General features: G+C 71.1%; 50 protein-coding genes (2 of these 50 only partly in view). 25 read left to right on the top strand and 25 right to left on the bottom strand.

The window, feature by feature from the left end; genetic code table 11:
• Together FOF48_RS27725 and FOF48_RS27720 are read right to left on the bottom strand one after the other, a co-directional pair.
• Window positions 1-997, bottom strand: partial view of a glycosyltransferase gene (locus tag FOF48_RS27725; RefSeq protein ID WP_143906324.1) — the 5' portion only. Its footprint begins 197 nt before the window's first position; only the first 997 of its 1,194 coding nucleotides appear in the window; it begins with the start codon at window positions 995-997; its stop codon lies beyond the left edge, outside the window.
• The gene (locus tag FOF48_RS27720) at window positions 998-2,590 is read right to left on the bottom strand and encodes an asparagine synthase C-terminal domain-containing protein (RefSeq protein WP_186002098.1); all 1,593 of its coding nucleotides are present in this window, start codon (window positions 2,588-2,590) and stop codon (window positions 998-1,000) included.
• 123 nt (window positions 2,591-2,713) lie between these two features.
• On the opposite strand from FOF48_RS27720, the gene FOF48_RS27715 reads away from it, so the two are divergent.
• The 3 genes from FOF48_RS27715 to FOF48_RS27705 all read left to right on the top strand — a co-directional run bounded on the left by FOF48_RS27715 (window position 2,714) and on the right by FOF48_RS27705 (window position 7,422).
• A complete protein-coding gene (locus FOF48_RS27715; RefSeq protein ID WP_143906320.1) occupies window positions 2,714-4,654 on the top strand; it encodes an ATP-dependent DNA helicase RecQ in 1,941 nt (646 codons plus the stop codon).
• Window positions 4,655-4,795: 141 nt separating this feature from the next.
• The gene (locus tag FOF48_RS27710; protein ID WP_201756025.1) at window positions 4,796-6,583 is read left to right on the top strand and encodes a DEAD/DEAH box helicase; all 1,788 of its coding nucleotides are present in this window, start codon (window positions 4,796-4,798) and stop codon (window positions 6,581-6,583) included.
• 50 nt (window positions 6,584-6,633) lie between these two features.
• Window positions 6,634-7,422, top strand: a complete 789-nt coding sequence (locus FOF48_RS27705; protein WP_143906318.1) for a radical SAM protein — start codon at window positions 6,634-6,636, stop codon at window positions 7,420-7,422.
• Between the two features lie 6 nt (window positions 7,423-7,428).
• On the opposite strand, the gene FOF48_RS27700 is transcribed toward FOF48_RS27705, so the two are convergent.
• The 7 genes from FOF48_RS27700 to FOF48_RS27670 form a co-directional block, all read right to left on the bottom strand.
• The gene (locus FOF48_RS27700) at window positions 7,429-9,504 is read right to left on the bottom strand and encodes an ATP-binding protein (RefSeq protein ID WP_255442747.1); all 2,076 of its coding nucleotides are present in this window, start codon (window positions 9,502-9,504) and stop codon (window positions 7,429-7,431) included.
• 121 nt (window positions 9,505-9,625) lie between these two features.
• The gene (locus FOF48_RS27695; RefSeq protein WP_143906314.1) at window positions 9,626-10,636 is read right to left on the bottom strand and encodes an aldo/keto reductase; all 1,011 of its coding nucleotides are present in this window, start codon (window positions 10,634-10,636) and stop codon (window positions 9,626-9,628) included.
• An 89-nt stretch (window positions 10,637-10,725) separates the two neighbouring features.
• Entirely contained in the window at window positions 10,726-12,024 is a 1,299-nt protein-coding gene (locus FOF48_RS27690) for an AMP-binding protein (protein ID WP_143906312.1), read from the bottom strand.
• Window positions 12,021-12,584: a hypothetical protein gene (locus tag FOF48_RS27685; protein ID WP_143906310.1), complete on the bottom strand. Its 564-nt coding sequence runs from the start codon at window positions 12,582-12,584 to the stop codon at window positions 12,021-12,023. The genes FOF48_RS27690 and FOF48_RS27685 overlap by 4 nt, the downstream gene beginning before the upstream one ends.
• Entirely contained in the window at window positions 12,584-14,272 is a 1,689-nt protein-coding gene (locus FOF48_RS27680) for a M48 family metalloprotease (protein WP_143906308.1), read from the bottom strand. The genes FOF48_RS27685 and FOF48_RS27680 overlap by 1 nt, the downstream gene beginning before the upstream one ends.
• Window positions 14,269-15,102 carry a hypothetical protein gene (locus FOF48_RS27675; protein WP_186002097.1) on the bottom strand — a complete coding sequence of 278 codons (834 nt, stop codon included), beginning with the start codon at window positions 15,100-15,102 and terminating at the stop codon, window positions 14,269-14,271. The genes FOF48_RS27680 and FOF48_RS27675 overlap by 4 nt, the downstream gene beginning before the upstream one ends.
• Window positions 15,099-16,640, bottom strand: coding sequence for a MoxR family ATPase (locus FOF48_RS27670; protein WP_143906304.1), 1,542 nt, complete (start codon window positions 16,638-16,640; stop codon window positions 15,099-15,101). The genes FOF48_RS27675 and FOF48_RS27670 overlap by 4 nt, the downstream gene beginning before the upstream one ends.
• 63 nt (window positions 16,641-16,703) lie before the next feature.
• Between FOF48_RS27670 and FOF48_RS27665 the strand changes: the two genes are divergently transcribed.
• On the top strand, window positions 16,704-17,504 hold the full coding sequence (locus tag FOF48_RS27665) for a hypothetical protein (RefSeq protein ID WP_143906302.1): 801 nt from the start codon (window positions 16,704-16,706) through the stop codon (window positions 17,502-17,504).
• The gene (locus FOF48_RS27660; RefSeq protein WP_143906300.1) at window positions 17,501-17,926 is read left to right on the top strand and encodes a type II toxin-antitoxin system death-on-curing family toxin; all 426 of its coding nucleotides are present in this window, start codon (window positions 17,501-17,503) and stop codon (window positions 17,924-17,926) included. The genes FOF48_RS27665 and FOF48_RS27660 overlap by 4 nt, the downstream gene beginning before the upstream one ends.
• A gap of 2 nt (window positions 17,927-17,928) precedes the next feature.
• Here FOF48_RS27660 and FOF48_RS27655 read toward each other — a convergent pair whose 3' ends face one another.
• On the bottom strand, window positions 17,929-18,558 hold the full coding sequence (locus FOF48_RS27655) for a response regulator transcription factor (protein ID WP_143906298.1): 630 nt from the start codon (window positions 18,556-18,558) through the stop codon (window positions 17,929-17,931).
• 122 nt (window positions 18,559-18,680) lie between these two features.
• Here FOF48_RS27655 and FOF48_RS27650 point away from each other — a divergent pair, with 122 nt between their 5' ends.
• Window positions 18,681-19,874, top strand: coding sequence for a S41 family peptidase (locus FOF48_RS27650; protein WP_143906296.1), 1,194 nt, complete (start codon window positions 18,681-18,683; stop codon window positions 19,872-19,874).
• A 4-nt stretch (window positions 19,875-19,878) separates the two neighbouring features.
• On the opposite strand, the gene FOF48_RS27645 is transcribed toward FOF48_RS27650, so the two are convergent.
• Window positions 19,879-20,955: a dipeptide epimerase gene (locus FOF48_RS27645; RefSeq protein ID WP_143906294.1), complete on the bottom strand. Its 1,077-nt coding sequence runs from the start codon at window positions 20,953-20,955 to the stop codon at window positions 19,879-19,881.
• Window positions 20,956-21,147: 192 nt separating this feature from the next.
• Between FOF48_RS27645 and FOF48_RS27640 the strand changes: the two genes are divergently transcribed.
• Window positions 21,148-23,208, top strand: coding sequence for an ATP-binding protein (locus tag FOF48_RS27640; RefSeq protein ID WP_235685564.1), 2,061 nt, complete (start codon window positions 21,148-21,150; stop codon window positions 23,206-23,208).
• On the opposite strand, the gene FOF48_RS27635 is transcribed toward FOF48_RS27640, so the two are convergent.
• The 3 genes from FOF48_RS27635 to FOF48_RS27625 form a co-directional block, all read right to left on the bottom strand.
• Window positions 23,174-23,869, bottom strand: coding sequence for a suppressor of fused domain protein (locus FOF48_RS27635; RefSeq protein WP_143906292.1), 696 nt, complete (start codon window positions 23,867-23,869; stop codon window positions 23,174-23,176). The genes FOF48_RS27640 and FOF48_RS27635 overlap by 35 nt on opposite strands.
• A gap of 86 nt (window positions 23,870-23,955) precedes the next feature.
• Window positions 23,956-25,143: a GNAT family N-acetyltransferase gene (locus FOF48_RS27630; protein WP_143906290.1), complete on the bottom strand. Its 1,188-nt coding sequence runs from the start codon at window positions 25,141-25,143 to the stop codon at window positions 23,956-23,958.
• Window positions 25,144-25,222: 79 nt separating this feature from the next.
• A complete protein-coding gene (locus FOF48_RS27625) occupies window positions 25,223-25,633 on the bottom strand; it encodes a helix-turn-helix domain-containing protein (protein WP_143906288.1) in 411 nt (136 codons plus the stop codon).
• A 111-nt stretch (window positions 25,634-25,744) separates the two neighbouring features.
• On the opposite strand from FOF48_RS27625, the gene FOF48_RS27620 reads away from it, so the two are divergent.
• Window positions 25,745-26,602, top strand: coding sequence for an SDR family oxidoreductase (locus FOF48_RS27620; RefSeq protein ID WP_143906286.1), 858 nt, complete (start codon window positions 25,745-25,747; stop codon window positions 26,600-26,602).
• A 67-nt stretch (window positions 26,603-26,669) separates the two neighbouring features.
• On the opposite strand, the gene FOF48_RS27615 is transcribed toward FOF48_RS27620, so the two are convergent.
• Entirely contained in the window at window positions 26,670-27,467 is a 798-nt protein-coding gene (locus FOF48_RS27615; RefSeq protein WP_143906284.1) for an acyl-CoA desaturase, read from the bottom strand.
• A 280-nt stretch (window positions 27,468-27,747) separates the two neighbouring features.
• On the opposite strand from FOF48_RS27615, the gene bioA reads away from it, so the two are divergent.
• Both bioA and FOF48_RS27605 read left to right on the top strand, forming a co-directional pair.
• The gene (gene bioA, locus FOF48_RS27610) at window positions 27,748-29,079 is read left to right on the top strand and encodes an adenosylmethionine--8-amino-7-oxononanoate transaminase (RefSeq protein ID WP_143906282.1); all 1,332 of its coding nucleotides are present in this window, start codon (window positions 27,748-27,750) and stop codon (window positions 29,077-29,079) included.
• Window positions 29,080-29,302: 223 nt separating this feature from the next.
• A complete protein-coding gene (locus FOF48_RS27605; protein ID WP_143906280.1) occupies window positions 29,303-30,748 on the top strand; it encodes an FAD-binding oxidoreductase in 1,446 nt (481 codons plus the stop codon).
• Between the two features lie 42 nt (window positions 30,749-30,790).
• Here the strand turns inward: FOF48_RS27605 and FOF48_RS27600 are convergent, their stop codons facing one another.
• Both FOF48_RS27600 and FOF48_RS27595 read right to left on the bottom strand, forming a co-directional pair.
• Window positions 30,791-31,438 (bottom strand): DedA family protein, encoded by a 648-nt coding sequence (locus tag FOF48_RS27600; protein ID WP_143906278.1) that lies wholly within the window; start codon window positions 31,436-31,438, stop codon window positions 30,791-30,793.
• A complete protein-coding gene (locus tag FOF48_RS27595) occupies window positions 31,438-32,520 on the bottom strand; it encodes an AI-2E family transporter (RefSeq protein ID WP_143906276.1) in 1,083 nt (360 codons plus the stop codon). Before FOF48_RS27595 ends, FOF48_RS27600 begins: the two co-directional genes overlap by 1 nt.
• A gap of 416 nt (window positions 32,521-32,936) precedes the next feature.
• Between FOF48_RS27595 and FOF48_RS27590 the strand changes: the two genes are divergently transcribed.
• Both FOF48_RS27590 and FOF48_RS27585 read left to right on the top strand, forming a co-directional pair.
• Entirely contained in the window at window positions 32,937-33,458 is a 522-nt protein-coding gene (locus FOF48_RS27590) for a hypothetical protein (protein ID WP_143906274.1), read from the top strand.
• 69 nt (window positions 33,459-33,527) lie between these two features.
• Window positions 33,528-35,591: a S9 family peptidase gene (locus FOF48_RS27585; RefSeq protein WP_143906272.1), complete on the top strand. Its 2,064-nt coding sequence runs from the start codon at window positions 33,528-33,530 to the stop codon at window positions 35,589-35,591.
• On the opposite strand, the gene FOF48_RS27580 is transcribed toward FOF48_RS27585, so the two are convergent.
• The 3 genes from FOF48_RS27580 to FOF48_RS27570 all read right to left on the bottom strand — a co-directional run bounded on the left by FOF48_RS27580 (window position 35,592) and on the right by FOF48_RS27570 (window position 38,058).
• Entirely contained in the window at window positions 35,592-36,185 is a 594-nt protein-coding gene (locus FOF48_RS27580; RefSeq protein ID WP_143906270.1) for a GNAT family N-acetyltransferase, read from the bottom strand.
• Between the two features lie 306 nt (window positions 36,186-36,491).
• A complete protein-coding gene (locus FOF48_RS27575) occupies window positions 36,492-37,661 on the bottom strand; it encodes an OmpA family protein (protein ID WP_143906268.1) in 1,170 nt (389 codons plus the stop codon).
• A 31-nt stretch (window positions 37,662-37,692) separates the two neighbouring features.
• Window positions 37,693-38,058, bottom strand: a complete 366-nt coding sequence (locus FOF48_RS27570; RefSeq protein ID WP_143906266.1) for a DUF4398 domain-containing protein — start codon at window positions 38,056-38,058, stop codon at window positions 37,693-37,695.
• Between the two features lie 251 nt (window positions 38,059-38,309).
• Here FOF48_RS27570 and FOF48_RS27565 point away from each other — a divergent pair, with 251 nt between their 5' ends.
• The 4 genes from FOF48_RS27565 to FOF48_RS27550 all read left to right on the top strand — a co-directional run bounded on the left by FOF48_RS27565 (window position 38,310) and on the right by FOF48_RS27550 (window position 41,064).
• Window positions 38,310-39,194: a 5'-3' exonuclease H3TH domain-containing protein gene (locus FOF48_RS27565; protein WP_143906264.1), complete on the top strand. Its 885-nt coding sequence runs from the start codon at window positions 38,310-38,312 to the stop codon at window positions 39,192-39,194.
• Between the two features lie 8 nt (window positions 39,195-39,202).
• Window positions 39,203-39,643, top strand: a complete 441-nt coding sequence (locus tag FOF48_RS27560; RefSeq protein WP_186002096.1) for a group II truncated hemoglobin — start codon at window positions 39,203-39,205, stop codon at window positions 39,641-39,643.
• A gap of 42 nt (window positions 39,644-39,685) precedes the next feature.
• Window positions 39,686-40,501 (top strand): hypothetical protein, encoded by an 816-nt coding sequence (locus tag FOF48_RS27555; protein WP_143906262.1) that lies wholly within the window; start codon window positions 39,686-39,688, stop codon window positions 40,499-40,501.
• Between the two features lie 83 nt (window positions 40,502-40,584).
• On the top strand, window positions 40,585-41,064 hold the full coding sequence (locus FOF48_RS27550) for a DUF4126 family protein (protein ID WP_143906259.1): 480 nt from the start codon (window positions 40,585-40,587) through the stop codon (window positions 41,062-41,064).
• 9 nt (window positions 41,065-41,073) lie between these two features.
• On the opposite strand, the gene FOF48_RS27545 is transcribed toward FOF48_RS27550, so the two are convergent.
• A complete protein-coding gene (locus FOF48_RS27545; protein ID WP_143906258.1) occupies window positions 41,074-41,925 on the bottom strand; it encodes a hypothetical protein in 852 nt (283 codons plus the stop codon).
• Window positions 41,926-42,056: 131 nt separating this feature from the next.
• Here FOF48_RS27545 and FOF48_RS27540 point away from each other — a divergent pair, with 131 nt between their 5' ends.
• The 5 genes from FOF48_RS27540 to FOF48_RS27520 all read left to right on the top strand — a co-directional run bounded on the left by FOF48_RS27540 (window position 42,057) and on the right by FOF48_RS27520 (window position 47,780).
• Window positions 42,057-42,776 carry a sterol desaturase family protein gene (locus FOF48_RS27540; protein ID WP_143906256.1) on the top strand — a complete coding sequence of 240 codons (720 nt, stop codon included), beginning with the start codon at window positions 42,057-42,059 and terminating at the stop codon, window positions 42,774-42,776.
• A 47-nt stretch (window positions 42,777-42,823) separates the two neighbouring features.
• On the top strand, window positions 42,824-44,617 hold the full coding sequence (locus tag FOF48_RS27535; RefSeq protein WP_143906254.1) for an amidase: 1,794 nt from the start codon (window positions 42,824-42,826) through the stop codon (window positions 44,615-44,617).
• 62 nt (window positions 44,618-44,679) lie between these two features.
• A complete protein-coding gene (locus FOF48_RS27530; RefSeq protein ID WP_143906252.1) occupies window positions 44,680-45,264 on the top strand; it encodes a TetR/AcrR family transcriptional regulator in 585 nt (194 codons plus the stop codon).
• A 93-nt stretch (window positions 45,265-45,357) separates the two neighbouring features.
• Window positions 45,358-46,476 (top strand): aldo/keto reductase, encoded by a 1,119-nt coding sequence (locus FOF48_RS27525; protein WP_143906250.1) that lies wholly within the window; start codon window positions 45,358-45,360, stop codon window positions 46,474-46,476.
• Window positions 46,477-46,622: 146 nt separating this feature from the next.
• Window positions 46,623-47,780 (top strand): alpha/beta fold hydrolase, encoded by a 1,158-nt coding sequence (locus tag FOF48_RS27520; RefSeq protein WP_143906248.1) that lies wholly within the window; start codon window positions 46,623-46,625, stop codon window positions 47,778-47,780.
• 170 nt (window positions 47,781-47,950) lie between these two features.
• Here FOF48_RS27520 and FOF48_RS27515 read toward each other — a convergent pair whose 3' ends face one another.
• Window positions 47,951-49,210, bottom strand: a complete 1,260-nt coding sequence (locus FOF48_RS27515) for a hypothetical protein (protein ID WP_143906246.1) — start codon at window positions 49,208-49,210, stop codon at window positions 47,951-47,953.
• A gap of 137 nt (window positions 49,211-49,347) precedes the next feature.
• Window positions 49,348-50,910, bottom strand: coding sequence for an alpha/beta hydrolase-fold protein (locus tag FOF48_RS27510; RefSeq protein ID WP_143906244.1), 1,563 nt, complete (start codon window positions 50,908-50,910; stop codon window positions 49,348-49,350).
• Window positions 50,911-51,137: 227 nt separating this feature from the next.
• Here FOF48_RS27510 and FOF48_RS27505 point away from each other — a divergent pair, with 227 nt between their 5' ends.
• On the top strand, window positions 51,138-51,341 hold the full coding sequence (locus FOF48_RS27505; protein ID WP_143906242.1) for a YtxH domain-containing protein: 204 nt from the start codon (window positions 51,138-51,140) through the stop codon (window positions 51,339-51,341).
• Window positions 51,342-51,454: 113 nt separating this feature from the next.
• Here the strand turns inward: FOF48_RS27505 and FOF48_RS27500 are convergent, their stop codons facing one another.
• Entirely contained in the window at window positions 51,455-52,879 is a 1,425-nt protein-coding gene (locus FOF48_RS27500) for a hypothetical protein (RefSeq protein ID WP_143906240.1), read from the bottom strand.
• A 277-nt stretch (window positions 52,880-53,156) separates the two neighbouring features.
• Between FOF48_RS27500 and FOF48_RS27495 the strand changes: the two genes are divergently transcribed.
• On the top strand, window positions 53,157-53,987 hold the full coding sequence (locus FOF48_RS27495; protein ID WP_143906238.1) for an urease accessory protein UreD: 831 nt from the start codon (window positions 53,157-53,159) through the stop codon (window positions 53,985-53,987).
• A gap of 1 nt (window position 53,988) precedes the next feature.
• On the opposite strand, the gene FOF48_RS27490 is transcribed toward FOF48_RS27495, so the two are convergent.
• Window positions 53,989-54,939, bottom strand: coding sequence for a hypothetical protein (locus tag FOF48_RS27490; protein ID WP_143906236.1), 951 nt, complete (start codon window positions 54,937-54,939; stop codon window positions 53,989-53,991).
• 25 nt (window positions 54,940-54,964) lie between these two features.
• On the opposite strand from FOF48_RS27490, the gene FOF48_RS27485 reads away from it, so the two are divergent.
• Together FOF48_RS27485 and ureA are read left to right on the top strand one after the other, a co-directional pair.
• A complete protein-coding gene (locus FOF48_RS27485; protein ID WP_143906234.1) occupies window positions 54,965-55,312 on the top strand; it encodes a hypothetical protein in 348 nt (115 codons plus the stop codon).
• Between the two features lie 60 nt (window positions 55,313-55,372).
• On the top strand, window positions 55,373-55,556 hold the start of the coding sequence (gene ureA, locus FOF48_RS27480) for an urease subunit gamma (RefSeq protein WP_143906232.1). It continues 599 nt past the right edge of the window; only the first 184 of its 783 coding nucleotides appear in the window; the start codon lies at window positions 55,373-55,375; the stop codon falls past the right edge of the window.

Raw genomic sequence — 55,556 nt, 5'->3', positions numbered from 1 at the left:
GCGCCTGCACCGGCTGATCATTGCACACCGGCAGCAGCAACATCGGCACGCCCGCCGTCATCGCCTCCATCACCGAGTTGGCGCCCCCGTGGGAGATGAACGCCGCCGCGCGCTCCAGCACCTGACGCTGCGGCGTGTACGGCACCGCCACCACGTCACCGGGCAGGGTGCTTGGGAAGTCCGTGCCGGCCAGCTCGCCCGCGCACAGCACCAGCGTCACGCCGAAGGGCCGCGCGGCCTCCGCGATGAGGCGGAACAGCTCCGGCTGATAGGAGATCTGACTGCCGAAGGACACATACAGCACGGGCTTGTCGCCCAATCGCTCCCAGGGGAATGGCACCTCGTCACCCCGGGGTTCGGGCGGAGTCGATGGGCCCACGAGCAGCGTGTGCGGCGGCACTCCGGCATCCGGGCCCAGGAACGCCTCGGTGGCGAAGATGACATTGAGCCGGGGCGACAGGCATTCACAGGTGCGGAAGCGCGCATCGAAGCCGTGACGGCGGAACAGCGCCTGCCGGTCCTCCTGGAGCGCTTTCACGTTGCGCAGCAGGGGAATCTCCGGCCGGGGCTCCAGCAGCGTGAGCGCGGAGGACACGCCCGCCCAGGGGATGCCTTCCGTGTGCGCCGCGAGGACCGCCGCGTACTGCATCCCGTCCAGCGCCATCACGTCGGGACGGAAGGCGCGCACGACCTCGCGCACCGGCTCCAGGAGCGCGGGCGCCGCGTCCAGCAACAGCCCTCGAATCCACTTCCCGAGCGCCACGTCGTCCAGCACCAGCTTCGCCAGCGCCTCGCCGCCTGTCTCGATGCCTGGAGGTGCTGCGTCGACGTGTGGCAGGCGCAACACTTCCACGCCCAACGACTCGAGCTGCGGCGCGGGTTCAGGGATGCACAGCCAGCCGACGGTGTGCCCCAGACGGCGCAGCCACTGGGCGACACCGACCATCGGGTTGAGGTGCCCCTTCTCGGGGGAGGTGGCGATCAGGACTCGGGACATTCAGGTGTGCGCCTCGGCGTGAGCCTGGAGCATGGCCAGGGACACGAGTCGCATCAACAACCGGTCCATGGCGCCGGTGCTCGGGTCGTCGGAGGGCAGGCGCGCATAGCGCTCCAGCAGGTCCGACACGGCTCGCGAGTCGATGACTTGAAGGGGTTCCAGGCGCCCCGGGGACAGCCAGGCGCGATACAGCTCCAGCCAGCGCGTGCGCACGGGGCTGGAGAGCGCGGTGTGGCCGTACCGGGGCGTCTTGCGCGCGAGGCGCACCTCGTCGGGGACGAGCGAGCGCACGGCGTGCCGGAACAGCCACTTGCCGAACCCGTCCCGCAGCAGCACGGACTCCGGCAGCGCGAGCGCCACCCGGGCGAACGCCGCATCCAGATAGGGCGTACGGACCGTGAGCCCATGCGCCCTCGCACCGCGCAGCTCGGGCGGGAGGATGAGCTCGTGCAGCACCCACTCCGCGTAGCGCAGCTCCTCGGTCGCGAGCGGATGCTCCGAGGGCAGCTCCCACGGCGCGGGCATCGCGCCGAGGCTGTTCCCCAGGTTGTCCACAGGGGGGTGGTCCGGGGCGTGATCGCCGTCCTGCCCCTGGGAAACAGCCCTCAAGTTGTCCACAAGCGGCATTTCGTCGCGAGGGCCCGGCCGTTGATCGGCACCGCGAATCCCAGAGGGAGCCGACTCAGGGGACGGCCGCGTGTGTGGCTGTGTTTCCTGATCGTGGCCGGGAGTCCCGGACAGAGGCCTTCCTGAGTTGTCCACAGCCCCCCGTGTGTCTCCGGGGGCGTCTTCATGATCGTGCGAGCCGGCTCGGAGCGGGGCCCCGAAGTTATCCACAGCGGCCGGGGCATCGCGCTCCAGGAGGGCCGTGTCTCCGGTTCGGGCCTCCGCGTGATCGCGCCCTCCGCGTTGGAGCGCCAGCGCGCCGTGCCTCAAGACCCGCACGGCGAGGGCGCGGTCCTCGTCCACGCGGGCCTTCGCGAAGCCGGGGGCTCCTGGCGTGCCCTGGAGCACTTCATCCGCTCCCGCGCCGCTCAGGAGCACGGGGCTCGCGCCCTGCTGACGGGCTTGCAGGTAGAACACCGCGCTCGCCACGGCGCGGGCGTTGAGGATGACGGTCTGGTTGGCGAGGACCGCGTGTTCAAACAGGTCCGGCAGCACGGCGTCGGGGATGAGCACATCCACCAGCTCCGCGCCGGTCACCTTCGCCATCCGCCGCGCGTTGCTTCGCTCCACCGCGTCCGCGAAGTGCACGTCCATGGTCCAGGCTCGCACCTTCCCGGGGGCATGGCGCGCGGCCATCGCGCACAGGGCGGCGCTGTCCACCCCGCCGCTCAGGCTCACCTCGTACGTGCCTGCCTCCACATGGGCCCGCACGGTGTCGGACCAGACGGCCAGCAGCCTCTCCGCGAGCGCGTCCTCGTCGTGCGTGCCGACCTCCCGGACCACTCGCGGCAGCGCCGTGTCGATGCGCTCCACGCCGGGGCGCAGCCCCGCGTTGGATGCACGGGCATGGCACAGCAGGTCGGCCACCGCCCGGGGAGGCAGGCCGCGCGTGGGCGCCCTGCGCAGGGAGGGAGTTCGGGTCGGCATTCGAGGGGCATCATAAAGGCCACGGTGGCCCTCATGTAGAGTCCGCCTCCCTGTCGCCGGCAGGCCGACGTGCCTGCCGTGCGCTGGGCTCATGGGACTCACGCGAACAGGGGAGGGCGGGACATGCGGGAGGATGCGGTGGACGTCGTGTTGAGGGAGCGCTTCGGGCTGGAGTCCTTCCGGCCCGGACAGCGCGAGGTGCTCACGGCGCTGTTGAAGCCCCAGGGCTCCGCGCTCGCGGTGTTCCCCACGGGCGGCGGCAAGTCGCTGTGCTACCAGTTGCCCGCGTTGCTCCTCGACGGACTCACGGTGGTGGTCTCACCGCTCATCGCGTTGATGAAGGATCAGATCGACGCGCTGGGGCGACGGGGCATCCGCGCGGCGCGGCTGGACTCCTCGCTGTCGCTGGAGGAATCCCGCGAGGTGACGGAGGCCCTGCGCGATGGAACGCTGAAGCTCCTCTACGTGGCACCGGAGCGCTTCAACAACGAGCGCTTCATGGGGCTGCTGGGGGAGCTGCCCATCTCCCTCTTCGCGGTGGACGAAGCGCACTGTGTCTCCGAGTGGGGACACAACTTCCGCCCGGACTACCTCAAGCTCGCGCAGGCGGCGCGGACGCTGGCCGCGGAGCGCGTCCTGGCGCTCACCGCCACCGCGACGCCGCAGGTGGTGCACGACATCTGCGAGGGCTTCGGCATCCCGGAGTCGCACGCGGTCGTCACCGGCTTCTACCGGGGCAACCTCACGCTGGAGACGACGCCCACGGGCATCGAGGCGCGGGATGCGCTGCTGGTGGAGCGACTGAAGTCCCGGCCACCCGGCTCCACCATCGTCTACGTCACGTTGCAGAAGACGGCGGAGCGCGTGGCGGCGCTCCTTCGTGCGGAGGGCCTGCCCGCGAGCGCCTATCACGCGGGCCTGGAGTCGGAGGACCGCGAGCGGGTGCAGGAGGCCTGGACGCACTCGGCGGAGGGCATCGTCGTCGCGACCATCGCGTTCGGGATGGGCATCGACAAGGCGGACGTGCGCGCGGTGTATCACTACAACCTGCCCAAGGGGCTGGAGAGCTACAGCCAGGAGATCGGCCGCGCCGGCCGCGATGGCAAGCCGTCCGTGGTGGAGCTGCTGGCGTGTCCGGATGACGTGCCCACGCTGGAGAACTTCGCGCTCGGGGACACGCCGCTGCCGGAGGCGCTGGAGAGTCTGGTGACGGGGCTGCTGGCCGGAGGCCCGGAGCTGCACCTGGACCTGTACGCGTTGGGCAACCGCCACGACCTGCGGCCCCTGGTGCTGCGCACGGCGCTGACGTACCTGGAGCTGGAGGGCGTGCTGCGCCAGGGCACGCCGTTCTACGCAGGCTACAAGGTGCAGCCTGCGGGTTCGGTGGAGGCGCTGGTCGGGAAGTTCCAGGGAGAGCGAGCGCGCTTCGTGAAGGACCTGTTCGCGCACGCGAAGAAGGGACGCACCTGGTACACGTTCGACCCCGCCGAGGTGTCGAAGGCGCTGGGGCAGCCGCGCGACCGGGTGGTGAAGGCGCTCGATTACTTCCAGGAGCAGGGCTACGCCGAGGTGCAGGTGGCCGAACCGCGCCAGCGTTACATGCGGCTGCGCGAGCACGAGGACGCGATGGCGCTCGTGGCCCTGTTGCAGGAGCGCTTCCAGAAGCGCGAAGCGCAGGAGGTGTCGCGGGTGCGCGAGGTGCTTCGGCTCGTCACGAACGACGGGTGTCAGAGCAACGCGCTGGTGGCCCACTTCGGAGAGCAGCGGGACGCGCCCTGCGGCCACTGCACGTTCTGCCGCACAGGAGTAGCCCGCGTGTTGCCGCCGCCGCACCCGAAGCCGGACTTGAGAGAGCAATTGGACGTGGCCCCGTTCCGGGCGCTGGTCGCGAAACACCCCGAGGCGCTGGGACACCCGAGACAGGCCGCGCGGTTCCTCTGTGGCCTGAGCAGCCCCGCGCTGTCCAAGGCGAAGCTCAGCGGGCACAAGCTCTTCGGCACCCTGGCCGAGTGGCCATTCGCCCAGGTGCTGGCGTTCTGTGAAGAGGGTGGACGCATCAGGTAACTGCCCCACTGTCCTCCGCATCGGCGTACGTCCGTCGGAGTGCATCAATTCGTGGCAGCCAATGGGCGGGCTCGGTCGAGGGGGATTTGCTCCCTGGCCTGACTTGTCCCCTGTTCGTCGTGCTGGATACGCTGCTCGTCCATGGCGACGCTAATCCCAGCCCTGAACCAGTGCCTCGGCCGGATGCAGGCTGGTGAGAAGCGGTTCGCGCGCCGGTTGGAGGAGAAGCTCGAGGACGACTACCTGCTTTGGTACGACGTGCCCATCGGGGGGACAGGGCATCATCCGGACTTCATCATCCTGCATCCGCGCCGCGGGCTCCTGGTGCTCGAGGTGAAGGACTGGAAGCGCGATACCCTGCATCGCCTCGACAAGACACGCGCTGTCCTGATGACGGAATCAGGCCCGAAGGAAGTCACCAACCCTTTCGAGCAGTCACGTACCTACGCTCAAGAGATCGCGACGCTGCTCCAGCGCGACCCGATGCTCCTGGAGCCCAGTGGTCCCCATCGAGGCCGGCTGGTCCTGCCCTGGAGCCACGGCGTCGTCCTCTCGAACATCACCCGGAAGCAGTTCGAAGAAGGGGAGCTGGGGCTGGCCCTGCCGCCCCATCGGGTCATCTGCCGGGATGAGATGGCGGAGGACGTCGAACCCGAGAAGTTCCAGAACCGGCTCTGGAACATGTTCCCGTGGTCTCCCACGCAGCCTGTCTCATTGCCGCAACTGGACCGGATCCGTTGGCATGTCTTCCCCGAACTGCGGATTGGAGGCACCCCGCTCGTCCGGTCCGCACCGGCCCAGGCCGAGCTGGAGCTGTCGGTGCCGGATCTCATCCGCATCATGGACCTCCAGCAGGAGCAATTGGCGCGCAGTCTGGGGGAGGGCCATCGTGTCATCCACGGGGTCGCCGGTTCCGGCAAGACGATGATCCTGGGCTACCGCTGCTTGCAGTTGGCCAAGGCACTCCAGCGCCCCATCCTGGTGCTCTGCTTCGGGAAGCCGCTCTATGGATGGCTGGAGCAGATGCTGCGCGCCCAGGGGCTCTCACAGCAGGTCGTCATCCAGACCTTCCATGCCTGGTGCCACGCACAGCTCCGTCACTTCCACGCGGGCCTTCCACCGCAAGGGCTGACGGGCGGTGAATACGCCGAGCAGCTTGTCCAGCGGGTCATCGCCGCCGTGGATCGAGGCCTCATCCCCAGGGCTCAATATGGCGCGGTGCTCATCGACGAGGGACATGACTTCCAGCCGGAATGGTTCAAGCTCATCTCCCAGATGGTGGACCCGGGTACGAATTCACTGCTGCTGCTCTACGACGACGCCCAGTCCATCTATCCGCACAAGCGGTTCAGCTTCCGAAGCGTGGGCATCCAGGCGCAGGGGCGCACGACCATCCTGCGGCTGAACTACCGCAACACCGCGGACATCCTGCGGTTCGCAGCGGACTTCGCGCGGGAGGTGCTGACTCCCAGCGACGCGGACGAGGACAGCGTTCCGCTCGTCCAGCCCCAGTCCGCCGGACGCCGTGGCCCTGTTCCGAAGATCATCTCCCTGCCCAGCCTGCATGAAGAGCTGCGCTACATCGCGGGGCGCTTCCAGCAGCTCCACGCGGAGGGTCGTGCCTGGAATGAGATGGCGCTGCTCTACCGCAGCGTGGACATCGGACAGCGGGCGGTCAGGCACCTGGGCCAGCTGGGGATTCCGCTGCAATGGGTGGGAAAAGGCGCTGGGCAATCCGCCTTCAAGTCAGCCGAGGCCAGCGTGAAGGTGCTGACGTTCCACTCCAGCAAGGGATTGGAGTTCCCGGTCGTCGCCATCCCCCGTCTCAAACGTCCAGATCCCGAGCGTCCTGACGCCAAGGAGGAGGCCCGGCTGCTCTACGTGGCGATGACCCGTGCCATGGACCAACTCGTCCTCACCGAGAGCTGAAGGCCGACCGCTTCAGGCCCCTTCCTGATTCGGGGATAGACTCCAGCGCCGTGCGCTACGAGCTTCACGACGGCCGCGTCCTCACCTGGTCCCTGGAGACGCATGTCACCACGCACTGCAACCTGCGCTGCGCGCAGTGCTGCCCGCTGTCGCCGCACCTGCCCGCGTGGGCCGTGACGCCCTCGGCGCTGGGCGAGGACCTGCGCCAGCTGGCGCGCGTGCTCAAGCCCAACGTCTTCAAGCTCACCGGCGGCGAGCCGTTCCTCCATCCAGACCTGCCCGCCGTGCTCGACGTCGTGCGCGCCTCCGGCCTCTGCGAACAGGTGTCCATCACCACCAATGGCTTCCTCGCCCAGAGCGCCCCCGACGCCGTCTATGAACGGCTCGACCGGATGACCCTGTCGTTCTACTCCTCCGCGCCCCTCCCCGAGCGCTCCATCACCCGCATCACCGAGCGCTGTGACCAGCACGGCGTCCACCTCACCGTGAAGGCCATCGACGCCTTCCAGCGCATCACCCCGGACGCACCCCTCGCGTCCGACGCGGAGGTCCAGGACGTCTTCGCGAAGTGCTGGCTCAAGCAGCGCTGCCACCTCGTCCACCAGGGCCGCTTCTACACCTGCACCCGCCCGCCCCACGTCGCCACCGTCCTCGCCGCCGCGCACCCGCACCTGCCCGCGCTCGCGCGAGAGGATGGCGTCGCGCTCGACGCGCCCGACCTGCTCACGCGCCTGCTCACCTATCTGGAACGGGACACGCCGCTGGCGACCTGTCGCCACTGCCTGGGCTCCAGCGGGCCGTGGGAACCGCACGCGCAATTGCCCCGCGCCCGGCCTTGATGCGGCTCAGGGCGAGGCGGGGTCCGCCGGGGGCATCTGCTCCGGGCGGATCGGCGGCTCCGCGCGCAGCGGCAGCTCCACCGTGAAGACGGAGCCCTGCCCCAGGCGGCTCTCCACGCGCACCGTCCCGCCCATGGCCTCCACCAGCGTGCGGGTGATGTAGAGCCCCAGCCCCAGGCCGCCATAGTGCCGCTCGCTCACCGCGCGCTCGAAGCGGCCGAAGAGGCGCGGCAGCGACTCCTCCGAGATGCCGATGCCCTGGTCTCGCACCGTCAGCGACGCCTTCCCCGCGTGCGTCTCCAAGCGGATGTCGATGGGGCGCCCCTGGCCGTACTTGATGGCGTTGTCCACCAGGTTCACCACCACCTGCTCCAGGCGCGGCCGGTCCCACCACCCCGTCGCCACGCCCTCCTCGACCTCCAGCCGCAGCGTGGAGCCGGAGCGCGCGGCGGGACCTTCGTACGAGGCCACCACCTCGCGCACCAGCTCCACCAGGTCCACCCGCGTGGACACCAGGGACAGCCGCCCCGCCGCGATGCGCGACACGTCCAGCAGGTCGTTCACCAGCTCCGCCAGCTTCTTCAACTGCCGCGAGCCCACGTCCAGGTAGCTCTCCACCAGCTCGCGCCGCACGGGGCCCGGGGTGCGCCCCAGCTCGCGCCGCAGCGACTGGAGCTTGAGGTTGAGCGGCGTCAGCGGCGTCTTCAGCTCGTGGCTCGCGATGGACAGGAACTCGTCGCGCAGGCGCACCGCCTCGCGCGCCTCGCGGTACAGCCGCGCGTTCTCCAGGGACAGCGCCGCGCGGTTGGCCAGCTCCTGGAGGAAGGGCAGGTCCGCGGCCGTGTAGAAGCGGCCGGACCGCCAGGTGGTGGCGAAGCTGAGGATGCCCAACGTGCGCTCTCCGGCCAGCATGGGCACCAGCGCGATGGAGCGCAGCTGCATCCGCTGGAACAGCTCCAGCCGCCCCGGGTCGCTCGTCATCTGACGCAGGCTCTCCTCGGTGACCGTCTCGATGAAGAAGGGCTGCCCCCGGAACAGCAGCGGGAGGGCGCCGCTCAGCCGGGGCGCGATGGAGTGGTAGGGCGCCGGGCTCCACAGCGGCTCCCGGAGCGCTGCGTCCTCCCCGGGGGCGTGCGCCACCTCCAGCCGCTTGAAGGTGCCGTCCTCCATCATCATGTCGACGATGCACCAGTCCGCCAGCGCGGGCACCGCCAGGCGCACCACGTTGCCCAGCGTGGCCTTGTAGTCCAGCGACGTGGCCAGGAAGGAGCTGGCGCCCGCCAGCAGGCGCAGGTGCTCCTCGTTGTGCGACAGCTCGCGCGCCAGCCGCTCCGCCCGCGCGCGGGCGCGCACCAGGTCCGTCACGTCGAAGCCGAAGCCGGCGATGCCGTCCACCCGCCCCTGCGTGTCGCGCGTGGGCGTGTAGGTGATGTCGAAGATGTATTCGCGTACGGCGCCGTCCGACTGGGGAATCTTGAGCGACCGCTCCCGGCCCTGGAAGGGCTCGCCCGTCCTGTAGACGCGGTCGAGCAGCCGCGCGATGCGCTCCGCCTCGTCCCTGGGGCTCACCTCGCGCAAGGGCCGGCCCAGGAGGTCCTGGTCGCCCAACATCGAGGAGTTGAGCGGGTTGGACAGCTCGAAGCGGTGCTCGGGCCCGCGGAAGATGACCAGGTGCGCGGGCGCGCGCATGAACAGCTCCCACAGCCGGGCGCGCTCATATTCGGCGGCGGCGCGGGCCGCGCGCTCGCGCTCCAGGAGGTCCGCGCGCTCCACGTTGGCCTGTCGCAGGCTCACGTTGAGGATCGTCACGAAGATCGACAGCACCAGGAAGAAGCCCAGCGCGACGAAGTTCCCAGGGGCGGTGGCCCAGGTCTCCCGCGGGGCCATGAAGAAGTAGTCCACCGTCAGCAGGGAGAGGCCGGTGGCGAGGATTCCGGGCCCCCAGCCGCCTCGCCACCCGGAGAACGTCACGGCGGCGAAGAAGGCCAGGAAGGGGGCGCTGGACATGTACGGCCACAGCGCCCGTTGGACGAGGAACGCCATCAGGACGCTCGCCGCCGCCAGCCCGTAGCGCGTCAGCACGGAGCCCTCCTTCCTCCGAGAGTCCCTGGGCGGCTGCGGAGGGACGAAGGAGGGCGGTGGTTCCGGTGGATGACGAGGGGTGGACGGGACGGGAAGGGTCATGGAGGCGTGGGACCGGCCTTCAGCGGGCTTCCTTCCGAGCGTTGGGCTGGAGGGACCCCTGCATGGCGGCGGGGTAGCGGTCCCCGGCGGCCACTCCCGGCGGCGCGATGGCTTCGATGTCCGCCAGGTCCTGCTGCGTGAGCTTCACGTCCAGGGCGCCCAGGTTGTCGTCCAGGTACTTGCGGCGCTTGGTGCCCGGGATGGGGACCACGTCCTGGCCCCGGGAGAGCACCCAGGCGAGCGCGAGCTGCGCGGGCGTGCACTGCTTCTGGCGCGCGAGCCGGTCGATGTGCTCCACCAGCTTCAGGTTGCGCTGGAAGTTCTCCCCCTGGAAGCGGGGCGAGTGGCGGCGGTAGTCGTCCTCGGGCAGGTCCTCGATGCGCTTGAACTGGCCGGTGAGGAAGCCGCGGCCCAGGGGGCTGTAGGGGACGAAGCCCACGCCCAGCTCGCGGCACGCCTCGAGGACGCCGTCCTCGGGCTCACGGCTCCACAGCGAGTATTCCGACTGGACCGCCGTGATGGGGTGCACGGCGCACGCGCGGCGCAGTGTCTCCACGTTGACCTCCGACAGCCCCAGGAAGCGCACCTTGCCCGCCTTCACCAGCTCCGCCATCGCGCCCACGGTGTCCTCGATGGGCGTCTTCGGGTCGACACGGTGCAGGTAGTACAGGTCGATGACTTCCATTCCCAGGCGCTTCAGGCTCGCGTCGCACGCCTGCTTCACGTACTCCGGCCGGCCGTTGATGCCGCGCGACTGCGGGTTGGCCGGGTCGCGCACGAGGCCGAACTTCGTGGCCAGCACGAGCTTCGCGCGGTGGGGACCGAGCACGCGGCCCACCAGCTTCTCGTTCCGTCCCGGGCCATAGGCGTCCGCGGTGTCGAAGAAGGTGATGCCCCGGTCCAACGCGTGGAGCAGCGTGGCCTCCGACTCCGTGTCATCCCGGCCCGAATAGAAATCCGACATGCCCATGCAGCCCAGGCCCAGCGCCGAAACGGTGAGGCCCTGCCTGCCCAGCTTTCGAGTCTCCATGTCCTGTGTCTCCCCGCGGGTGCGTTCCCCTGGGAGAATCTTCACGCGGGGCTCGGGAATCCAGGGCAAACGACCTGGGGACGCCTGGATCAACCTGGAGGAGACAGCTCGCTGCGGAAGGGGAGCGGCTTGGCGGCCGGCGCCAGCGCCTCGGCCCCGCGCGCCTCCACCACCGGCGCCGTCCAGCCCAGGTTGCGCAGCGCCGCGCCCAGCCGCTCGCACAGGGAGCCCACGCTGTCCGGTGGAGCACCCGCCAGCTCCAGCGTGAAGCGCTCCAGGGACACCTGGGTCAGCCGGAACGCGCGCAGCGGGTGGTGTTTGAACACCCAGGCCAGTGACCACGCGTCCACCGCCCGTCCCGCCGGCGTGAGGAACGCGCAGGCCCCGCGCCCGCCGAAGCCCGTCAGCGTCCAGCCGTGGAAGCCACAGGCGCATGTGTCCCGCCGCACGGTGCCAGTGTCTCCCGGTCGGTAGCGCAAGAGGGGCAGCACGCTGGGGCGCAGCCGCGTCACCACCACTTCTGCTCCGTCCGGCTCCAGCCAGACATCCGGCGTGAGCACGTGGAAGCGGCCCCGGTTCGCGCCGTGCAGGCACTCCCACGCCAGCGGTCCCGTCTCCGTGGTGGCGTAGTAGTTGAGGACCGGCACGCCGCGCTCATGTGCCCACGCGTCGCGCAGCGCCTCGGGCAGGTGCTGCGCGGAGGTGAGCGCCAGCAGGGGGGAGGGCACCTCCGGATGGCCCAGCAGCCAGCGCAGGCCCTCCGGGTCGGAGAAGACAACCGAGGCCTTCACCCGCTGCAATCGCGCCACGGCGTCGTCGCGCAGCACTGAGACGCGGTGCAGGGCGCCGCCGTGGAACAGCGGCAGGCGCACGGAGTACTCCAGCCCGCCCGGCAGCGCGTCCAGCAGCACCACGCGGGGACGGGGCGGCGGCACCGTGCCGGTGCGCTCGGTGAAGAAGCGGAGCACGGCCCACATGAGCAGGCAGTCGCGCCGGTCGCGCAGCACGTTCACCGGGTCGCCCGTGGTGCCGGAGCTCTTCACCACCACGCACTCGTCGGACGCGCTGGGCAGCGTGGGCACGTCCTCCCAGTGGCGCGCGAGCGCCGCGCGGTCCAGGGCGGGAAAGTGCCGCAGGTCTTCCAGCCGCCGCAGGTCGCCCGGGTGCAGCCCCGACTCGCGCAGCACGCGCACGTAGTAGGGCGACCCCTTCAGCGCGTCGCGGAGGGCCGGCAGCCGCGCCTCCAGCGCCGCGCGGGCCCGGGCCTCGTCCTCCGTGGCCGCGCCGCGCATCAGCCCCGCGGCCACCTCCAGCGCCCACGGCAGGTGAGGCCACTGCGTGTGGCTGTCGCGGCGGATCCGCGCCCTGGGCGCGACCCCGAGCGTCACTCGCGCCAGCCCCGGGCCTCGGCGTCCTTGCGCTGGGCCTCCTGGAGCATCTTCTGGCGCCGGTCCGCCTCCTTCTTGCGCGCCTCCTCCACGTTGCGCAGGTCGGTGACGGCCTGCCGGTAGTCCAGGTCCTTGAGGCGCCGACGCGACTCGTGCTCGGTCTCGCCCTCGATGTCCGCGCCCAGGGTCGCGGCCCACTTGCGCAGGAACTCCTCCTGGCGGAAGGCGTTGGAGCGCACCATCTCCGCCGTCAGCGGGTGCACCTCCTCGAAGAACTGCTGGAGGCGCGCCAGCGGGGTGCGGTCCGGCGTGAGGTACAGCGCCGTCTTCTTGCGCAGGTCCGAGGCCACCAGCACGTGCGCGAGCATCCCCACCTGCTCCTGGAACAGCGGGTTCTTCACCCACTTCTCCAGCTGCTCCCACTCGGCATGCGAGGGGGGCCGCTGGCTGGCCAGGCGGAAGGTGTCGCAGATGATGGCCACCGCGAGGTCGTACGGGTACGGCGACACGATGGGCGTGGCCGCCAGCTGCTCACGAAGGTGTGGAATCGAGACCGCCATCATTTCTCCAGCAATGCATCGGCCAGCGCCGCGGCGGCACGGCCAAAGTCAGACATCCATTGCACTGTCGCGAGCCGGAACCTCGGGCTCGACAGCAGCGGCGCCAGGACCTGGCGCGCGGGGCCCTCGTCCGGCAGGGCGAGGAAGGCCACCACCCGGCGCGACTGGCTCATCGCGCGGGCCAGCCGCTGGAGCGAGTCCTTCTCGCGCATGTTCGCCAGGAAGTCGCTGTCGGAGATGATGACGCGCAGCGCGTCCGGCCGCTCGCTGGCCATCCGCTCCATCTCCTCCACCGGGAACCACGTCCCCCCGCCGATGTACTGCAGGAAGAAGTCGCGCGCCGTCTCCTCGTCGTACATCCAGGGAGACACGAGCGGGTCGCCGGCGGAGTACACGATGCCGCGCACCGTGGCGCCCTTGCGCAGCGCGGACGCGGCCAGCACCTGCGCGGCGAGCGTCATCGCGTTGAGCTCCTGCTCCGGCTTGGGCATGGAGCCGCTGGTGTCCAGGTAGAGCTCCAGCGCGGGCACGCCCAGGTCCGAGGGGGGCGGCAGGTCCGCCTCCAGCTCGCGGCGCAGGGGGGCCACGGCGGCCAGGGGGCCCTGTGCAATCACCGTGAGCGTCCAGTCGATGGTGGACGGGTCGTCGCCGTACTCCCACGCCTCCGGGAGCGTGCGCAGGTAGGGCTCCGGCTTGGAGGGCGAGGAGGGCAGCTTCAGGATGTACTGATCCACCAGCCGCCGGTAGTACCGCGCCACCAGGGCCCGCCGCAGCTTCCCGCCCCCGTTGCCGGGCAGGTGCTCCGTCGCGCGGCGGATGGAGTCGAGCGGATCCGCTTCCTTCGTGTCGTGCGATTCGTCCAGCCAGCCCTGCGCCCGCGCCTCGGCCAGCGCGTCCTCCCAGCGACCGCCGGACTGCACCGCCGCGTCCAGGTCGCCCTCGTCCGGGATGGAGACATCCCCGCCGAGCGGAATGAAGAAGCGCACGTCCGAGGGCACGTCGATGAAGCGGATGAACGCGGCGCAGAAGTAGAGGAATTGCAGGCGGGCGTCGGGCAGCGCGTAGAACGTCTGCACGAACATGCGCGCCTGCGCGCGGAAGCCGGGGTAGGCCTGCTCCAGCGGCTCCAGCTGGTCCCGAGGCACCAGGTCGCCGGGCTCCCTGCGCCACAGCTCTTCGTAGAGGGCCAGGTAGAAGCTGAAGAGTGGCGACGGGCCGCCCTTGTCCGCGGTCTTGTCCTTGCGCGTGTGGGGCGTGCGCAGGAAGCCCCGGTACACCTCGCAGAGGGCCTCCGCGTGGGTGCGCCCCACGAACTCGTTCACCTGGAGGTCGAAGAACAGGTTGGTGAGCGACTGGCCCAGCCCGGGAATCAGCCGCTGCTCCAGCACGCGCAGCTCCGCGTCCCACCCCAGCGTGTGCGGGAAGCGCACGTGGTGCCCGATTTCGTGCGCCAGCACCGCGGTGAGGCTGTCGCGCGCGCCCATGCGGACCAGCAGGTCGAAGTGGACGAACACCTGCCTGCGCGCGAGGTCGATGTACGCGAGCGGTTCATCCGCCGCGCCCTCGCCGGGATGGAAGGGCTGGTGCGGCTCCGGGGGGCTCAGCTCCACGTGCACGTCCCACAGCGCCAGCGCCTCGCGCCAGCACCGCTCCACCTCCTCCGGGGTGAAGGCCGCGCCCGGGCTCATGACGGCAGGACGACCGCCAGCCACTGGGACGTGTGCATCGTGGCCACCGCGCGCCACGCGTTGTGCTGGGTGCTGTACCAGTCCCCCGCGCGCGGGTCGCGCTGCGCCAGCGCGGTGAGCGCCTTGGAGGGCTTGCCCGTCGAGGGCTCCAGCCGCTCGTTGCAGCCCATGGCGCCCAGGAGCACGGGCTTCTTCACCAGCCACACGCCCTGGGTGGCCGCGTCGCGTCCGCCCGCGGCGGTGGCGCGGTGCCGGTCGTGCACGCACACCACGGCGGGCGCGAGGAAGTGCATCTCCCCGGGCATGAAGCGCGCGTCCTCCTGGGACAGGTCCACCCACTGCGTGATGGCCGTGTCGCCCAGCGGTTCGGCGGGGGGCTCCATCGCGGCGTTGGCGATGGTGTGCAGGTGGTCCTCCAGGTTCTCCAGCGAGGACAGGTTCGCGCCCAGCCGGCAGAACAGCCGCTGCACCCACGGGGGGGCGGACTCCAGGTTCTCGCTCAGGTTCCACATCCGCGCGAGCGCGGGCGCCTGGGCCGGCTGGGGGAGGGACGGCAGCAGGCGCGGCAGCAGGTCCGACCACGCGAGCGTGAAGAAGTTCTGGCGGCCCGCGGACGCGGGGTACAGGTAGCCCAGGCCGATGCCTTCCGCGCCCAGCCGCAGGTAGGCGCGGAGGACCTCCTCGCCCGTGGCGGCGTCCGGGCTGGAGGCCGCGAGCGCCTGGCCCATGCGGGCCACCGGGCCCTGGACGAACGCGCTCCACAGCGCGCGGTCCCAGCGCACGAAGCGGCCGCGCGCTTCCCTCTCCAGGTCTTCGACGAACGTGCTCATGGCTGCCCCTGACCGCCCGGGTTCTCCTTCAGCCACGTCACGTAGTTGCGGTAGCGGCTGTAGAGGGATTTCAAGTGGATGAGGTCCTCGTAGACCGGGCCGGACAGCTCCTGGCGGGTCATCAGGTCATTCATCAGCGCGGTGACGGCGGACAGGCGCTTCTCGGTGGTGCGCAGGTCCACGCCGGACAGGCCCAGGTCCAGCTCGGCGCGCAGCGCGGTGACCTTCTGGCGCACGGGCGCGTGCGTGCCGTAGCGGGCCATGGCCATGTCGAACATGTTGCGGATCCACGCCACGCGGTCCTGGAGCAGCATCTTGTGGCCCTTCACCTCGAAGAAGGGGCTGCGCGCGTTGGGGGTGAGCTTCTCGTGCAGCACCCAGGGGATGATCTGCCGGAAGTCCTCCAGCTCCACCACGCGGTGGCCGCGGAAGAACGCGAGCGCCTTCGCGAAGTGGAGGATGGTCTGGTAGGCGCGCACGCTGGTGCCGTTCTCCGTCTGCGTGCAGAGGTGCACCTTCTTGTCCAGCGGGCACTGCTCGTTGCACACGGCGGACACGGTCTGTCCGGCGAGCTTCAGCGTGTCCTTGTGCTTGAACTCGAAGCGCGGGGACGCCATGCGGCAGAAGTCCAGCTGGCCCAGGAAGAAGGCCACGCGCTCCAGGGCGCCCTTGGGCACCTCCACGGCGAGGATGGCGTTGTAGGCCTTCTCCAGCTCGCCGGGAGTGAAGACGATGTCCCTGGGGAGCAGCTCCTCCGGGGACTTGTCGGACTCGATGCGTTGCAGCAGCGTGTCCACGAAGCCGGAGTTGAAGGGCACGGCGCGGACGACGACGTCGAGCCGATCCTTGAGCGCTTCGATGACCTGGAACGTGCCGCCGCCCTGGTCGTCGTTGGCGGTGAGGAACCAGGACGAGCGGCCGGTGTAGACGTACTGGTCCATCATCTCCGCGTAGCCTTCGCCCAGCAGCGACAGCAGGGCGGACTGCGTCTTCGTGGGGATGCGGTTGTACTCGTCGATGATCTTCACGCGCTGGCCAATCCACTTGCGCCAGCTCACCTTCACGGCGGACAGGTCCTCCGCCTTGAGCATGTCCGACGGCAGGGGCGCGCCGAGCAGGTCCGCGATGGACAGCTGCGGGTGGCCGCGCTGGATGCCGCGGTGGACGTCCTCCCGGCCCATGCCGGACAGCAGCGCCATGAGGATGGCGGAGGTCGTCTTGCCGCGGCCCGGCCCGCCGACGAGCAGGGCGCGGCGGCAGGTGAAGAGGGTGAGCAGGGGGATGAGGACGAAGGAGCTGTAGCTCATGTCCTCCGGGAGGTGGACCTCGTCCCCGGCGGCGTTCTTCAGGGCGGCGGTGCCGCCGAACTCGATGTCGTAGTACGGGCAGATGACGGCGTTGTTGGTGATCCACCAGTACGCCTGCCGCATCTTGTCGTGGAGGCTGCCGCCGTCGCGCTCCGAGAGGTGGACGCTGAGGCCCTTGTCCGCCGACGCACGCCCGGTGAGCAGGCGCGACACCCAATCCTGGTTGGCCATGGAGGGCGGGAGTGTAGCCCCGGATGGTGACCAGGCCCAGGCCCTCATGCTACGCCACCCAGCGTGACCACGAAGCTTCGCATCGTTTGGGAAGGAGAGACCCCCGGGCTCACCGAGCACCGTGTCAGCCTCGCTGCGTTTGGCGAAGCGCTCTTGAGCTTGCTGCGAGCCGCCCGCAACATCGCCGCCATCCAGGTCGCCACCGCCGCGGGCTCGGATGTGGATGCCACACGGGCGACCAAGACCACCTACGTCGATCTCCAGATCAGCAACCTGCGGGAGGGTTCGGTCGACCTCGAACTCGAGACCGTGCCCATGCCGGTTCGCGGGGCGGACCCATCGCTGGCCGTGGACCCCGAGCGGGTCACTCGGGAGATTCTCGAGAGCATCCGTGATGAGAGCCAGGGCCGCCGGCGCAACCGGTGGGTGAACGAGTATCTGGACAAGCTCCCCAAGGGCTTGAAGCGACAGCGCTACGCCCTCGTGCGCGACGGCCAGGAAGAGCAGGTCTTCGAGTTCGAGCAGATGACGCTCGCGGAGGCGCCCGCGGTCTTGCCGCATCTGGAGATTGTTCGCGGCATCATCTGGGGACTCGATTTCGCCGTGTCGAACAAGCCGGCGATCCGGATCGCGCAGCTGGAGGGCGGGGTCATCACGGTGACCGCCACGGCGGAGCAGGTGGAGAAGGCCTCGCTTCTGCGAGAGGGCGACAAGGCCATCGCGGCGATGGTCGCCATGGGCCCCAAACCTCGCCTCATCTGGATTCGTCAGGAGGGCACCGATGCGCCGGGCCTGACCGCCGAGGCGCGGGATGCGCACGTCTTGCGCAGATGGAGTGAGCTGCTCCGGAGGCTTGCCCAGTGAGTGCCGAGCAGCAGCCGTACGACCGGTTCTGCAGCCTCACCCGGCTCCAGGCCCTGCATGCCATGGGCATCGCCGCGCATGGTGGAACGGTCGGAGTCCGGGACGCCTTGTGCCCTGGGGCTACGCTCGGGGCCGCGTGGTCCGCGGAGGAGTACAACGCGAGGCCGGGGGCGGTCCCCGGTCTGATGTTCGCGGTCTACCTGCTCTTCTATTTCGCGACGAAGCAGTGCTTCGTGGATGGGAACAAGCGGATCGCCTGGCTCGCCATGTCGGAGGTCCTGGCCGGAATGGGCCTGGAGGTCGATGCCTCGGATGACGAGGCGGAAGCGCTGGTGATGGCCATCGCCAGCAACAGGTTCAAGGACGTCGAGCCTGTGTTCCTCTGGGTCGTCGAGCACCTGAGCGAGCTCGCCGCTCCCTGACGTCAGAGCGTCACCAGCCCCATCCGCGCCGCGCGCACCACGGCCTCCGTGCGGCGCTGCACGCCCAGCTTCGCCAGCACCGCGTTGACGTGGAACTTGGCCGTGTGCTCGCTGATGTCCAGCCGGTCCGCGATGGCCTTGTTCGACAGGCCCTCCGCCAGCAACCCCAGCACCTCGCGCTCGCGCGGCGTCAGCGTGTCCGGCCCCGGCGCCCCAGAAGGCGCCGTGCTCCGGGGCGCCGCGCGCACCTGCGTCAGGCCCGGGTCGAACACCGCGAGCCCCCGGGACACCGCGTGCAGCGCTGCCACGAGCATCCCCGGCGACACGTCGCGGAACAGCAGGCCCCGCGCTCCCGCGCCCAGCGCCAGCTCCCCCGCCGCCTCGTCCGCCACCAGCGCCAGCACCGGCGCGCCCAGGTCCGGCGCCGCGCCCTCCACCAGCCGCAGCCCCGTGTCCCAGAGCACCACGTCCGGCGGTTCACCCCGCGCTGACTCCAGCTCCACCTGCGTGCCCGCCGCCGCCACCGTCCAGCCCTCCGCCTGGTCGCTCAGCGCCCGTGCGAGCGCACCCCGGGCCAGCGGGTCCTCCGAGACGAGCGCGAGCCGGGACGATGACGCGGGTGCATCCAACATGGGCCCCTCATCCCTAACCGCGCCCGCCGCGTTCGCCACCCCGCCCCGCGCCGGAACCTCCTCACTTCCCTCCGAACCGCGTCCCTGTGAAGAATCGTGAAGTCCTTCCGGAGGGGGCCCCCATGACGATTCGGGCAACGCGGTGGTGGGTGATGACAGGGCTGCTCCTCGCGGGGAGCGTCCAGGCGGCGACGCCCCCCGGCTCTTACGCGAAGCTGGGCGATGAAGTCGTCGGCCTGGTGCGCACGCGCTTCTTCGACGCGGCGAAGGGCACCGCCTGGGCCGACGCGCACCAGGGCTACGCCGCCGACGCGAAGGACGCGGAGGACTTCGCCCGGCGCACGAACGCGGCGCTCGCGGAGCTGAAGGCCTCGCACACGGCCTACTACCCGAAGCAGGCCCCCGGCCACGCGGAGGTGTCCGCCATCTTCCAGGCCTTCCTCCAGCAGAAGAAGGTCGAAGCCACCGGCATCGGCGTGGATGTGATGGAAACGCCGGAGGGCTTCTTCGTCCGCCACGTCTTCACGGACGGCCCCGGCGCCAGGGCGGGCCTGCTGCGCGGGGACCGGCTCGTCACCGTGGAGGGCCAGCCCTTCCATCCCTGGCATGCCTTCACGAACCGCGCCGGCAAGGCCACGCGCCTCACCGTGGAGCGCGTGAAGGGCGCCGCGCCCCTGTCCCTCACCGTCACGCCCCACCGGCTCGACCCGCGCCAGGAGTGGCTCGCGTACCAGAAGGCCAGCTCCCGCGTCGTCGAGCGCCAGGGCCACCGCGTCGCGTACCAGCACGTCTACGCGTGCACCGGCGAGCAGTTCCAGCAGCAGCTCGAGGAGTCGATGCAGGACACCTTCGCGAAGGCGGATGCGCTCGTCGTCGACTTCCGCGACGGCTGGGGCGGCTGCAATCCCGCCTTCGTCAACCTCTTCAACCCCCAGGTGCCCGCGCTCGTCAGCACCGGCCGCGACGGCCAGGCGCGCCCCTTCGCTCCGTCCTGGCGCAAGCCGGTGGTCCTCCTCGTCAATGGCAACTCGCGCAGCGGCAAGGAGCTGGTGGCCTCCTCGATGAAGCGCCACCAGCTGGCGACGCTCGTGGGCGAACGCACCGCGGGCGCCGTGCTGGGCGGCGGGCCCCAGAAGCTGTCCAACGGCGACCTGCTCTACCTCGCCGTCATGGACGTGAAGGTGGACGGCGAGCGGCTGGAGGGCGTGGGCGTCCCGGTGGACGTGGAGGTCCCGGACGCGCTGCCGTACGCGGCTGGCGTGGATCCGCGAAAGGAACGCGCGCTCGACGTGGCCGCGTCCCTGGTGAAGGACTGACGCGTCAGCGCGGCGTGACGCCGTGGCCCGGCGCGTCCGGGTCCAACGTCAGCCGCGCGCCCGCGTACTGTCCACCGCCCTGGAACGGGTGGCTCGCGATGAACAGCGGCGTGTCCAGGTCCGCGTAGGTGAAGCCGCCCAGCCCCGCCGCCAGGTGCGCGGACGCGCTCATCGCGAGCACGCTCTCCACCATCCCACCCACCATCAGCTCCAGCCCCGCCGCGCGGGCGAGGCTCCACATCGTCATCGCCTCCACCATCCCGCACTTCATCGTCTTGATGTTGATGCCGTGGCACGCGCCCTCGCGGATGAGCCGCAGCACGTCCTTCGCCGACCGCGCGGACTCATCCGCGCACACCGACACCTTCGAGCGCCGCGTCACCTCCGCGAGCCCCGCGAAGTCGGAGGCGGGCACCGGCTGCTCGAACAGCGCCAGCGGCACCTCCGCGCGCTCCAGCTCCTTGAGGAACGCCAGCGCCTCCGCCACGTCATAGCCCCCGTTCGCGTCCGCGAAGAGCCGCGCCTTCGGCGCCTCCTGGTGGATGGCGACCAGCCGCGCCGCGTCCGCGTCCGGCTCCAACGCCCCGACCTTCACCTTCAACGTGTCGATGCCCCGCCCCAGGATGGCCCGCGCGGAGGCCACCGCGTGCGCCACGTCCCCGGCCGTGACCGTCATGTCGATGTCCAACGCCGTCCCCGCCCCGCCGAAGAAGACGTGCAGGGGCACGCGGTGGTGCCGCGTGAGCGCGTCCAGCAGCGCCATCTCCACGCCACACCGCGCGGAGGGCGCCAGCGCGAGCCCATCCGCCAGCGCCTCCGACGCCGGCCGCCACGCCCGCGCGTCGCGGCCCACCAGCACCCCGCGCACCGACTCCAGCGCGGCCAGCGTGCTGGCCTGCGTCTCCCCGCTCACCGCGGTGAAGGGCGCCGCCTCGCCCAGCCCCACCGTCCCGTCCGCGAGCGTGACGCGCACGAGCACGTTCTCCGCCGCGAGCTGCGCGCCGGTCGCGATGGCGAACGGCTCCGTCAGCGGCAGGTGCAGCGCTTCGAAGGCAACGTGCGTGATGAACGTGGGTCGCATGGACGGAGCTTTCATTCCTGGTTATCTGCAATTCAAGATAGTTTAGAAAACTACGAAGGCCCGGGCTGACTTGAGCCGCCGTGCGATTCGTGGCGACATGCGGTCCCCCGGGGGGTGGGCAGGGCCTGGGCCGTGCAGCAGAAGCCTGTCGGGGGCGCGGTTCTTCCATCCCCTTAGCGCCGGAGGAGGCGGATGTCCGCGACCGACACGACCGTGGCCCTTCCGCTTCCGGATGCGCTCCTCGCCGCGCTGGAGGAGGCCGAGCGGGAGCACCCGGAGGCGTGCATGGTGCTGCGCGCCGTGCGCTCCGTCAGCGGCGCCATCATCGACTTCGAGTGGCTGTGGGCGAACCCCGCCGCGTCGCGCGCGCTGGGCCACGCCCCGGAGTCGTTGCGCGGCCGGCGCGTGGGGGAGGTGTCCTCGTCGGTGGGGCTCGCGGGCCGCATCGATGTGCTTCGTCAGGTGGTGGAGTCCGGCCGGCCGCGCGCGGACAACTTCACCGAAGGCGCCGTGCAGCTGCAGGGCACCGCGGTGCCCCTGCGAGACGGGGTGTTGCTGCGCCTGCGCGACGTCACCAGCGCCCAGCGGATGGAGGAGGGGCTGCGCGACACGCTGGACTGGGTGCGCGACGTGCTGGAGAGCATGCCGGATGCCTTCTTCACCGTGGACACGGACTGGCGCCTCACCTACGTGAACCGCAACGCCGCCGCGCTCGTCGGTCGCACCCAGGAGGCCCTCTTCCGCCGGGTGCTCTGGGAGGCCTGCCCGGAGCTGTGCGGCACCCCGCTGGAGCGCGCGCTGCGCGAGGTGGCCACGGAGGAGAGCTTCCGGCTCGTCGAGCTGCGCACCGGCGAGGACCGCTGGCACGAGGTCCACGCCTGGTCCAGCGGCCGGAACATCTCCACCTACGCGCGCGACATCACGGACAAGAAGCGCGTCCAGGCGGAGCGGGACGGGCTGCTCGCGCGGGAGCGCTCCGGCCGGCTGGAGGCCGAGGCGCTCGCCCAGCGCCGCACGCACGAGCTCATGGCCGCCCGTGAGCGGCTGGTGCAGTCGGAGAAGCTGGCCATGGCGGGCCAGCTCGCCGCGGGCGTGGGGCACGAAATCAACAACCCGCTGTCCTATGTCACCGGCAACCTCCAGTTCGCGGTGGAGCAGCTCACGCCGCTCGCCCCGCGTCTGGGGGGCGGCACCGCGCTCCAGGACGCGCTGGGCGAGGCGCTGGAGGCCCTGCGCGAGGCGCGCGAGGGGGCCGAGCGCATCCGCGTCATCGTGCGCGACCTGCAGACCTTCGCCCGCGCGGATGAGCTGCGCCTGTCGCCGGTGGACGTGCACTCGGCGCTGGAGTTCGGCGTCTCCATGGCCATGACCCACCTGCGCAGCCGCGCCCAGGTGGAGCGCTGCTTCGGGCAGGTGCCGCACGCGCTGGCGCACGAGGCGCGCCTGGGTCAGGTGTTCCTCCACCTGCTCATCAACGCCGCGCACGCCATCCCCTCCGGCGACTTCGAGCGCCACCGGGTGACGCTCACCACCCGCCGCGAGGGCTCGTGGGTGCTGGTGGAGGTGTCCGACAGCGGCCTGGGCATGACGCCCGAGGTGCTCCAGCGCGCCTTCGAGCCGTTCTTCTCCACCCGGCCCGTGGGCGAGGGCAGCGGGCTGGGGCTGTCCATCTGCCTGGGGCTCGTGCGCAGCATGCATGGGGAGCTGACCGCCACCAGCATCCCCGGCATGGGCAGCACCTTCCAGGTGCGGCTGCCCGTCGCGGAGGCCGTGGTGCACCCGGGCGTCCCCGCGGTGCGCGCGCAGGAGGGGACTCAGCGCAAGCGCGTGCTGGTGGTGGATGACGAGCCGCAGCTCACCGCGGTGCTCCGCCGCATCCTCGGCCGGCAGCACGACGTGGTGGTGGCGCACAGCGGCCGCGAGGCCCTGACGCTGCTGGAGCAGGACGACGCCTTCGACCGCGTCTTCTGCGACCTGATGATGGCGGACCTCACCGGCATGGACGTGCACGCGGAGCTGTCTCGCCGGCGGCCGGAGCTGCTGTCGCGCTTCGTGTTCATGACGGGCGGCAGCTTCACGGAGCGCGCCCGCGCCTTCCTGCTGGCCGTGCCGCTGCCCCGCATCGAGAAGCCCTTCGAGCCGGGCCTCCTTCACTCGCTGGTGGAGTCCTCGCCGCCCCGCGCTGGAGCCCGGGGCGGCCAGGTCCTGTCCCCCGAGCCTAGAGCTTCACCTCGTCGCGGTCCGGACGGGTGATGTACGCGGCGCCGGGGTTCGCCGGGTCGGTGAGCTTCTGGATGAGCCGGTCCATGCCGTTGGAGCGCGAGAAGGCCATCTCGTTCTTCGTCACGCCCACCAGCGTGAGCAGCTCCACCTGCCCGCTGGGCAGGGTGAAGTGGCTGGGGCGCGTGGTGTCCTTCACGAACACGAAGCCCGCGAGCTTGGTGTCGCCGCCGGTGAGGGTGCCGTCCACCGGATAGCGGTGGCCCATGGCGAACAGCCGCGCGCACACGAGGTTGTAGGCCATCATGTCCAGCAGGCGCAGCACCGGCCAGCGCTCCTCCTCGGGCGTGTGGATGACCATCTCGTAGCCCAGGCCGCTCCGCGCGTCGTCCGGCAGCTCCTCGCCGGGCGTCACCGTGAAGGGGTTGGACAGGCCGCTCGTCACGTAGGTCCAGTACGGGTACTCCGCGCTGGGAGGCGACACGCGCACGCCCATGGGGAGCCAGTTCGGATCCAGCTCCTGGCCCTGGGCCAGCTCGCTCTCCAGCCACCCCTCCAGCACGCCCGTGCCCTCCAGGAGGTCCACGTCCTCGCGGATGGCGCCGAACAGCTTCGGGTATTCCACCTCATCGCGGTCAGCCCAGCAGTCTTCGTACCACTGGATGAAGTCTTCGTCGGTCTCCGGGACTTTCATGGGGGCGGACTCTAGAGGTTCACCCCGATTTCACAACTTCAACCGAGCGCGGACGTCTTCCGACCGGTGGGCTGGCGGACAGACGTTCAGGTGCCCGTGGACCCGGGGGCGGGGGGAGCCCAGGGCTTGAGGCCGCAGATGCGCTCCGCCTCCTCCACCGCGGGTGTCAGCCGCGCATGCTCCATGCGCAGGAAGCTCCGCACGGCCTTGTCCAGGCGCGGGTCGAAAATCAGGTGCGCGCTGTGCACGGCGGTGGGCTCGAAGCCCCGGGACACCTTGTGTTCACCGCCGGCGCCGGGCTCGAACACCTTGCGGCCCGCGCGGATGCAGTCGTCCACGGACTGATACAGGCAGACGTTGAAGTGCAGGAAGGGGTGCTCCTGCGTGCAGCCCCAGTAGCGGCCATAGAGCCGCTCCGGGGTGGCCAGGTTGAAGGCCCCCGCGATGACCTGCCCGTCCTTCACCGCCTCCACCATCTCCACCGCGTGGGGCAGGTCGCGGAAGACGCGCTCGAAGAAGCCGGGGGTGAGCTGCACCTGTCCCCAGGCGTGGCGCTCGCAGGTGGACGTGTAGAAGGTGTACGCGCGCTGGGCGTGCTCCGGGCCCAGCTCCGCGCCGCGCACGGTGCGCAGCTGGATGCCCTGGGTGGCCGCGGCGGCGCGCTCGCGCTTGAGCTGGTTGCGGCGCTTGGAGTCGAAGCGGGCCAGGTAGTCGTCGTAGCCCTGGTAGCCCGGGTTCTTCCAGTGGAACTGGAGGGTGATGCGGCGCGCGAGGCCGGCCTCCTCCAGGAAGTCCGCCTCTTCGTCCGTGGGGTAGAGCACGTGCACGCCGGAGCAGTCCGCCTCCTGGGCGCTCTGGACGGCGGCCTCCAGCAGCGCGCGGCGCAGGAGCCCGGCGTCTTCCCCCGGCGCGGTGAGGAAGCGCGGCACGGTGGCGGGGGACAGGGGGCCGCCCACGAGCAGCTTCGGGTAGTACTCCACGCCCAGCTGGGCGGCGGCGTTGGCCCAGCCGAAGTCGTAGATGTATTCGCCCATGCTGTGGAACTTGAGATAGGCGGGCGCGGCGGCGACGAGCTTCCGGCCCCGCCACAGCGTCAGGTGGTGGGGGGCCCAGCCGGTGTCCTCGGTGGCGCTGCCGCTCTCTTCCATGGCGGACAGCCACGCGTGGCGCACGAAGGGGGGCGCGCCGTCCGTGACCAGGGCATCCCATGAGGCGGCCGGGACGTCGCGGATGGCATCGAGAATGCGGACCTGGAGCGGGGTGTCGGCGGGCACGGGGGCAGTCTTAACGCGGGTCTGTCCGCTGCGCTCCCGTTCGCCCCGCCGGAGGGCGTCCGGACGGGGGAGGCCCCGGTCAGGAGGCCTTCTTGCGGGCCGGGGCCCGGGCGCGGGCGCCGAGCACCCGGGGCAGGTTGTCTTCAATCCAGGTGGTCAAGGACTCCACGTGGACGGCCACCTCCTGGCCCAGGGGCGTGAGGCTGTAGTCCACGTGCGGGGGAATCACGGGGTGCGCTTCGCGCAGCACGAAGCCGTCCTGCTCCAGGGCCTGGAGCGTCTGGGCGAGCATCTTCTCACTGACCCCGCCCACCTTGCGGCGCAGCTCGCTGAAGCGGTGGGTGCCCTCCTCGTGCAGCGCGACCAGCACCAGCACGCCCCATTGGCTGGTCACGTGCTCCAGCACGCCGCGCGAGGGGCACGCGGCCGCGTAGAGGTCCCCGCGCTGCTTCACCTTCTCCAGCAGTGGACTGCCCTTGCTTGCCTTCATGATTGACACTTACCACGAGGTGCGTACTTACGAAAAGTGAGTACCCCCGTTACGGTAAGCCCCATTCAATTTCCAATTTCGCGCCAGGCGCGCGAAGGAAAGGGCGAAGCGATGATCGTCGTCACGGGAGCCACGGGGAAGCTGGGGCAGTTCGTCATCGAGGGCCTGCTGAAGAAGGTGCCGGCGAGCCAGGTGGCGGTGGTGGTGCGCAGTCCGGACAAGGCGAAGGCCTGGGCGGAGCGCGGGGTGGTGGTGCGGCGGGCGGACTACAGCGAGCCCGGGTCGTTGGATGGGGTGTTCGCGGCGGGGGACACGGTGCTGCTCATCTCCGCCAACGAGGTGGGCAAGCGCTTCCCGCAGCACTCGGCGGTGATTGCCGCGGCGAAGAAGGCGGGCGTGAAGCTGCTGGCCTACACGAGCATCCTGTTCGCGGACAGGAGCGGCCTGTCGCTGGCGGGGGAGCACAAGGCCACGGAGGAGGCGATCCGCGCGTCGGGGCTCCCGTACGTGTTCCTGCGCAACGGCTGGTACGTGGAGAACTACACGGAGCACGTGGGGCCGGCGCTGGAGTACGGAGTCATCCAGGGCAGCGCGAAGGATGGCAGGGTGGCCACGGCGACCCGCGAGGAGTACGCGGACGCGGCGGTCGCGGTGCTGACGGGCACGGGCCATGAGAACCAGGTGTACGAGCTGGCAGGGGACACGGCCTTCACGCTGCCGGAGTACGCGGCGGAGCTGTCACGCCAGTCGGGCAAGGCGGTGGCGTACGTGGACCTGCCGGTGCCGGAGTTCGCCGCGGCGCTCCAGAAGGTGGGGGTGCCCAAGCCCTTCGCGGAGGTCCTGGCGGACGCGGATGGGGGGCTGGCGAAGGGCGAGCTGAACGACTCCAGCCGCACCTTGAGCCGCCTGATTGGCCGGCCCACCGCGCCGTTCTCCAGCGCCATCCGCGCGGCGCTGAAGCGGGGCTGAGAAACACGACGGGGGAGCGGTCCTGTCCGGACGGCTCCCCCACGTCACCGCATGGCTGGACGTGACGTCAGGCCGTCTGCGCTCCGGTGCTGCCCTGCCGGGAGACCTCGCGCGGCTCCGGGTACACGGCGCGCTGAGGCGTGGTGATGCGGATGACGCCCAGCTTCGACAGCACGCGCATCACCTGCCACGTGGGGTCGATTTCGAAGGCGCGCGCCGCGAAGTCCGGGCTGCTGCCGTACTTGTGGTGGTTGTTCTGGAACAGCTCCCCCATGCACAGCACGTCCACCGGCAGCGTGTTGCGCGACTGGTCGCCGCCCTTGAAGTTGCGGTAGCCGTACTTGTGCCCGCACCAGTTCACGATGGCGCCGTGCACCGGCCCCATCACGAAGTGCACCGGCAACAGCAGGAACTGCCAGGGCGACGTCGCGAACATCACGTAGAACGCCGTGTAGAGCGCCACCCACGTCAACGGCGCCCACCAGGACTGGCCCACCGTCTCGTCGATGAGCGTCCACTCCGGATACCCGCCCTCGAAGCGCGGCTCCGGCGCCGCGCGCCGATACACGTAGTCGGCGTAGCGCTTCTTGGTGTGCAGCATCATCCGCAGCACGTCCTTGAAGTTGTGCGGCGAGTGCGGATCCTTGTCCGTGTCGGAGAAGGCGTGGTGCTCGCGGTGCAGGATGGCGTACGCACGCGGCGACAGGTACGACGAGCCCTGCACCAGATAGGTGAGCAGGTGCACCACCTTCTCCGTGCGCGGCCCCATGCTGTACATGCGGTGCGCCGCGTAGCGGTGCTGGAAGAAGCTCTGGAAGAAGACGCAGAGCAGCCAGTGGCTGATGAAGAAGATGAGGATGGCCATGATTCTCCCGTGCTGTCGGACCCAGGGCTAACACCGCGGCTGTCACGGCAATGTCAGCGCTCCCCACGATGACGGCAGCACCCACGTCCTCGCGGACGCCCGACACTGAGCGTCCCGGTTCCCACCCTGTCCGTTGGTGGATAAGGCCCGGTGCGGTCATCCATTCGCGCCCGTCCCCGACGTCGCACCTCGACGTTGCGGGCCGCCTCCAGGGAGGGCAGAAGTGCACGCGGCGCGTCACCCCGGGCCCCCAGGCCCCCCTGCACCAGGAGCCTCCACCGTGGATCGGGCAACCCTCGTCGGATTGGACAAGCGGCACGTCTGGCACCCCTACACCGCGATGGAGCAGTACGTCGCGCAGACCGACCCGCTGGTCATCGTCCGCGCGGAGGGCTCCTGGCTCCATGACGCCGACGGCCGGCGTTACCTGGACGCCAACGGCTCCTGGTGGGTGTCCACCCTGGGACACCGCCACCCGCGCCTGGTGCACGCGCTCACCGAGCAACTGGGCAGCCTGGCCCACGCCTCGCTCGCGGGCATCACCCACGGCCCGGCGGCCCTGCTGGGCGCGGAGCTGGCGGCGCTGGCCCCGGGCGCGGACCGGGCGGACGTGCCCGCGGACCAGAAGCTGTCGCGCGTCTTCTACTCGGACAACGGCAGCACCGCGGTGGAGGTGGCCATCAAGATGGCCGCGCAGTACTGGGCCCAGAACGGCCGCCCCCGCCGCACCCGCTTCATCACCCTGTCCGGCGCCTTCCACGGCGAGACGATTGGCGCCACCAGCGTGGGCGGCGTGCACGAGTTCCGAGACGTGTTCGGCCCGCTCCTCTTCGACGTGATGCACGTGCCGTCCCCCGCCGAACCCGACGGCCACGCGCGCGCGCTGGAGCAGCTGAAGGCGGCGCTCGCGGCGGATCCGGACGGCATCGCCGGCGTCATCCTGGAGCCCGTGCTCCAGGGCGCGGTGGGCATGTGGATGTCGTCGCCGGACTTCGTGCGCGAGGTGCGCGCGGCCACCCGCGCCGTGGACACCTTCCTCATCGCCGACGAGGTCTTCACCGGCATGGGCCGCACCGGCGCGCGCTTCGCGGTGGACCTGGCCGACGTGGTGCCGGACCTGCTGTGCCTGGCCAAGGCGCTGAGCGGGGGCATGTTGCCCTTCGCCGTCACGCTCGCGTCGGAGCGCATCTTCTCCGGCTTCCTGGGGGCGAAGGACCGGGCGCTGTATTACGGGCACTCGTACTGCGGCAATCCGCTGGGCGCGGCGGTGGCGCGTGAGGTGCTGGCCGTGTACCGCGACGAGGACGTCATCGGGCAGGTCCAGCGCAAGGCCCCGCGCGTGAAGGCCGCCTTCGAACGGATGGCCGCCACGCTCCCAGGGCTGGTGCGCCCGCGCGCGGTGGGCATGGTGGGCGCGGTGGACCTGGGCGGCGGGGGTTACTTCGCCAACAGCGGCTGGCGCGTGTACGAGGCCGGCCGCCGCCGCGGCCTGTACCTGCGCCCGCTGGGCGACACCGTCTACATCGCCCCCGCGCTGAACATCCCGGACGCGGACCTGGACGTGCTGCTCGCGGGCGTGGAGGACAGCCTGCGCGAAGTGACCTCGGGCTGACGGACGCCGCGCGGTCCCCTCGCCGGGAGCGCGTGCGCTCGAGCGGCCAGGGCCGGAAGCGAGGGAGGGGCGGAGCGCCGCGCCCGCTCCCGTCGGTCAGCGCGCGTGCCCGGAGGCCCCCTCTCGCCGCCCCGGCCCGTGGTGCCTGCGCGCGGCCCGCACCATGCGCACCCGTTGCCTGAGGTGCCATGGCTCCACCGGCGCCATGGCGGAAGGGAACCCCATGGCTCTTGAAACCCACCGCGCGCGGTCGCGGACCGGCACGGGTCCACCGCGCGGACCGACCCCCGACAGCGTGGAAGCACTCCGGGCCCGCCTGCGCGGCCCGCTCATCCTCCCGGAGGACGCGGACTACGCGGAGGCGTGCCAGCTCTACAACGCGATGATCCACAAGCACCCGGCCATGGTGGCCCGGTGCGCCGACGTGGCGGACGTCATCTCCGCGGTGACCCTGGCTCGCGAGCAGGGGCTCGCCCTGGCCGTGCGCGGCGGGGGCCACAATGGCGGCGGCCTGGGGCTGTGTGATGACGGGCTGGTCGTCGACCTGTCGCGCCTGCGCGGCGTGCGGGTGGACCCCGAGGCCCGCACGGTGCGGGTCGCGGGAGGCGCCGTCTGGGGGGACGTGGACCACGCGACCCATGCCTTCGGGCTCGCCGTGCCCTCGGGCATCATCTCCACCACGGGCGTGGGCGGACTCACGCTGGGCGGCGGCATGGGCTACCTCACGCGCCGCTTCGGCCTCACCATCGACAACCTGCTCGCCGTGGACATGGTGCTCGCGGATGGCCGCTTCGTCACCGCGAGCGCCGACAAGCATCCGGACCTGTTCTGGGCGGTGCGCGGCGGGGGCGGCAACTTCGGCGTCGTGACGTCATTCCTCTTCCGGGCCCAGCCAGTGGACTCCGTCATCGGAGGTTTCACGCTCTGGCCGCTGGACCGCGCGGCGGAGGTGCTGCGCTGGTACCGCGACTTCCTCCCCGCCGCCCCCGAGGACCTCAACGGCTTCTTCGCCTTCCTCACGGTGCCGCCCGTCGCCCCGTATCCAGAGGCGCTGCACCTGAAGAAGATGTGCGGCGTGGTGTGGTGCTACACCGGCGACCCCGCGCGGGCGGAGGCGCTGTTCGCGCCCGTGCTGGCGCTCAAGCCCGCGGCGCACGGCGTGCAACCGATGCCCTTCCCCCTCTTGCAGGCGGCCTTCGACGCGCTCTACTCGCCCGGCTTGCAGTGGTACTGGCGCGCGGACTTCGTGCGCGAGCTGGGCGACGCGGCCATCGCGCGGCACGTGGAGTTCGCGGAGCGCCTGCCGACGATGCACTCGACGATGCACCTCTACCCCATCGACGGGGCGGTGCACCGGGTGGGGCCGCGGGACACGGCCTTCCGCTACCGCGACGCGCGCTGGTCCGAGGTCATCGTCGGCGTGGACCCCTCGCCGGAGCGGGTGGCGGACATCACCTCCTGGACGAAGGCCTACTGGGACGCGCTGCACCCCTACTCCGCGGGCGGCGCCTACGTGAACTTCATGATGGACGAGGGCCAGGAGCGGGTGCGGGCCACCTACGGCGAGAACTTCGCGCGGCTGGTGGAGGTGAAGAACCGCTACGACCCCACCAACCTCTTCCACGTGAACCAGAACATCCCGCCGGCCCCCCCTCGCGCCACGCATTGAGCGCGCCCAGGGGGCCGCGGAGTCAGCCGGTGGATACCGGAATCACGTGGGCGGTGAGGACCGCGACGTCCGGTCTCCGGTGGAGGCGCGAGCGTGATGGCGTTCGCGGTAGTGCCGCACGGCGAGGGCGACCAGCAGCGCGGCCACGCCCGCCAGCGCGAGGAAGTGCTCCACCCGTCCCACGCCCCTGGCCACGCGGTCCACGCTCGCGGAGCCCAGGTAGCCCAGCATCACCACGGTGGGGGAGCTCAGGCACAGCGCCAGGCCGTCCCACATGAGGAAGCGGCGCAGGGGCATGCCCTCCGCGGCGGCCATGGCGAACACCGGCACGCGCAGCACGGACATGAAGCGTCCCACGAAGACGACGCGCGAGCCGTGCTTCGCGTACAGGCCCTGGATGCGCTCGCGGCGCTCGGCCGGGAACAGGCGGCGGGTGCGCGGGTGCGTGTACAGCGCCTGCCCCAGCCTGCGCGCCGTGAGGAAGAGCACGGTGTCCCCGCACAGCACGCCCCCGAAGCACAGCGCCAGGGCGACGGCCAGCGGCATCACCTCCCGGTGCGCGAGCACGCCCGCGGCCAGCTGCACCAGGTCCTCTGGGAACGGCAGGCCCAGGCCGCCCGCCACCAAGAGGAGGAAGAGCAGCGGGCCGGAGCCGTGCGTGAGCAGGAGCTGGAGGGGTGAGGTGCTCATCAGGGCTCGGGGAGGACCGCTTTGCCGCGGCGCTCGGTGCGGAAGAGGAGGACTTCCCGGACGATGATTTGAAGGGTGGCCGCCACGGGCACCGCCACCACCGCGCCCACGATGCCCGCCAGCTCCACGCAGAAGAGCACCGCCAGCAGCGTGACCAGCGGGTTGACGTGCACGGTGCGCTTGAACACGAGCGGCGCCAACACGTTGCCCTCCAGCTGCCCGTAGAGGACGAAGTAGATGAACACCGCCAGGGCCTTCCACAGGCCGCCGGTGGCCAGCGTGAGCAGCGTGATGATGCCGCCCGCGATGATGGGGCCCGCGTAGGGCACCAGGCTGGAGAAGCCGCTGGCCACGCCCAGCGGCAGGTAGAAGGGCATGCCCACCACGGCGAGCATCGTGGTGGTCAGCGTGGCGTTGATGGCGCAGATGAGGGTGATGCCGGCCAGGTAGCCCCCCGTCGCGCCGTACACGTTGCGCAGCACGCGCACGTACCGCAGCCGGTGGTCGGGCCGGGCCAGCTCCAGCAGGTGCTTGAGCACGCCGCCGCCGAACACCAGCATGAACACCACCAGGAAGAAGACGGTGAGGGTGCCGCCCAGCAGGCCCACCACGCCGCCAATGGCGCTCATGATCAACGCGGGCAGGGGCCCGGCGAGCGCGGGCGTGGCCTCCTCCAGCTTCTCGCTCCAGCCCAGGCTGTGCAGCCGCTGGTTGAGCGCGTGCAGGACGCCGGTGCCGCGCACCTGCTTCCACAGCTGCGGCCACTGGGACACCAGCGCGTCCACCTGGGTCACCAGGTCCGGAATCACCAGCAGGCCCAGCGCGGAGATGGCGATGAACAGCGCGAACAGCACCAGGGCGATGGCCAGCCACCGCTGGAGGCCGCGCTTCTCCAGCCGCGACACGCCGTGCTCCAGCGACAGGGCGAGGAGCGCGGCGATGCCCGTGAGCGTCAGGGCCACGCGCGTCTTGATGACGAGCAGCACCAGGACCATCACCCCCAGGACGGCGAAGCACACCGTGAACACCGTGCGGGGAGAGACCTGGGACTTCGGCTGCGGTCGGGCTTCGGGTCCAGACACCAGGAGGGCTCCCAAGGGAGGGCCACCGGCGTCGGGCCCCATCCCCTGCGGATGCGTCTTCCCGCGCCCGACGGCAACCACCGTCGTCCTCCAAATGTGCGCGCCGGGCCCGGCCCCGGCCCAACCGTCTGGCGGGCGACACCCGGCGTGGCCCCGGGCCGTCCACCGCAGGCAATCACCGGGCGCGTGGTTCGTCCTCCGAAAGGCGGGAAATGACCGGCGGGGCCGCTGGCCTGTCCGTCCCCCGGAGCCCGGGTGCTCGTCCGCCACGCGACGGCGCCGCGGCCGGGCGTCCGGCACCTGACGCGCCGGGACGTCCTGGAAAAAAGGGACGGCATGCTTTGCCGGTCCCGGGCGTCAGACCGGGATGGGAACCTTCATGGGAAGGCGACCTTGGCGAGTCGGGAGAGGACACCATGAAGAAGATGGGTGAGCAGGAGCTGGATGGGATGCGACAGGAGGCTCGCGAGACGGAGGCCCGCTGGCGCGGGCTGGCGGCGAAGCTGGCGGAGCTGGGCGGGGAGGAGATGGACGCGCAGCTGCTGGTGACGTTCCGGGTCGCGCGGGACGCGGGGACGGTGCCGCCGGACGCGGGATTTTTCCTGGTGGCGCACATCCTGACGGCGATGGCGGATGAGGCCATCGCGGAGGATCCGCGCGTGCGGATGCGGGCCGCGGAGCTGGCCGCGATGGAGCGCGAGTACGGCCTCACGGGCGAGGGCTGGCCGGAGGGAGACATTCCCCCGGAGGACTGGGAGGCGCTCTGCGTGGAGTACGAGCGGGCGTGTGACGAGGCGCGCGCCGCGTTCTTCCGCGCGTACGGCGAGGAGGAGATGGCGCGGCTGTACCAGGACCAGCGCGTCACGTTCCACCACCGCTTCGAGAGCGGGCGGCGCTTCTTCCACGGCCTGCCCATGTTGCCTGGACACATGCACTGACGCCGGGCGCGGGTTCCGCCCGCGAGGGTCCGCTAGACTCCGCCGCCGCGGTCCACCTGGAGGCGGTCGATGCGAGCGGGAAGCCTGGGCTGGGTGTTGGGCTTGGGGGTGTGGGGCGCGCTGGCGTCCGCGGCGGTGCCGGTGTCGGCGCGGCCGGACGTGGGTGCGACGTACGACGCGCTTCAGCGCGCGGTGCGCATCAAGCAGGTGGCGCTGTCGCCGGAGGGCGCGCGGGTGGCCTGGGTGGAGTCGGTGCCAGGGACCGCCGAGTCCACGCGGCTCCAGGTGCGGGAGCTGGCGCACCCGGAGCGGGCCCCGGTGCGCATCACCGCGTCGAAGGACGGCGCGCCGTGCGCGGAAGGGTCGCTGGCGTGGAGTCCGGACGGCCGGAGGCTCGCGTTCCTGTCCACGGCGGGGGAGGGCACGGCGCGGCAGCTCTACGTGGCGGACGCGTCGGGGGATGGCGGGCCCGCGCGGCGGCTCACGACGCTGAAGGGCGTGCTGGCCACGCCGAAGTGGTCTCCGGACGGGACGTCGGTGGGGGTGCTCGCCATCGAGGGCGCGGAGGACGCGCAGGGCCCGCTGGGGCCGGCGGCGCGGGAGACGGGCGTGGTGCAGGAGTCCTCGCCGGTGAAGCGCTTCGCGGTGGTGTCGGTGGAGGACGCGCGGCTGCGCCTGGTGTCGCCCGCGGGCCTGTTCATCTACGAGTACGCGTGGAGTCCGGACGGGGCCCGCGTGGCGGTGACGGCCGCGCCGCCGCCGGGGGACGCGAACTGGTGGGACGCGCGGGTGTACGCGGTGGAGGCGGCGACGGGGGAGACGTCGCTGTTGCACGCGCCCACGTGGCAGGTGGCGGAGCCCGCGTGGAGTCCGGACGGGAAGCAGCTCGCGTTCATCGAAGGGCTGATGAGCGATGAGGGCAGCACGGGCGGGGACGTGCTCGTGGTGTCGGTGCCGGAGCGGCTGGCGGCGAAGCTGCGGCCCGGGGAGAAGGCGGAGTTTCCCGCGAAGGTGCCGCCCGCGCGCAACCTGACGGAGGGCTTGAAGGCGACGGCCACGGACCTCTTCTGGTCCACGCCGGAGCGGCTGGTGTTCGCGGCGCAGGCGCAGGGCGAGGCCGCGGTGATGGCGGCGCCGCCGAGGGGCGGGGCCGTGGAGACGCTGTGGAGGGGGCCGGAGCACGTGGCGGTGTCGCTGGGCCGCGACGGCGTGACGAGCGCGGTGGTGCGCGACGCCGTCAACCGGGCGCCCGAGGTGTGGACGGGACCCTTGGGGGCGTGGAAGCAGGTGACGCGCCTCAACGCGGACGTGACGGTGCCGGCGGGGGAGGTGCGCAGCGTGACGTGGACGAGCGACGGGCAGCCGGTGCAGGGCTGGTTGGTGTTGCCGGTGCCGGAGCTGTCGGGCCGCAAGGCGCCCATGGTGACGGTGGTGCATGGCGGGCCCGCGGCCGGGGTGCTGTCGACGTTCAGCCCGCAGACGGCGCTGCTGGTGGCGCGGGGCTACGCGGTGTTCATGCCCAACCCGCGCGGCAGCTACGGTCAGGGTGAGGCGTTCGTGCAGGCGAACCGCCGCGACTTCGGCTACGGCGACTTCCGCGACGTGCTGGCGGGGGTGGACGCGGTGCTGGCGTCGGCGCCGGTGGATCCCGCGCGGCAGGGCATCATGGGGTGGAGCTACGGTGGCTTCCTGACCATGTGGGCGGTGACGCGCACCCAGCGCTTCCAGGCGGCGGTGGCGGGCGCGGGCATCGCGAACTGGCAGAGCTACTACGGCACGAACCACATCGACACGTGGATGCTGCCGTACTTCGGCGCGTCGGTGTACGACGAGCCGGAGGTGTATACGCGCTCGTCGCCCATCAACGGGGTGAAGCAGGTGCGCACGCCCACGCTGGTGTTGCACGGCGAGCGCGACGTGGAGGTGCCCGCGTCGCAGGGCTACGAATTCCACAGGGCGTTGAAGACGCTGGGGGTGAAGACCCAGCTGGTCATCTACGCGGACGAGGGTCACGGCCTGCGCAAGCCCGAGCACCAGAAGGACCGGCTCTTGCGCACGCTGGACTGGTTCGACGCGAACCTGCCGGCCGCCGCCGTGGCGCCGGGGCCGAAGGTGCGGCCGTCCGCGCGTTAGTCAGGGGCCGGTGGGGACGCCGGGTTCGGGTGGGGCCACGAGCGAGGTGATGACGTGGTCGCGCCACCGGCCGTTGATGAGGAGGAAGTCGCGGGCGTAGCCCTCGGGGATGAAGCCCAGGCGGCGGAGCACGGCGGCGCTGCGGAGGTTCTCTGGCAGGTGGTTGGCCTGGAGCCGGTGCAGGCCCAGGGCGCTGAAGGCGAAGGCGCAGAAGGCGCGAAGGGCCTCGGTCATCAGGCCCTGGCCTTCGTGGCGGTGATCCAGGCCATAGCCCAGGTCCGCGGCCTGGAGGGGGCCCCGGCGGATGTGGGCGAGCGTGGCGTTGCCGATGACGGGCGCGAGCGCGAGGGGCTTGCTCCGGGGGAGGAGGAACACGCGCAGGGACAGGTCATGGCGGAAGTCCTCGCGGTCCTGGGCCAGGCGTGTGCGCCAGTAGTCGGTGGAGAAGAAGGTCGCCGGGCGTGCCGGGGACACCGGCCCCAGGTGGTCCTTGTTGGCCACGTGGTACGCCAGCACCCGCTCCGCCGAGTCCGGGGACAGGAGCATCAGGTGCAGGCGCTCGGTGGTGAGCAGGACGGGGGACTTGTCGATCATGGCGGCGTCGGACTTCAGCTCACTTCAAGGCTGGCGGCGAGGAATGATCCACGCCGCCATGCATGACCGCGGCTCCGTGGAGCCGCTTGAAGGGTCCCGGCAAGGTGGCGGAGCGGGGGGAGGACCTCGGCGAAGCCACTCGCGCGGCGACGAGGAAGCCGACGCGGCGGCCGCATCCGGACACGGGCACCTCCAGCGGGCTGGTCCACGCAGGCGATCCTTCCAAGGCGCTCACGAAAGACGCGAACGGGGCTCGTCGCGCACCCTGCCGCGACGAGCCCCAATCGCTACCGTCACTTCACGCCGTCACTCGCCGTGGTCCATGGGCTGCTCGGGGACCTGCTTCTGGGCGCCGCTGCCGCCGGTGCCTTGATCCGGGGCCGGGCTCTGGTGGTCGATGCCCGAGCCTTGCGGCTTCGGCTCCTCGCCGCTGCCTCCGACGCCGCTGCTGGAGCGGGACGGCTGCGTGCCCGCCACGTTGCGCTCCACCACGATCTCCACGCGGCGGTTGTTGGCGCGGCCCTCCGCCGTGGCGTTGCTCGCCACCGGCCGGCTCTTGCCCATGCCGCGGATCTGGATGCGCTCCCGCGGCACGCCCTGGGCGACCAGGAAGTCCCGCACGCTCTCCGCGCGGCGCTCCGACAGCTGGTCGTTGTACTCCTCCGTGCCGCGCGAGTCCGTGTAGCCCTCGATGATCAACGGGTTCCTCGACTCCTTCAGCGCCGTGGCCACGTCCGACAGCCGGTCGCGTGACGCGGGCAGCAGGCTCGTCGCGTTCGTCGCGAAGAGCACGCTGCCGGACAACGTCACCACCGTGCCGCGCGCCTCCTCGCGCACCTTCACGTTCTCATCCTGGAGCCGCGTCAGCGCATGGGAGGCCCGCTGCTCCGCCTGGAGCCTCGCCTGGCGCTCCTGCTCCAGTTGCTGCGTGCGCTGCTGGAGTTCCTGGTTCAGCTGGGCCAGCCGCTGCGACTCCGCCTCCTGCTGCTGCGCGTTCGCCGTGCGCATGCGCTCGGCCTCCTGCTGGCGCTGGGCGTCGTACTGCTGGCGCTGCTGCTCGTACAGCTGCCGCTGCTGTTCGTACTTCTCACGCTCCTCCTGCTGCTGACGTGCGAGCGTCTGCGCCCGCGACTCCTGATGCTGACGCAGCAACTGCTCCGCCTCCGCCCGCTGCTGCGCGGCCAGGTCCGCCTCGCCACGCGCCTCGGCGATCTCCGCCTTGCGCAGGGCCACGTACGCCAGCGAGCGGGTCTTCACCGAGCCCTTGCTCTGCGCGTACTCGTTCTCCGCCTCCTGCAACGCGGCCCGGGCCGCCGCCACGTCCGCGGGGCGCTCGCGGCCCTCGGGGCTCGTGGACACCTGCTGGTACGCCTGCCGCGCCGCGGTCAGCTCACTGGGCGGGGGCCCATGGGCACACCCCATCGTGAGCGCGGAGGCTCCCGCGATCGCCAGCCATCCAAGTTTCCATCGCTGCATGACGCTCTCCTCACAATCAAAGGGGGGGACTTCAGGGCTGGCCGCGCTGCATCGAATCGACCCGTTCAGAGGTCCGGCGCGCCTCGTTCTTCAGGGGGACCGCGCGGGCCAGCGCCGCCGCCAGGTCGGCGTCCGCGGCGGCCTGACGGAAGCGCAGCTCCGCGGCCTCCTGCTCGCCCTCCTGCATCAGCCGCTCGCCGTCGTTGATCTGCTGGCGGGCGAAGGCCAGGTGTCGGGCGGCCTCTGGCACGTTGGGCGCCTGGGAGTTCTCCGCCGAGCGCAGCGCCGCCTCTGCCTGGACGCGCTGCTGATGGGTGGACGTGAGAATCACCTGCCTGCTTGCACAGCCAAGGGCCGCGACGCAGAGCAGGGAAGCGGCGAACAGCTTCGGGCGCATGGATCACCTCATGCCGGTTGGAATGCTGGGACGCTCCGGCGCGACCCAGAGGGAGTCGGTTCAGAAAGTGGGGCGTGCGACCCCGGTCGGCATCGGCGACCTGTCTCCAACAGGCACGCTGGCCAAGGGGGTTGACAGGCGTCGTGTAGGGAACGAGGCGCACAGGCAGGCGACGCCGCCCAAGCCCGGCCCCGGCTGTCCCCGCGCACGGGCCGCTGGCCGCGCGGCGGCTGGGACGCTAGAGGGGGAGCATGCGCCTGCACCTCGTGGACGGCACGTATGAGCTGTACCGGGCCCACTACTCGCCCCGGCCGGGCACCACCGCGCCGGACGGGCGCGACGTGAAGGCCACGGCCGGCGTGATGGATTCCCTCCTCGCGCTGTTGCACGACGAATCCGAGGCCGTGACGCATGTCGCGGTGGCCTTCGACAACCCCATCCGCTCGTTCCGCAACGCGCTCTTCGCCGGTTACAAGGGAGACGAGGGCGTGCCGCCGGAGCTGCGCGCGCAGTTCGACCTGGTGGAAGAGGCGGTGGCCGCGCTGGGCGTGCGCGTGTGGTCCATGAAGGACCACGAGGCGGACGACGCGCTCGCCACCGCGGCGGCGCGCTGGGCGGGCGAGGTGGAGCAGGTGCGGCTGCTCACCCCCGACAAGGACCTGGGCCAGAGCGTGCGGGGCTCGCGGGTGGTGCAGGTGGACCGGCGGCAGCAGAAGGTGGTGGACGCGGAGGGCGTGAAGGCGAAGCTGGGCGTGGCCCCCGAGAGCGTGCCGGACCTGCTGGCGCTGATGGGCGACGACGCGGACGGCATCCCGGGGCTGCCGGGCTTCGGTGCGAAGGGCGCGGCGGCGGTGCTCCAGGCCTACGGCCACCTGGAGGCCATCCCGGACAGCGCGGCGGAGTGGACGGTGAAGGTGCGGGGCGCGGACAAGCTGGCGGCGACGCTGAAGGCGCACCGCGAGGACGCGCGGCTGTACCGCACGCTGGCCACATTGGTGGAGGACGCGCCGCTGCCGGGCACCGCGTCGCTCGCGGACCTGGAGTGGAAGGGCGTCCCGGAGGCGCGCTTCAAGGCGTTCTGTGAAGGATTGGGATTGAGGAGCCTCCAGCGCCGGCCAAAGCGCTGGGCGGCATAGAGGAAGCCATGGGTATGGAATTGAAGCCGCCGTCGTCGGATGACTGGGTCCCCACGCTGGAGGACACCCCCTTCCATCGCCTGGGAGGCGAGGAGGCGGTGCACGCGCTGGCGGAGACCTTCTACGACGTGATGGACGCGGAGGAGCCCACGCTCGCGAGCATCCACGAACTGGACGCGCAGGGCCGGGTGAACGCGGGCACGCGCCAGCGCTTCGGCATGTTCCTGGTGGGCTGGCTGGGCGGGCCGCAGCACTACAGCGCGACGCACGGCCACCCCCGGCTGCGCATGCGCCACGGGCACCTGCCGGTGGACACCGCGATGCGGGACGCGTGGCTGCGCTGCATGCGCAAGGCCATGGACGTGCGGGGCATCACCGGGGGCTTGAGGGGCTTCCTGGATGGCCGCTTCGCCCAGGTGGCGGACTTCCTGCGCAACACGGAAGGGTGAGGTTCATCGAGTCCATCCACATCGCCGGCATAGACTGACGCGATGAGCACGCGGATGCAGCCGCCAGCCCCCGGACGTGAGGACCTCTCCACTCCTTCCGCCGATGCGCTCGCGCCGCTGTTCGAGGAGGCCGTGAGCGCCACCGGCGCCTCCCGCCGCTTGATGGCCGGGCAGCTCAATGCCCTCATCGCCCGTTTGGTCCACACGGAGGACCCCGGCGCGCTCGCGCATGCGCTGCACGGACTCCTCGGGAGACAAGGCGTGGGTGATTTGGTGGATGAACAGGGCATCCCCGTCAGCATCGCCGCGACCCGGGGCCTGTTGGCCCTGCCCCATCCCCACCCGCTGGAGGTCCCTCCCGAGCGGCTGAAGGCCGTGTACCAGTACGGCTTCACGGTGACGCCGGCTCCGGCGAAGGGGATGCTCTTCGTGTTGGGGGTGGCGTCGCTGGTGCAGTTCGGCTGCTTCATCGTGGCGGAGAACCTCCGGAACAACTCCCATGGGCTCACCGCGGCGGGGGAGGCGCCGCTGGCTCCTCCTCCCGTCTCCACCTGGACGGAGGTGCTCGCCAGGTGGGGCTCCGAGCTGTGGCTGCTCGTGCGGCCCGGCTTTCCCCTCGTGCAGTTCGTGGGAGCCGTGCTCGCGTTCTTCTTCGCCACCGTCGCCGCGGACACCACGCGGGAGCGCCGCATGGCCCGGCGCATCTTCCTGGGGCTCGGCATCGTGGGCATCGACGTGGCGTTGGCGGCTCCCGCGGGCGACCACGAGACCTGGGGAGTGCTGGCCGCGGGAGTGGGGGCGCTGATCGCGGGCCTGATGCTGCGGGCCTCCCCACCCTCCAGGCCTCCTGTCCCTTGAGTGGCCGCCTGCACGGACATGGCCGGATGGCCGCGGCGCCCCCACCCTCCCATTTTCACCACCCACCACGGGGGTCGGGACCGATGCGTTCGAACAATGATGTCTGGAAGGCGGCGGGCTTCGGTGTCCTCGCGGGGATGCGGACCCTGACCGCGCCCGCGTTCCTCGCGCACGAGCTGTCGCGCAAGCCGAGCCGGCGTCTCAAGCGCGCCCTGCCGGGCCTCACGTCGAAGCGGGTATCCCAGCGGCTGAGGGTGCTGGCGCTGGGGGAGATGGTGGCGGACAAGTCGCCCAAGGCGCTCCCGCGCATCGACCGCAGGCTCATTGGCGGACGCGTCATCGCGGGCGCCATCACCGGCGCCGCCGTGTCGCGCGACCGCAAGGGCGCCAGGCTCGGGTTCGCCATCGTCGGCGCCGCGGCGGCCATCGCCTCCAGCTACTTCTTCTACGGCTTCCGCTCGCTCGTGTCGGGCAGGCTGCGCGTGCCCAACCTGGTCGCGGGCCTCTTCGAGGACGGTCTGGCCATCGCCCTGGGCTCGCGCCTCACGCAACACCTGCGCTAGGTCCCCGGCTCACCGTGGCGTCTTGCCGGCGGTGAGCCGCGCCTCCAGCCGCTCCAGCACCGCGTGCTCCGCCCGCGCCCGCTCCGCCAGGGGCGCGAAGAGCAGGCGCGAGCGCAGGCCCATGCCCTCCGTCAATTCGAACTGGCGCAGGTCCTCCGGCAGCGCGAGCAACACCTCTCCCAAGGGCCGCACCCGGTGCAACTGATAGGAGCCCGCCGCCTCCAGGGCGCGCACCACCTCGGTCTCGGGTTCGGCGCGGGCCAGGGCCTCGCGCGCCTGCTCCTCGTAGCGCAGGCCCGCCTCCACCCGGCCCTCCAGGTCCGCGAGCACCGCGGCCGAGGTGCGCTGCGCCTCCCTCACGAGCCGCAGCGGATCCAACGCCCGCTCCACCCGCCTGCGCACCGCCGGGGACGGCGCCCGGGCCCGGCCCTCCACGCGGGACAACACCGCGTCGCGGTAGCTGGCCGCGAAGCAGACCGCGAACAGCGCCTCCTCCAGCGGCGCCCGCTCGCGCGCGGCCAGGCCCTCCGCCAGGGCGCACAGCCCCTCCCCGGTGAGCACATAGCGGCGCCCCCGGGGGAGCCCCTTCGTCCCCGCGCCCACGCTCGCCTCCGCGTGGCCCGCGCGCACCAGCCGCTCCAGCGTCCGGCGCACCTGCGTCAGGTCGATGTCCTGGGACGGCCGGGTGACGTCGTGCTCCACCCAGTTGGTGAACAACAGAAAGAAGAAGCGCACGTCCGACACGCGGAAGCCGCCGGCGCGAGCCCCCGCCCCGTGCGCCGCGAGCAGGGCCGCCTGCACGAAGGTGGCCTGCGTGTCGATGTAGCCCAACCGCGCCGTCAGGGTGCTGTTCCGCGCCATGCCCCGGAGGATGCCAGCCCCCCTTCCTCCCGTCCCATCCCCCTCAGGTGACAGTGTCCGTCCGCGCGGATAGATAGATTCGCGCGCGTCATTCGTATGAGGGTCCGGCTCGAATTTCCGGAGGGACCTCCATGCTGCCCTGGCTCGTGCTCATCGCCGGCATCTGTTTTCTCATCGAACAAGCCGGGCGTGGGTGGAAGCTGCCCCGTGTGAAGGGCTGGCACCTGCGCGTGGTGATCATCAACCTGGCGCAGGTGGGCGTGGTGGTCCTGGGCGGGTTCACCTGGGACCGGTGGTTCTCCGCCGCGTCGCTCTTCCACTTGTCCCGGCACGTGGGCCCGGTGGTGGGCGGGGTGCTGGCCTATCTCATCGCCACGTTCGTCTTCTACTGGTGGCACCGCGCGCGCCATGAGAGCGACGTGCTCTGGCGCCTGTTTCATCAAATCCATCACAGCCCGCAGCGGCTGGAGGTCATCACCAGCTTCTACAAGCACCCGCTGGAGATGACGGTCAACAGCCTGATTGGCGGACTGCTCGTCTACATGGTGCTGGGGTTGAGCCCGGCGGCGGGCGCCATCTACACGGCCTGCTGCGCGCTGGGCGAATACTTCTATCACACCAACATCCGCACCCCGCGCTGGGTGGGCTGGTTCTTCCAGCGGCCGGAGATGCACCGCATCCACCACGAGTACGGCAAGCACAAGAACAACTACGGCGACCTGCCCCTGTGGGACAAGCTGTTCGGCACCTACGAGAACCCCGCCACCTGGGACGCCACGTGCGGCTTCGATGACGCGAAGGAGCAGCAGCTGGGCGCCATGCTCGCCTTCCGCGACGTGCACCGCTCGTAGGAGATGGCACACTGGCGCCCCCTTCGCTTCATCCGTGAGGTTGCGCCATGGCCAGCTCGCGTCGGCAGTTCCTGACCCACACCGTGATTGGACTCGCGAGCACCGCCGTGTCGGCGGCACCGGACGCGGGCACGCCCACGCCCGCTGGAGCGCCGCCCACCTTCGGCGCGGGCCCGACGGTGGGTCCGGAGGTCAGCCCCACCACCTTCGCGGAGGCGGAGAAGTTGATGCAGGTGCGGCTTACGCCCGAGGAGCGGGCCCAGGCCGCCGGCAACTGGCGCGTGTCCCTGGCCCCGCTCCAGGAGCGCCGCACCGGTCCGCGCACGCTCGCGCTGGAGCCCACGCTGTCGCCCGCCTCGCAGTGGAACCCTTCGCTGCCGGGCTTCAAGTCCACCGCCCCCGCGAGAGACCGCTTCGTGCGCAGCCGCGCCACGAAGACGCCCCTGCCCACGAAGGAAGAGGACATCGCCTTCGCGCCGCTCACGCAGCTGTCGCGCTGGGTGGAGTCCCGCGCCATCACGTCGGAGCGGCTGACGCAGCTGTACCTGGAGCGCCTGAAGCGCTTCGACCCTCGGCTCCAGTGCGTCATCACCCTCACGCCGGAGCTGGCGCTCGCGCAGGCCCGGCAGGCGGACCGCGACATCGCGGCGGGCCGGTACAAGGGCCCGCTGCACGGCATCCCGTGGGGAGCCAAGGACCTGGTGGACACCGCGGGCATCCGCACCACCTACGGCGCCGAGCCCTTCCGCGACCGCATCCCTACCACGGACGCCGCCGCGGTGGAGCGGCTTCACCGCGCGGGCGCCGTGCTGGTGGCGAAGCTCAGCCTGGGCGCGCTGGCGCTCAACGACGTGTGGTTCGGCGGGGAGACGAAGAACCCGTGGCTGCTGGAGGAGGGCTCCTCGGGCAGCAGCGCGGGGCCGGGCTCGGCGACGGCGGCGGGGCTCGTGGGCTTCTCCCTGGGCAGCGAGACGGGCGGCAGCATCGTGTCGCCCTCCATGCGCTGCGGCATCACCGGCCTGCGGCCCACCTTCGGCCGCGTGCCGCGCACGGGCGCGATGACGCTGTGCTGGTCGCTGGACAAGCTGGGGCCCATGACGCGAGGGGTGGAGGACTCGCTGCTGGTGCTGGCCGCGCTCAACGGGCCGGACGCGGGCGACGTGGCGAGCGTCCAGGCGAAGCTGGACTTCGACGCGAACGCGAGCGTGAAGGGCCTGCGCGTGGGCTACGTGCCCGCGTGGATGAAGGAGAGCCCCGCCACGGACGTGGACCGGGCGGCGCTGGAGACGCTCAAGGGCCTGGGGATGACGCCGGTGGAGGTCCAGTTCCCCGACTGGCCGTACTCCAGCCTCAACGTCATCCTCTTCGCGGAGGCCGCCGCCGCCTTCGAGGAGCTGACGCTCAGCCACGGCGTGGACGCACTCAGGATGCAGGTGCCGGACGCGTGGCCCAACCTCTTCCGCCAGTCCCGCTTCCTGTCCGCGGTGGACTTCGTCCAGGCGGACCGGCTGCGCCGCAAGGTGGCCCAGGAGATGGCGCGCGTGATGTCCCAGGTGGACGTGCTGCTCGTGCCCTCGCTGCGCGATGAAATCCTCACCATCTCCAACCACACGGGCCACCCGTCCCTCACGCTGCGCACCGGCTTCGTGGAGGTGTCCCAGGCCCGCAGCGACTGGGCGCCGGACCCCAAGCGGCCCGTGCCCACCTTCGCCACCCCGCGCCGCGTCCCCCATGGCGTGACCCTCATCGGCCAGCTCTTCGACGAGGGCACCCTGGGCCGCGTGGGCATCGCCCTGGAGCGCGCGTCCGGCGTCGCCGGGGAGCGCCCGCCCGGCTTCTGACCCCCGGAAGGCCCTGGGCTGATTGATTTGACAGGTCAGTCCAGAATCATTACGAAACGCGCATGGCACGGACGAAGGAGTTCGACCGCGACGAGGCCGTGCGTCGCGCGATGAAGGTCTTCTGGGAGCAGGGCTATGAGGCCACCTCCACGGACGACCTGCTGCGCGCGATGGGCATCGGGCGGCAAAGCATGTACGACACCTTCGGGGACAAGCACGGCCTCTACCTGGAGGCCCTGCGCTGCTACCAGGCGGAGTACAGCGCCAACCTGGTGGAGTGCCTGCGCTCCCACCCGTCTCCGCTGGGCGCGATCCGCGAGTACCTCCTCTCCATCCCCAACGGCACCCCGAAGGAGCGCGCCCGGGGCTGCCTCACGACGAACGCGACCTCGGAGCTGGCGAACGTGGATCCGGACGTCGCCACGCTGCTCAAGACCAGCGGGGCCCTGGGCCATGGCGCGCTGGAGCGCGTCGTGAAGGAGGCCCAGCGCAAGGGCGAGCTCAGCCCCCAGGTAGACTCCCGCGTCGCCGCCGGCTTCCTCCTCACCACCATCGCCGGCCTGCGCATGTCCGCCAAGGCCGGCACCCCGCCCGAGGCCCTCCGCGACATCGTGGACTTCGCCCTCGCGGGCCTCCAGTCCCGGTAGCACCTCCTGTCTCAGCGCGGCGCCACCGCCCGCTGTCTTCGCATGTCTGTATCTGGATTGTTCAGTCCAAATATCCGCAAGGAGCGCCACACCATGTCGATGAGCCACTACTACCTGCTGGGCCGTTCGGGGTTGCGCGTCAGCCCGCTGTCGCTGGGCACGATGACGTTCGGGAAGGAGGGGCCGCTGGGCGGCATCTGGGGCAGCACCGAGGACGTGGCCCGGACGCTGTTCAACCGCTACCTGGACGCGGGGGGCAACTCCGTGGACACCGCCGACCTCTACACGCACGGCACCAGCGAGACGCTGCTCGGGAAGTTCATGGAGGAGCGCGGGGACCGGGACCGCATCGTCCTCACCACCAAGTACACCTACAACTCCACCCGCCCGGGGGATCCGAACGCGGGGGGCAACAGCCGCAAGAACATGATGCGCGCGGTGGAGGCGTCGCTGCGGCGGCTGCGTACGGACTACATCGACCTGTACCTGCTGCACACCTGGGACCGCATCACGCCGGCGGAGGAGGTCGTCCGCACGTTCGATGACCTGGTGCGCGCGGGGAAGATCCGCTACGCCGGCTTGTCCGACGTGCCGTCCTGGTACGCGGCCCGCGCGCAGACCTGGGCGGAGGCGCACGCGCTGACGCCGCTCATCAACCTCCAGCTCCAGTACTCGCTGGTGGAGCGCAGCCTGGAGCACGAGTTCTCCCCGCTGGCGCAGACGCTGGGCATGGGCATCACCGCCTGGAGCCCGCTGGGCATGGGCCTGCTCTCTGGCAAGTACCGCCCCAGCGAGGGCGGCGCGCAGGGCGATGGCCGCCTCATCTCCGCGGTGGGCGGCCAGCAGCTGGGCCTGTTCACCGAGCGCAACTGGCGCATCGTCACCGTGCTGGAGCAGGTGGCGAAGGAGCTGGGCAAGGACATGTCCCAGGTGGCGCTGAACTGGGTGGCGACGCAGCCCGGCGTGGGCTCGGTCATCCTGGGCGCCAGCAACCCCAGTCAGCTGGACGGCAACCTCGCCGCGCTCGACTTCAGCATCCCCGCCGGGCTGCGCCGCCAGCTGGATGAGGCCAGCGCGCCGCCCGTGCCGTTCCCCCACTCGATGTTCTCCAATCCCTACCAGCTGGACCTGCACGGCAAGGCCGCCGTGGGGGACAAGCCCGCGGGCTACACCTCACCTGTCTTCACCGGGACCGCGGCCCGGGTCGGTTAGGGCACACCCCCCTTCCTCGTGGAGCCCGCCCGCGTCCGGCTTTCCCTCGGACCGGCCGACTCCCCCTGCGCGCCGTTCCCCCCGCCCGCCGGACCGTTCGGCCGCGCGGGCTCCGCTTCCTTCGTGGCGGCTGCGAAGGTGCCCCCATGGCTCAATCCCTCACGGTGCCTGACACACGGCCCTCCCTGGCTTCCTCGGCGAAGGACGCGCCAGGGGGGCGGGCCCGGCTCGCGTTCGCCGGAGGGCTCGTCCTGGCTCCCGTGGCGCTGGGCCTGTGGGCGCTCGCCGTCTGGGTCGGGGCTTCGGTGTCGGGGTGGGGGTACGTCGCGGGCCTGCTGCTCCTGTCCGCGGGGCTCCTGTCCCGCTCACGGCGGTGGCTGGGCCGGGCCGGCCTCGCGCTGTTGCTCCTCGTCGGTTCGACGCGGCTCGTGCTCGCGCGCGGGACCCACCTGGACACGCTCCACCTGCCGGCGGGAGGCCACCGCTGGGTGAATCGGCTCGTCGACGAGCGGGATGGGACGCTGCTCGCGGCGCATGTGCTGCTGCTCACCCGGCGTCTGCCCCGCTCCGACACGCGCGAGTTCGTCCGCGCGCTGGAGGCCGCCTTCGAGCGGATGGGCGCGGAGGAGGGCCTGGTCGCCACCCCCGCCATCGCGACCTACCTGGGGCTCCAGTCCCCGGAGTCCTTCGATGCGCTGGTGGTCTCTCCAGAGGGCCAGGAGAAGACAGACACGGCCGTGGTCTTCCTTCACGGCTTCGCCGGAAACTTCGCGGTGTATTGCTGGCAGATGGCCCAGGCGGTGCGGAGCATCTCCGCGCTCACCGTCTGCCCTTCCGTGGGGCCCGCCGGAGACTGGTGGGCGCCGCAGGGAGCGCGCACCCTCGAAGCCACCTACGCATGGCTGGCGGCGCGGGGCATCCGCCGCGTCTACCTGGGTGGGCTCTCCAACGGGGCCGTGGGCGCCACGCTGCTCGTCCATCGCGTGGCACCAGCGGGGCTCGAACTGCTCGGACTCATCCTCGTGGCCGGCGCGGAGACGGCGGCGGCCGCACCCGGCGTCCCCACGCTGATGGTGCAGGGGCGGACGGATACGATGATGCCCACGGCCTCCATGCGGGCCTTCTCCCGCCGCCTGGGCGGCGGCGCGACCTACGTGGAGACAGAAGGCGGCCACTTCGCCTTCCTCGACCACGCGGAGGAGTGCAGGAGCGCCATCTCCACCTGGCTCCTCCAGCGGGAGCGTGCGGCGCGGCCCCCGCTCCAACCCCAGGGCGCGACACCGCGGAGGCGCGACGCGCGATGAGCCGAGCGCCGCCCACTCCCCGAGCACTACCGTCGGGATGGGAAAACGGCGAGGCGCGACGCGCGATGAGCCGAGCGCCGCCCACTCCCTTGCCGAGGTCATCCCTCGCCGTGCTTCACCCCCCCGCGCGGCCACGCTCCAGGCGCGCACCGCACGCGGGGCCTCACCGCTCACAGCTCGTGCTGGATGAGCCAGAACACCGCGGTGCGGTGCGAGCGCGGGAAATACACGAGGTAGAGGTTGTGGAAGTCATGCGCGCCCGGGGCCACCACCGGGTTGTCGTAGAGGTGCGCCACCACCGGCACCTCCGTGCCGTCGCCCAGCTCCGCGGGGAGCACCGTGCCCAGCTCCGGGAAGGCGTACGCGATGCGGCTCGCGAAGTCCGCGTACGTCAGGTCCGCCAGCCGCTGGAACTGCACGCGCCGGTTCGAGGACAGCTCCGGCAGCGCCGCGAAGGCGCCCTCCACCACCCAGTCCAGCTGCGTGGGCTGCGTGTCCGCGATGGACGGCACGTTGAACGTCCACAGGAACTCATCGCAGAAGTTGTCGCCCGCCTTGCAGCGGGTGTGGCCCGCGGCCCGGGCCTCGTTGATGGCGTCGTTGTCCTCCAGCGTCGTGAGGGGCAGCGGGCCCGCGCTGTAATAGCGCTGGTAGAAGTCCTTGCACACGGGCCACATCCGCGACGTGAAGGCCGCCTCTCCGTCCGCGCACCACGCCTTCTGGCCCGAGGGCCGCTGGCACTGCTCCACCCAGGCCGCGTGCGCGTCCTGCGCGTCCGTGCACTGGGGCAGCGCCTGCGCGGGCGTCAGGTGCTGCGTCTCCACCACGCTCTCGTCACACACCTCGATGCGCGTGGCCACGTCCAGGTCACACGCCGTGAACAGGTCCTCCGGCGCGCAGGCGCCGTTGAGGCAGCCCAGGTACAGCCGGAACTGCTTGCCCGCGCCCGTGCCCGTGCTCACCACCGCCAGGTACTCGCCGCCCTGGGCCAGGGTCAGGCTGTTCACCTTGGACAGCTCGCCATAGCCCGCGTCGTCGTCCTGCGCGCGCACCGTGGTGCCGTAGCTGCCGCTGGCGTCCTTCGGGCCGTAGATGAACAGGCCCGTGTCCAGGTACATGCTGCTGCCCAGGTGCGTCACCTCCAGGCGCACCTGCGCGCCCGCGGCCACCTTGAAGTTGAAGGACAGGTACTGCGGGTTGGCCGTGAAGCGCGTCTGCACCGAGTCGTTCAGCCCCACCGGGCCCAGGAACGCCGTGCTGTCCACGATGTTGCCGCTCGCGGGCGCGGGCGGCGGGTACAGCACGGACCGCGTGCTCGTGCCCACCTCCGCCGGAGCTTCGGGGGACTCCATGGGCTCCTGCGAGGGACCGCACGCCACCACCAGCAGCGACGGCACCAGCCACGACAGCCGATTCCATGCGAGACGCATGCGACAATTCCTTGATTTTGTGGGAATACCTGGGTGGGACACCGCTGCGTGTTTCACACCCGGTGGTAGGCGTTCAAGTCACAACCGGCTCACGGGGCGAGAGGGAGCCCCGGAGCCGGCGGTGTCCGGCGCTTGCGTCAGGGCGCGGCGGGAAACAGGTAGCGCAGCAGGTCACCGAAGCGCGCGGACCACGCGGCCTCGTTGTGCTGGCCTCCCTGCACCACCGTGAACTTGAGGTCGCCGTCCAGCACCCACCCCTTGGCCACCAGCGCGTCGCGCAGCGCCTGGGCGTCCTCCACGGTCTCCGCCTGACTGCCGGAGCCTTCGTTCGTGCCGATGTCCTCCCAGATGCGCAGCGCGGGCTTCGCGCCCAGCGCGTCCACCTCCGCGAGGATCTCCCGGTCCGCCCACCACACCGACGGCGACACCACGCCCAGGCGGCTGAAGACGTCCGGGTGCTTGAGGCCCAGGGACATGGACACCAGTCCGCCCAGGGACGAGCCCGCGAGCCCCGTGGACTCGGCGCCCGGCTTCGTCCGGAACTCCGCGTCGATGCGGGGCTTCAGCTCCTGGATGAGGAACCGGCCATAGGCGTCCGCGCGGCCCGCGTCCGGGTAGCCCTCCGCCGCGTCGGGCACGGGCGTGTACTCCGCGATGCGGTCCTGGGTGTTGTAGACGCCCACGATGATGAGCGGCTCCACCGCGCCGGCCTGCACCAGCGCCTGCGCCGTCTCATCCACGTTCCACTCGCCGGCGTACGCGGTGCGCACGTCCATCAGGTTCTGCCCGTCGTGCATGTAGAGCACGGGGTAGCGGCGGGCGGTGTCCGCTTCATAGCCGGGCGGCAGCCAGATGATGACGTCGCGCGGACGCAGCGTCGGGTCGGTGGGCGTCACGCCGCGCAGGTAGCGCACGTCGCCCGTGAGCGACGGGGGCGGGGGCGGTGGGGGCGGGGTGAGGTCCGCCCAGCCGCCCACCTCCACGGGGACGCGCTCGAAGCCGCCGCCCGTGGTGAACGCGTGGTTGGCGACCTCCGCGCCCGTGTGGCTCTTCTCCACTGTCTCCCACGAACCGCGCGTCACCTTGAACTCCAGGGCCGTATCCACCGGGAAGGTGACGGCGCCAGCGTATGCGTTGCCCACGGCCTTGAAGAGCTTTACCTCCGCGCCGTTCCAGTTCCCCAGCTGGGGCTGGTTCCCGGACAGCCAGACCTCCCCATCCCAGGGCGTGATGTCCGGCACCCGGACGATGAACACGGTCTTCGCGCCTGTCTCCCCCGCCCCCGGGCCGAAGCGCTCCACCGTCAGCGCGACATTCTCCTCGTCCTCGTGGACCGTGAGGGTGCGCTCCGCCTCCGGTGCACCTCCGGCGTCGAGCGCCACCTGCGCCGAGGGCGCGGTCATCCGCACCGCGTAGGTGAAGGCGGTGTTCTTGGGCAGGCGCGCCTTCAGGCTGAACACGCGGCCGCCCTGGTAGACCAGCTCCAGGCCCCGCCCGTCGGGTCCGCCGAACGTGGCGCTGGGGCCGGTGAGGAAGAGCTCCGCGTTGGCGGGCGTCTCCGGCGGCACCGTCAGGTCGAACTGCACGTCGGAGTAGACCCGCTCGACCGGGGGCGTGGAGTCATCCGAGTGACAGGCCCAGAGGGCCGTCAGCGCCAGGACGAGCAGCAGGGTGGGCCGCGGGGAGCGGGAAGACGCCATGGATGCGCAAGCCTCCGGTGGCGGGGGGAGGGAGGGGAACCCCCACGCGAAGTCACACCGTACCAGCGCGGTCGGACACCGTCAGGGCAGGTCCCGGTGTCCGAAGCCAGCGCACCGGGGGGAGCCCCCCTTGGCAGGTGGTGGACAGTGCCTACCTTGCGCCGCGCACGGGGGAGGACGCCGGGCCGCATACTCCCGGGCCCCCCGAAGCGAAGGAGTCACATCTCATGAAGAAGCTGACGCTGCTGGCCATGACGCTGGGCGCCCTGTCGGTGGGCGTGGGCTGCCACCGCAACACCCGCGAGTCCGCCAAGGACGACATGGAGGAGGCCGGCGACAAGGCGAAGGACACCGCCGAGGACGCCGCCGACAAGGCGGGCGACGCGGTGGAGAAGGCCGGCGACAAGATCGAGGACGCGACCGACAAGTAGTCCCGCGCGCGACCGCGCGGAAGAAACGCCAACACCCTGGACACCGGACACCCGCGCGGGGGCCGGCCTCCAGGGTGTTGTCGTCAGCGGAGTCCCCGCGCGTCAGTCACGGACTACGGGTTGACGGGGATGTACCACTGCCAGAAGAAGCTCTTGATGGTCTGCCGCAGGCTCTCGTAGTGCGTGTAGTCGATGGTGGTGCCGAAGTCCCAGGTGGCGACCTCCTTGTAGGGGTCGGCCATGCAGGACGCGGTGGCGTGGATGGCCAGGGTGTGGCCGTTGTTCACGCTGGCGGTCGCGCTCTCCCACCGGCCCACCGCGCGGGTGTAGCCGTGGGACTCGACGCGGCCGGTGCTGCCATAGCCATACACGGTGCGGGTGGCGATGTTGTCGAAGCTGCCGCCCTGGGTGACGGTGTGGTTGAGCTGGTAGACGCCATCCACGGAGTAGCGGCCCGTCTCCTCCGCGATGGCGCGGTTGCCGGGGCGGTTGTCACCGTTGATGTACGTCCGGCCCGTGATGCGGCCCTGGTGGTCGAAGCGGGCCTGGCAGGGCGAGGTGCAGGTGCCGTAGACGGGCTGGACGATGTGGAGGGTCGTCATGGAGCCGTCCGGGTTGAACACCGTCACCCACTTGTCGATGGTGTAGAGCAGCTGCGAGCAGCTGAGCCGCAGCGTCAGGTTGCTGTTGCCATCCGCCGAGCCGGAGATCTCGTGCACGCTGGAGAGGAACTTGCCCTGGGCATAGGAGGTCATCCAGTGCTTGGCGCCCTCGCCGTTCCAGCCAGAGCGGCTGCTCAGGTGCGCGGAGCCGTAGAGGGAGTAGCCGCCGCTGGCGGGGTTGCGGCCCTTCACCATCTGCCACGAGCAATTGCAGGGACCCGCGGTGGGCTTCAGCAGCGCCAGCTGGTGGGCGTACACCAGCACCTCGCCGCGCAGCTCGGGGAAGGCTTCGGAGACCTGCCCGACCAGGTCGAACTTGGCGTCCCCGGTCTTCTCACGCAGGATCTTGATGGCGTCGTCCAGGTCCTCGCTCAGGCGCACCACGCCCTCGCTGGCCGCGGTCCCCATGGTCGCCACCAGCCCGCACTTGTCCTCGGACTCGCAGTCCAGGGTGAGGTCGTAGGGCCGGGTGCTCACCGCCTGGCCCTTCGCGTCCTGCAGGACCAGCTTGCGCGACCAGCCCGTCTCCCACGGATCCTTCACCGCGCCGAACAGCTTGACCTCCGACTCCTTGCCCGGCTGCGGCTTGACGTCAACGCTCTCGCCGGCGCCGTCCTTGCCGTCCAGGGACACCAGCCGCAGGCCCTGCTCCGGGCTCGCGTCCTCCGACCACAGGATGCGCGCCGTCAGCGCGCCATCTTCGATGTTCACGTCGATGATGGTCGCCGCGGGAGCCTGGAAGGGGCCTTCCGACTTGGTCGCCGCGTGCGCGGGCGCGGAGGCGATGAGGCCTCCGAGCGCCAGGGAGGTCAGGGACAGCGAACGCAACAGGGACGGGACGAGGCCACGAAGGCCTCGCACGGAGCTGTGGGGCATGGGGTGATTCCTTGTGAGGTGAAGAGGCGTGGGCTGACAGGCTTTGTCCGGCCACGTCAGGGATGCAGAGCAGCTTCCATGCCAGTCATTGTCTTGGGTTGGGGAATGGGAAGGCTTTGCCAGCGATTTCAATCTATGCGGGCATCACAGCAAGAACATGTTTTGAGCTGTGAATGTGTCCCATCGCGCTACGAAAACCGGTGGGGTTGTAGCGCGGGCTGTTACTCCCCAGGTCCACACGGGAACCGAGGCCTGCCCCCCGTGCTAGAAGGGGAGGGTGATTTCCGCCCTTCCCAGCTCGGAGCGCGCGGGCGTCGCGCGGCTCGCCTTCGAGCGCTCCGGCCCCCGCACCGTTGTACGCACCGCGTTGGCGCACAGCCCCTTACGGCTGCTCACGCCTCGCAACCACGGCCACGCGGCCTGGGCCTACACCAGCTCTTTCGGCGGCGGGCTGGTGGACGGGGACCACCTGCGGCTGGAGGTGGACGTGGCGGACGGGGCCACGGCGCTCGTGGCCACCCAGGGCGCCAACCGCGTCTACCGCTCCCCCAAGGGCTGCCAGAGCGAGCTGCGGGCGCGCGTGGGCCCGGAGGCGTTGCTGGCATGGGTGCCGGACCCGACTGTCTGTTTCGCCGATGCGCGCTATTCACAGACATTTGACGTGACGCTGGCGCGGGGTGCGTGCCTGGTATTGGCGGACGTGGTGTCGGCCGGGCGCAGCGCCCGGGGGGAGCGGTGGGCCTTCCAGCGCTACGCGTCCCGCCTGCGCGTCGAGCGCGAGGGCCGCGCGCTCGTGGACGAGCGGTGGGTGCTGGACCCCGCGCACGGCGCGCTGACCGAGCGGCTGGGCCGCTTCGACGCGCTGGCGTCGGTGCTGTTGGTGGGGCCCGCGCTCTGCTCCGCGCGGGAGGCGCTGGCCGCGCGGGTGGCGGCGCTGCCGGTGAAGCCGCGCGACCGGGAGGTGGTCTCCGCGAGTCCGCTGGGTGAGGACGGGCTGCTGCTGCGCGTGGCGGCCGTCTCACTGGAGACGCTGCTGGCCACCACGCGCGACTGGCTGTCGTTCCTGCCGGGCCTGCTGGGGGACGACCCGTGGGCCCGGCGGGTGTGACTCAGCCGTAGCGGGTGAGGTCGAACGACTCGTAGCCGGGGTACAGCCGGTCGATGTGCTCCGCCGTCAGGTTGATCAAGTCCTTGTGGTTGTTCGTCTTCCACTCGGCGGTGTTGGCATCCATCAGGCGGCTCTCGCCGTCCGTCTTGTGCAGGCCGATGACGTGGCCCTCCGCGGCCTCGCCCGGCTTGCGCAGGCCCATCCGGTAGTGGCCGTTCTCCTTCGTGCCGTCGAACAGCTTCTGCGCGAAGGATTCGCCCTGGATGGGCTCGTAGTCCTGCACGCGCACGCCCGGGTAGCCACCGCCCCGGCCCGCGCGGAAGGCGGCGGTCTCGGCCTGCAGCTCATGGTGCGTCTGGGTGATGGCCGCCGAGTCCAGCTTCGCCTGGGCGCTGCCCTCCTTGATTTCATGGCCCAGCGCCTTGCGCTGCGCCAGCAGGCTCTGGCGCTCGTCGGGGGACAGGTCCGGGTCGGTGAGCTTTTCGTTGATGGCCCCGCGCTGCGCCTGCTTGAGCTTCAGCCCCGCGATGTCGTCCTGGAGCTTGGCGATGGACGCGATGTTGGCGTTGTTCCTGCGCGTGATGGCGTCGCCCTGGAGCGATTCGACGTGCTGCTTGTCGATGAGGCCCGCGAACTGGTGGTCCGTCACCTTGCCGAACGCCTGCGAGCCCTTCTTCGGGTCGCCGCCCGCTTCGATGCCGGTGCGGATCCACTCGGAGGTCATCGCGCTGCACACGCCCGCGTCCGTGCCGGAGGGCAGGCCCGGCTTCTTCAGCATCGGGTGGCCGCCCTGGTCCGTGTAGCGCAGCACCTCCGCGCCCGGGAGCTCCTGCTTCATCTCCTCGCACACCTGCTGGATTTCAGGCCGCGGCGCCGCCGCCCTGCCCTTGCCCGGCGTGCGACCCAGGGCCAGGTCCTGGATCTCACTCTCGGAGAGCTGGGGGGCCTGCATCTGGGGGCCCTGGAGCTCGTGCGCGTTGATGTTCGGGCGCGGCGAGGAAGAGGAGGAGGAAGAGGAGGCCGGGGAGCTCATGGACGGCTTGAACGCGTCCCCCAGCGACGTCCTGTCCGGCGTGGGGGGCCGGGGGACCGGCGACGCGCTCGGGGGCAGGGTCGAGGACGACGACGCGGCAGGCGGCTTCATCTGCGCCGGCGGCTTCGTAGAGGTCGACGCCGAGCTCGACGAGCTCGCCGTGCTCGGCACCGTCGGTGCGGCCGGGGGCGTCGTCTTGGGCGTCCGGGAGAACGCGGCCTTGATGCTCTTCATGGAGTGGGCCCTCTTGAAGGGGGAAAACGCGGAACAGCCGTATCCTGGCTCAGGGTGACGCGTCGCGCTAGGTTGACGGGGTCGAAATCCCCGCCGGACCCCCGAGGGAGTCGCGCCCATGCATCTGTCCCCCCGTGACGTGGACAAGCTGCTGCTGCATCAGGCGGGCGTGGTCGCCCAGAAGCGGTTGGCGCGGGGCCTGCGCCTCAACTACCCGGAGGCGGTGGCGCTCATCGCCACGCAGCTGCTGGAGTTCATCCGCGACGGCCGGAGCGTGGCGGAGCTGATGGACCTGGGGCGGC

It is taken from the genome of Corallococcus sp. Z5C101001 (assembly GCF_007352635.1).
In the GTDB taxonomy this organism is placed as follows: domain Bacteria; phylum Myxococcota; class Myxococcia; order Myxococcales; family Myxococcaceae; genus Corallococcus; species Corallococcus silvisoli.
This window is presented reverse-complemented; position numbering and strand designations above follow the sequence as displayed.

What these genes read in the sequence shown, in the direction of transcription:
- FOF48_RS27720 (WP_186002098.1), bottom strand. Translation starts at nt 2,590, where the DNA reads ATGCCGACCCGAACTCCCTCCCTGCGCAGGGCGCCCACGCGCGGCCTG.
- FOF48_RS27715 (WP_143906320.1), top strand. Translation starts at nt 2,714, where the DNA reads ATGCGGGAGGATGCGGTGGACGTCGTGTTGAGGGAGCGCTTCGGGCTG.
- FOF48_RS27710 (WP_201756025.1), top strand. Translation starts at nt 4,796, where the DNA reads ATGGCGACGCTAATCCCAGCCCTGAACCAGTGCCTCGGCCGGATGCAG.
- FOF48_RS27695 (WP_143906314.1), bottom strand. Translation starts at nt 10,636, where the DNA reads ATGGAGACTCGAAAGCTGGGCAGGCAGGGCCTCACCGTTTCGGCGCTG.
- FOF48_RS27685 (WP_143906310.1), bottom strand. Translation starts at nt 12,584, where the DNA reads ATGGCGGTCTCGATTCCACACCTTCGTGAGCAGCTGGCGGCCACGCCC.
- FOF48_RS27680 (WP_143906308.1), bottom strand. Translation starts at nt 14,272, where the DNA reads ATGAGCCCGGGCGCGGCCTTCACCCCGGAGGAGGTGGAGCGGTGCTGG.
- FOF48_RS27675 (WP_186002097.1), bottom strand. Translation starts at nt 15,102, where the DNA reads ATGAGCACGTTCGTCGAAGACCTGGAGAGGGAAGCGCGCGGCCGCTTC.
- FOF48_RS27670 (WP_143906304.1), bottom strand. Translation starts at nt 16,640, where the DNA reads ATGGCCAACCAGGATTGGGTGTCGCGCCTGCTCACCGGGCGTGCGTCG.
- FOF48_RS27655 (WP_143906298.1), bottom strand. Translation starts at nt 18,558, where the DNA reads ATGTTGGATGCACCCGCGTCATCGTCCCGGCTCGCGCTCGTCTCGGAG.
- FOF48_RS27650 (WP_143906296.1), top strand. Translation starts at nt 18,681, where the DNA reads ATGACGATTCGGGCAACGCGGTGGTGGGTGATGACAGGGCTGCTCCTC.
- FOF48_RS27645 (WP_143906294.1), bottom strand. Translation starts at nt 20,955, where the DNA reads ATGCGACCCACGTTCATCACGCACGTTGCCTTCGAAGCGCTGCACCTG.
- FOF48_RS27640 (WP_235685564.1), top strand. Translation starts at nt 21,148, where the DNA reads ATGTCCGCGACCGACACGACCGTGGCCCTTCCGCTTCCGGATGCGCTC.
- FOF48_RS27635 (WP_143906292.1), bottom strand. Translation starts at nt 23,869, where the DNA reads ATGAAAGTCCCGGAGACCGACGAAGACTTCATCCAGTGGTACGAAGAC.
- FOF48_RS27625 (WP_143906288.1), bottom strand. Translation starts at nt 25,633, where the DNA reads ATGAAGGCAAGCAAGGGCAGTCCACTGCTGGAGAAGGTGAAGCAGCGC.
- FOF48_RS27620 (WP_143906286.1), top strand. Translation starts at nt 25,745, where the DNA reads ATGATCGTCGTCACGGGAGCCACGGGGAAGCTGGGGCAGTTCGTCATC.
- FOF48_RS27615 (WP_143906284.1), bottom strand. Translation starts at nt 27,467, where the DNA reads ATGGCCATCCTCATCTTCTTCATCAGCCACTGGCTGCTCTGCGTCTTC.
- FOF48_RS27605 (WP_143906280.1), top strand. Translation starts at nt 29,303, where the DNA reads ATGGCTCTTGAAACCCACCGCGCGCGGTCGCGGACCGGCACGGGTCCA.
- FOF48_RS27600 (WP_143906278.1), bottom strand. Translation starts at nt 31,438, where the DNA reads ATGAGCACCTCACCCCTCCAGCTCCTGCTCACGCACGGCTCCGGCCCG.
- FOF48_RS27590 (WP_143906274.1), top strand. Translation starts at nt 32,937, where the DNA reads ATGAAGAAGATGGGTGAGCAGGAGCTGGATGGGATGCGACAGGAGGCT.
- FOF48_RS27585 (WP_143906272.1), top strand. Translation starts at nt 33,528, where the DNA reads ATGCGAGCGGGAAGCCTGGGCTGGGTGTTGGGCTTGGGGGTGTGGGGC.
- FOF48_RS27580 (WP_143906270.1), bottom strand. Translation starts at nt 36,185, where the DNA reads ATGATCGACAAGTCCCCCGTCCTGCTCACCACCGAGCGCCTGCACCTG.
- FOF48_RS27575 (WP_143906268.1), bottom strand. Translation starts at nt 37,661, where the DNA reads ATGCAGCGATGGAAACTTGGATGGCTGGCGATCGCGGGAGCCTCCGCG.
- FOF48_RS27570 (WP_143906266.1), bottom strand. Translation starts at nt 38,058, where the DNA reads ATGCGCCCGAAGCTGTTCGCCGCTTCCCTGCTCTGCGTCGCGGCCCTT.
- FOF48_RS27565 (WP_143906264.1), top strand. Translation starts at nt 38,310, where the DNA reads ATGCGCCTGCACCTCGTGGACGGCACGTATGAGCTGTACCGGGCCCAC.
- FOF48_RS27560 (WP_186002096.1), top strand. Translation starts at nt 39,203, where the DNA reads ATGGGTATGGAATTGAAGCCGCCGTCGTCGGATGACTGGGTCCCCACG.
- FOF48_RS27555 (WP_143906262.1), top strand. Translation starts at nt 39,686, where the DNA reads ATGAGCACGCGGATGCAGCCGCCAGCCCCCGGACGTGAGGACCTCTCC.
- FOF48_RS27550 (WP_143906259.1), top strand. Translation starts at nt 40,585, where the DNA reads ATGCGTTCGAACAATGATGTCTGGAAGGCGGCGGGCTTCGGTGTCCTC.
- FOF48_RS27545 (WP_143906258.1), bottom strand. Translation starts at nt 41,925, where the DNA reads ATGGCGCGGAACAGCACCCTGACGGCGCGGTTGGGCTACATCGACACG.
- FOF48_RS27540 (WP_143906256.1), top strand. Translation starts at nt 42,057, where the DNA reads ATGCTGCCCTGGCTCGTGCTCATCGCCGGCATCTGTTTTCTCATCGAA.
- FOF48_RS27535 (WP_143906254.1), top strand. Translation starts at nt 42,824, where the DNA reads ATGGCCAGCTCGCGTCGGCAGTTCCTGACCCACACCGTGATTGGACTC.
- FOF48_RS27530 (WP_143906252.1), top strand. Translation starts at nt 44,680, where the DNA reads ATGGCACGGACGAAGGAGTTCGACCGCGACGAGGCCGTGCGTCGCGCG.
- FOF48_RS27525 (WP_143906250.1), top strand. Translation starts at nt 45,358, where the DNA reads ATGTCGATGAGCCACTACTACCTGCTGGGCCGTTCGGGGTTGCGCGTC.
- FOF48_RS27520 (WP_143906248.1), top strand. Translation starts at nt 46,623, where the DNA reads ATGGCTCAATCCCTCACGGTGCCTGACACACGGCCCTCCCTGGCTTCC.
- FOF48_RS27515 (WP_143906246.1), bottom strand. Translation starts at nt 49,210, where the DNA reads ATGCGTCTCGCATGGAATCGGCTGTCGTGGCTGGTGCCGTCGCTGCTG.
- FOF48_RS27510 (WP_143906244.1), bottom strand. Translation starts at nt 50,910, where the DNA reads ATGGCGTCTTCCCGCTCCCCGCGGCCCACCCTGCTGCTCGTCCTGGCG.
- FOF48_RS27505 (WP_143906242.1), top strand. Translation starts at nt 51,138, where the DNA reads ATGAAGAAGCTGACGCTGCTGGCCATGACGCTGGGCGCCCTGTCGGTG.
- FOF48_RS27500 (WP_143906240.1), bottom strand. Translation starts at nt 52,879, where the DNA reads ATGCCCCACAGCTCCGTGCGAGGCCTTCGTGGCCTCGTCCCGTCCCTG.
- FOF48_RS27490 (WP_143906236.1), bottom strand. Translation starts at nt 54,939, where the DNA reads ATGCAGGCCCCCCAGCTCTCCGAGAGTGAGATCCAGGACCTGGCCCTG.